We start from the raw sequence: 57227 nt of genomic DNA on the forward strand, positions 1-57227 counted from the left end.
GCCAAACGTGGCGGTAAAGTGGTTTTTGAAGATGTAGGTGTCGAAGAGTTAGAGCGCATTAGTACTGAAAACGAGCTCACTTTATTAGCCGCGGGTAAAGGCGATGTGGTGCGTCTGTTTGAGCGTGACGCCAGCCGCTCTCCTTTTGATAAACCACAACGGGCCTTAGCGTTAACCTACGTACATGGTTTAGAACCCACCCCCGAATACTCACGTGTTTCTTTTAACTTTATCCCTGGTGTGGGCGAGTACTTTGTATTCCCTTCCTTAACCTTATCCGGCCCTTGCGATATCATGGTGTTTGAAGGTGTGCCTGGCGGCCCTCTAGATCGCTTTCGTGATGCCAAGTCTCCCGCAGAGCACTTTGAGCGTAGCGTGTCTTTTCTCCAAGAGTTTTTACCGTGGGAAGGTGACCGTGCCCGTAATTGTGAGCTCACTGATGCCCAAGGTTACTTAGCGGGCAGCTTCCCTCCCACAGTGCGTAAACCCGTACTCACCTTACCTTCTGGTAATATTGTGTTCGGTATGGGGGATGCCGTGGTAGTGAATGACCCTATTACGGGTCAGGGGTCTAATAACGCTGCCAAGTGTGCTCAGGTATATTTAGATAGTATCTTAGCGCGCGGCACAGAAGCATTTGATCGAGAGTGGATGCAAGATACTTTCGAGAGCTATTGGAGCTATGCCAATAAAGTGGTGGCGTGGACTAACTCTATGTTATTACCTCCTACCCCTTCCTCATTAGCCCTCTTGACAGGTGCAGATCAAAGCCAAAAGTTAGCTCACTTTATGGCGAATGCTTTCGACCATCCACCGGTGTTATTCCCAGCGTGGACTGATCTACCCGAAGCCCAAAAACTGATTGCATCTAAGTCAGAAGAGCTTGCTAGCGCTTAATCTAATCGTATTATTTGCATTACAGGAGTTAACTCATGTCTACATCGGCCACTCTATCACCTCAAAGCACTGTCAATTTATTTGATAGCAGCACTTTTAGGCAAGCACTGGGGCATTTCCCTACAGGCGTTGCCATTGTTACTACGCGTGCCGCTGATGGCCGGCCGGTGGGCTTGACCATTAACTCTTTCTCATCGCTATCTTTAGAGCCTCCCCTAGTGATGTGGAGCTTAGTGAATCGTTCACCCAACCTCAGTACTTTTGAAAACTGTAATTACTTTGCGATTAACGTCATTAGCCAAGCACAAACCGATGCCGCTCTAGGTTTTGCCAACTCTAAAATTGAAGATAAATTTGCTTTAGTATCACATGCCGATGGCGAAGAAGGCGTCCCTTTGATAGATGATTGCGTAGCCACCTTTGTGTGTGAAAACTACCGTCAGTACGAAGGCGGCGATCACACCATTTTCATAGGACGGGTGGTGCGCCATAGCGCTATTACCGAACACGAGCCAGCGGTGTTCCATCGCGGTAAATTTACGCGTATAGACCCCTAAGGAGCGCTTCATGTCTCAAGCTCACGATGTGGTGATTATAGGCAGCGGCATGAACTCCTTAAGCTGTGCGGCGCTCTTAGCGCTTAAAGGGCTTAGGGTTACCGTTTTAGAACGTAACTCCGTTGCTGGTGGCTGCATACGTACCGAGGAATTATTTCCTGGCTTTACTCATGATGTGTTTTCTAGCTGGTATCCGCTTTTTGTAGGGGGCGCTGCTTATGCTGAGCTCAAACAGCCCTTAGCTGATGCGGGCGTACATTTTGTTAGTGGTGATTACAGCACAGGCTTAGCCACCCCTAATGGCACCGGGATTGCTTTGCGTCAAGACATGAAAGATACCGTCAACCAGTTAAATGCCTTGCAAGCTGGTGATGGCGATGCCGTTGGACAAGCCGCAGAAAACATGTTTGGTGCAGACGCTCCTCTCGTTTTTGGCCTCATGGGCGGTGAACCTTATAGTTGGGAAACCAGCAAGCTGGTATTCAAATCATGGCGGCAACGTGGTGTAGATGGCATGATGCAGTTTGCTTCCCAATCTTTAGAAAATTTTCGTCGTTGGTCTGAGCGTGAACTGCAAAACGATCTTTCCAAGGCCATGATAGCGCCATGGGTGTTACACAGTGGTTTAGGCCCTGACGAGGCCAGCTCAGCCCTCATCGGCAAACTTACCTTTTCGGCGGTAGTAGCCGGAGGTATGCCAGTGGTACAAGGCGGCAGCTACAACATCGTTAAAGGCTTCATTAAAATCATTGAAGAGAATGGTGGCCAAGTCTTAACCAATAAACACGTAGATAAAATCTTAATAAACAAAGGGAAAGCCACAGGCGTGCAAGTGGGTAATGAACAATATCTGGCTAATAAAGCTGTAGTAGCAAACGTCACCCCAAATCAGCTTTACGAGCAGTTGCTCCCTCAAGATCAAATCGCTCCCACTTACAAAGCCCATGCTAAAGCCTATAGATATGGCCGTGGCGGCATGCAAATCCACTTTGCACTTAAAGAAAAACCACAGTGGATTAACGCAGAGCTCATTCATGTGCCCATGGTGCATGTAACGGAAAGCATGGAGCAGGTCTGCGCTTCAGTGGTGGAAGCCAATAACGGCTGGCTACCTACTAAGCCTACCTTAGCAGTAGGCCAACCAGTAGCCGTAGACAGCAGTCGCGCGCCCGATGGCTCATGGATACTTTGGGTGCAAATGCAAGACATGCCCTCTAAAATCACTGCTGATACCGCCAATGAAATCTCTGTACCTGCTGATGGTAAATGGACAGATGCCACCCGTGACGCTATGGTGCAACGTGTTATTACACGCTTAGAAACGGTAATGCCTGGCTTTAGTCAGCATATTGTTGGCCAAAAAGCCTTTAGCCCAGCCGATTTAGAACAAGCCAATATAAATTTAGTGGGCGGTGATCCCTACTCTGGCGTGTGTTCTCCAGATCAGTTTTTCTTTATGCGCCCCTTTGCGGGTGAAGCTAAGGCGCGTACAGGTAAAACTCCCATTGCTAACCTACATCACATTGGGGCTTCAGTGCACCCCGGTCCTGGTTTAGGTGGTCAATCGGGTTACTTAGCAGCTCAACGTATTGCAAAAAAATAATCTCTTAGATTTAGGGATAGGAGCAGCAGTAGGTGTAAATTTAAAGCGTATTAGCTACGAATACGCTGTAGCGTTTGGCCGGGTGTTTCACCAAAACGTTGCTTATACTCAGCACTAAAACGCCCTTGATGAAACCCCCAACGCAAGGCCACCTCAGCCACCGAAGGGGCGGCCGCTTCGGTATTCAGCAAATCAGCACGCGCTTGATCTAAACGGATCTGGCGCAAGTATTGCATAGGGCTCAACCCAAAATACTCTTTGAACCCTACCTGTAAGCTGCGTACACTTACATTAGCTAAGGCGGCTAGTTCTTCCACCCGTACTGCTTGATCTGCATTTTCGTATAAATAATTTTCTACTAAACGTATGTGTTTAGGTAACACTTTGCCGAATGGACGCGGTTTTTGTGGCTGCAATAACGGCGTATGCACCCCTAAAAATGTAGTGGCTACTAGCTGTTCTAATTGAGCCACCAATAAAGGAGACTGCAGCACAGAATCGGCATTACGCGCACAATCCACTAAATAACGTTGCATTAGCTGCCAGTTAGTAGAGCGATGGCCCTCTAAACGTACGGGAAACACTAACCCCGAACTAGGCACAGAAATATCCATGGCCTCAGCTAAACGTTCAATTAAGAGACGGTCAATTTTTAGCATTAGCTGCTCATTATTGGCGTACCAAACCATATCTATTTCTGTATTAGGGTTAAGTACAGTAGCCACTTTAGGTGACGACTCCACTTCCTCTGTGCCACAACGTACTAAAGCCCCCCCATACTGAGGCAACTGTATTAAATAAAACCCGGCTAATTCATCTGGTTGAATACGCACATCCGCACCATATCCCAAACGCATCAAAGAAAACTGCCCAAATTGCGCGTGCCGTAAACGTGTTTGCAATGGCTGGAGGGCTTTTTTTAAACTTAGACGGTGTGGGGTAATGAGGGTGCTAACGGAGGACTGCACCTGATCAATGTTTGATGAGATGACACGATCCCATTTAGTAGGAATAGACATAGGTGGCTGCACTCATGAAATCTGAATCATTCTATTGCCGACTAATTATTTTAGTTGTAAAGTATATGTAACGCTATCGGGACATTCCCGCATATTTTTATTTAGGAAAAATACTGTGCAGAACCATTATCACTCTTATGAACCTCTCAAAGGCCATGGTCTTAAGCATGACCCCATTGGCGGTATTGTTGGCCCCCGCGTTATTGGTTGGTTAGGTACTCAAAACGCTGCAGGTGAAGTCAATCTTGCTCCATATAGCTTTTGTTCTTTATTCAACTACCAGCCACCTATAATTGCTTTTTCTAGTGTGGGTTACAAAGATAGCGTGCGTAATGCCATTGAAACGGGGGTGTTTACTTGGAATTTAGCCACTAAAAGCTTAGCCGTCCCCATGAATCAAAGCAGCACCATGCGGTCTGTGAATGAATTTGAGTTGGCTAAACTTACGCCCATAGCCAGCCAGCTCATTGCTGCACCGCGCGTGGGTGAAAGCCCGGTATCTATTGAATGTAAAGTTACCAAGCACTTTCAAATGACAAATCACGAAGGTGAGCTTTTAGATACCTGGATGGTATTAGGCGAGGCGGTGGCTATTCATGTAGACCCTGTCCTGATCAAAGAAGGGATTTACCACTGCGCCTCAGCTCAACCTATATTACGTGGCGGTGGTGCCGGTGATTACTATGTAATTAACGACGACACCCTTTTCGATATGCGCCGCCCTAAATAGACTGGGCAATCAAAGCCGTCACTGCTTGTCCTACTTCTGTAGTGCTAGCAGTGCCACCCAAATCTGCCGTGCGTGGACCATGCTCTAGGCTGTGTTCAATAGCTGCCATCATATCGTTATAAGCGGCTTCATAGGTAGCATCATCCTCACCTAAAAAATCTATCATCATGGCAGCAGACCACAGCATAGCAATGGGATTAGCCACATTTTTACCCGCAATATCTGGTGCGGAACCATGTACCGGTTCAAATAAAGAGGGGAATTTACGCTCGGGATTTAAATTGGCTGAAGGCGCAATACCTACTGTACCCGTACATGCCGGCCCCAAGTCTGACAAAATATCACCAAACAAGTTTGAGGCCACCACCACATCGAATTGCTCAGGCTGCAACACAAAGCGCGCTGCCATAATATCAATATGGTGCTTATCCCAACGAATGTCAGGATAGTGCTGTGCCATATTTTCTAAGCGCTCATCCCAATAGGGCATACTAATAGCCAAACCATTTGATTTTGTGGCTGAACTCAGATGCTTAGCTGGCCGTGTTTGCGCCACTTCAAAGGCGTACTTCAACACTCTATCAACGCCTATACGGGTAAAGACCGATTCCTGAATAACCACTTCCCTATCTGTGCCTTCAAATAGTTTGCCACCCAGATTTGTGTATTCACCCTCGGTATTTTCACGTATCACTACAAAATCAATATCTCCCGGCTTTTTATTCGCTAAGGGACTCTCTATTCCCGGCATCAAACGCACCGGTCTCATATTGATGTATTGATCAAAGTCACGACGAAACTTCAACAATGAACCCCAAAGTGAAATATGATCGGGCACAATATCAGGCCAACCCACCGCACCAAATAAAATGGCATCAAAATCTTTGATCTGCTCAAACCAGTCATCTGGTAACATTTGACCATGCTGCTGGTAGTATTGTGCACTAGACCAATCAAAGTGCTGTAGCTCTAACTCAATATTATATTTTTTAGTAATGGCCTCTAATACACCTAAAGCTTCAGGCATAACTTCAGTACCTATACCATCGCCTGCAATTACTGCTATTTTATGTTTTTTCATTTTCTTTCAATCCTATAAAACCCGCTAAAATTCTTATGCCAAATACTACTCCAACCCCTCGACCTATTCCAACTACTGACCCACAATTCTCCAGTCAACGTCAGTTAGTTATAATCATTTATGCGCTTTACGGTGCAGCCTTCTTTTTAGGGGGTATTCCAGCCATTGTGGCGATTATTATTAACTACCTAAAACGTAATGAGATTCAAGATCCTATGCTAGCTAGTCATTTCACCTGGCAAATTCGTAGCTTTTGGATTGCTGTAGGTCTAGCTCTATTAGGCGCTGCAACCACTTTTATTGGTATAGGTTTTATTATTTTATTTGCAACGGCTATTTGGAACATTTACCGCCTAGTACGTGGTGTACTAAATATACTTGATAACAAACCCATGCCTACTCCTCAGTAAGTAATTCCTTGAAGCTATGACCTCATTCAACTCTATACAGCCCTCCCTCACAGATCTGCCTGCTTGGTCAGAATTCGTTCAAGCTGTTCATTTGGCTCAGCCACACCTTAAAGAAAAAAACATTCTGCAAGCGGCGGGCTTGAGTATTGATTTCAGTGGGCAACGTCAAAGTGCTGCTTTTTATGAGGCGGCTGAAAAGTTATTAGCTCAACGAAACTTCAAGCAACAACAGCACACCTTATTGCACGGCGGTATCGCTAACATCACCGAAAAACGAGCGGCCTGGCACAGTATATTACGTACCCCCGCCCCTACAGCTGAAGTTATCGCTGAACGTGAGCGGCTGAATGCTTTTATACGAGAAGCGGATACGGCCAGACGTTGGCGTAACATAGTACATATTGGTATCGGAGGCAGTGATTGGGGAGTGCGCCTGAGCGTGAGTGCTTTTGGCTATACCAAGCTATGGCGTAATGTGCGTTTTATAGCCAATATAGATGGTCATGCGGTAGAAGCGGGCTTAGCCGGGCTTAATCCTCATGACACCTTAGTGGTAATAGCTTCAAAATCGTTTACCACTGCTGAAACCTTAGAAAATGCCGCCCGTGCCTTAGAGTGGCTGCAAGCAGCCAATGTTCATCAACCCCACAAGCAATTAGTAGCCATTACGGCTAAACCCGAGCGTGCTGCTGAATGGGGTGTATCGCCAGATCATATTTTTAAGCTCTGGGACTGGGTAGGTGGCCGTTTTTCACTTTGGTCTAGTGTGGGGCTTACTACTGCTCTGAGTGTGAGTAGTGATGTTATTGCCGGTATGCACGCTGGTGCTGCCGCTATGGATTCTCACTTTGAAAATGCCCCTTTAGCTCTCAATGCACCTATACAAATGGCCTTGCATGGTGTGGCAAATCGCAGTGTGTTAGACATTGGCTCTTTAAACATCGCCCCCTATGATTCGCGCTTGGGTTATTTAGTGCCGTATATACAGCAATTAGAAATGGAATCCTTAGGAAAATCGGTGGATACAGCCGGTAATCCAGTACCGGTAGCCACTGGTCCAGTGGTATGGGGGATGCCGGGCACAGACGCCCAGCACACGTTCTTCCAATGGCTGCATCAGGGCAGTGACGGCGCTGCCGTTGATTTCATTATTTGCCAAGAGGCCGATCATAAATGGGAAAATCATCATCAAAGCCTACTAGCTAACTGTTTGGCCCAACGCGAAGCCATGTTGCGCGGTAAAACCGTAGAGCAAGCCTATGCCGAATGCCTTCATCAAGGCCACAGCCCTGAAGAGTCGGCGTGGTTAGCTAAACATCGAGTCCATCAAGGTGGCAGGCCTAATACCCTTATTGTATTACCCCGTCTTACTCCTTATCACTTAGGGGCGCTGATTGCCTTATATGAACATAAAGTATTCGTACAAGGCATAATTTGGGGGATTAATCCTTTTGATCAATGGGGTGTGGAATACGGGAAAAATCTCGCCACAGACATCATTCACGAATTAAGCACCAATAAAAACAGCCCGTTAAAGCATCAAAAACACGATGCCTCAACGAGCTATTGGATAGAACACTTTAAGGGCTAGACCCTCCACCCGTAGAGGTCGGGCCTTGCCCGCGATGTATTTACTCCATCAACCCCCTCAACACATACTGCATAATCCCCCCATGGCGGTAGTAATCCGCCTCAGATGGAGTATCAATACGCACGATGGCCTCAAAGCTAACATCGCCCGCTTTCACCTGTACGGTCTTTGGCACGCTGCCGTCATTCATTGCCGTTACCCCTGTAATCTCAAAGCTTTCATCACCTAGTAAACCTAAGCTCTGCGCATTTTGACCTTCTGGGAATTGCAATGGTAATACCCCCATTCCTAGCAGATTAGAGCGGTGAATACGCTCATACGACTCAGCAATCACAGCGCGTACTCCTAAGAGTAAGGTGCCTTTAGCTGCCCAGTCGCGCGACGAACCTGAACCGTATTCTTTACCCGCTAAAATCACCAAGGGAATATCATTTTTTATGTAATTCCTGGAAGCATCATAAATAGTAGCCACTGGTGCACCATCTTGGGTGAAATCACGGGTATAGCCTCCCTCAGTACCGGGAGCCAATTGATTACGTAAACGTACGTTGGCAAAAGTACCGCGAATCATCACTTCGTGGTTACCTCTACGTGAGCCATAGGAGTTGAAATCTTTAGGCTCCACGCCATGCTCAGTCAAATACATAGCCGCTGGTGTCATGGGTGCAATGGCACCGGCTGGACTAATATGGTCTGTAGTCACTGAATCGCCTAGCTTGGCTAATACCCGTGCACCATGAATATCAGTTACAGGCTGTGGCTCGGCAGGCATGTTTTCAAAATAAGGCGGGTTACGCACGTAAGTAGACTGCGGATCCCACTCAAACTGCTCACTGTCTGGCGTAGGTAATGCCTGCCAACGCTCATCGCCCGCAAACACATCTTTATAACCGGAGGTATACATAGCTTCGGTAATGGATTTTTCTACCACCGCCTGAATTTCTTCGGTGCTAGGCCATAGATCTGCTAAATAAACATCATTGCCATCTTTATCGGTGGCAATCACATCATTATGTAGATCTATATTCATGGTACCGGCAATGGCATAAGCCACCACTAAAGGCGGTGACATGAGATAATTCATTTTTACCTGTGGGTGAATACGCCCCTCAAAGTTACGGTTACCAGATAACACCGACACCACGGTCAAATCTTTTTCATCTACTGCAGCAGCAACCTCGGGAATCAATGGCCCTGAGTTACCAATACACGTGGTACAACCATAGCCTACCAGATTAAAACCCAAGGCATCTAAGTACTGGGTAAGATCAGCTTTTTCATAATAATCAGTCACCACACGTGAACCCGGCGCTAAGCTGGTTTTTACCCAAGGCTTACGCGTTAAGCCTTTCTCATGTGCCTTTTTAGCCACCAATGCCGCGGCAATCATCACACTAGGATTAGAGGTATTAGTGCAAGAGGTAATGGCAGCAATTACTACCGCACCATCATCTAGCTCGTACTGCTGGCCATCCGGTGTGGTGACATTCACGGTACGCACATTTTTTGTAATTTGCTCGTGTGAAGGGGCATCAGAAGCCGGAAAGGACTGCTTCATGTTCGCCTCATAATCGGCTTTAGTTTGCTCCGCTTGCATGGCTGCCAACTCTCTGCGGAAAGCAGACTTTGCCGAAGTCAACGGTACACGATCTTGAGGACGTTTAGGCCCAGCAATAGAGGGCACAATACTAGATAAATCTAATTCTAAACGTTCAGAGTAAATAGGCTCGTGATCTGGATCGTGCCATAGGCCTTGTGCTTTTGCATACGCTTCAACTAATTCTAGCTGCTCTTCAGAGCGGCCGGTAAGACGCATATAATGAATAGTTTCCTCGTCTATAGGGAACATAGATACCGTGGAACCGTATTCAGGGCTCATATTACCTATGGTAGCCCGATTAGCGAGTGGTACGGCACCCACGCCTGGACCATAAAACTCTACAAACTTACCCACCACACCATGCTTGCGCAACATTTCGGTAATCGTCAGCACTAAGTCTGTGGCAGTAACCCCTTCGGGTAAAGAGCCATTGAGCTTAAAGCCTACCACGCGCGGAATTAGCATAGAAATAGGCTGGCCTAACATAGCGGCTTCAGCCTCAATACCGCCTACACCCCATGCCACAACTCCTAAGCCGTTTACCATGGGGGTGTGGGAGTCTGTACCCACACAGGTATCTGGATAGGCTTGTACCACCCCTTCTGCACTGTCTTCTTTGGTGAATACTAAACGCGATAAATGCTCAAGGTTTACTTGGTGCACAATACCTGTGCCCGGTGGTACCACTTTAAAATCATTAAAAGCGTCTTGCCCCCAGCGTAAAAACTGATAACGCTCTACGTTACGTTGGTATTCAATTTCCACATTACGTCTAAAGGATTCATTATGAGCAAAATCATCCACAATCACCGAGTGGTCAATAACTAATTCTACGGGCACTAATGGATTAATACGCTTGGGATCGCCACCTAAGGAAACCATGGCCTCACGCATAGCGGCTAAGTCCACTACCGCCGGCACTCCGGTAAAATCTTGCAACACCACGCGGGCTGGGCTAAAAGCAATTTCATGATCTGGATCCGCTTTAGGATCCCAGTTTGCCAGAAAACGGATGTCATCTGCGGTGACATTGCTGCCGTCTTCGGTACGTAATAGGTTTTCTAAGAGAATTTTTAAACCATATGGCAGACGACTTACGTCTATACCTTGGTCTTGTAGTGCAGAAAGTTGAAAAATCTGATATGACTGTGAACCCACAGTCAAATTTTGACGCGCATTAAAGCTATTTGGATGTGACATAGTGAAACCTCCTTGGCTAATTGGCTGATCTCTATATCATACACGGTTCAAAAAAAACGACTAGAATCAAAGGATAATATAACGGAGGATTTAAATGACAAATACGACTTTTAGCAGTACTGACAGCATCCGCACCAAATTCTCAAAAGCTATGTCATACATGTATCAAAAAGAAGTTCCTCAATATAAAAACCTATTGAAACTTGTACAAGAGGTCAATGAAGAAAGCTTAGCTAAAAATGAATCATTACGCAAAAAACTGCAAAATCACAATCAATTAACTCGCTTAGATATTGAACGTCATGGCGCCATTCGAGTTGGCACAGCAGAAGAACTGTATACCTTAAGACGATTGTTTGCTGTGCTCGGCATGGAGCCGGTAGGTTATTATGATTTAACCGTAGCCAGCGTGCCTGTACATTCCACAGCGTTTAGACCCATATCGAACACAGCTCTAGCAAAGAACCCATTCAGAATATTTACCTCATTACTGCGCTTAGAGCTGATTGAGGATAAAGAATTGCGTGAAAAGGCAGCCACCATTTTAAAAAGTCGCACTATTTTCACTCCACGCTGTCTGGAGCTTATTCAACAATTTGAAAAAGCCGGTGGCTTAACCCTAAAAGAATCCGATGAGTTTGTAACCGAGGCAGTCTATACCTTTAAATGGCATAACGAAGCCACAGTAGACCTTGAAACCTACACCGCATTACGCGCAGCCCACCCCCTCATTGCAGATGTGGTTTGCTTTAAAGGCCCTCATATTAATCATTTAACGCCTCGCACACTGGATATTGATGCTGTACAAAATCGTATGGCGGCTTATGGTATGCAAGCTAAGCAAACGATTGAAGGCCCACCTGCTCGTCAATGCCCTATTTTATTACGGCAAACCAGTTTTATGGCATTGAATGAAGCCATCTATTTTTCTGGGGCACAGAATAATAAAGGGACACACTCCGCCCGTTTTGGGGAAGTGGAGCAACGTGGTATTGCTTTAACCGCTAAAGGCCGTGCTTTGTATGATTCGCTTATTGCTAAAGTAAGTGAACGCAGCCAAGATTTACCCAAAGAAAATTACGCCCAAGCCTACCAAACGCTATTAGCCGAAGTTTTTACTGAGTTTCCTGATAACTATGATGCCCTACGTCAGCAGCAATTGGCTTATTTTTCTGCCAGTCCAAACGCTGACGCTATAGCTAAAAAAGCACCCGCTCCGGATGCCGATTGGGACAGCTTAATACAAAATGGTTATGTGGACTTTACTCCTATTACCTATGAAGATTTTTTACCTGTGAGTGCAGCCGGTATATTTCAATCCAACTTAGGTAATGAAAAACAAAATAAAGATTATCAAAGCGCTGCTAACAAAAACACCTTTGAAACGCATTTAGGGCAAGCGGTACATGATGAAATTCAACTGTACGAAGCATTACAAGCAGAGTCTATACGTCTGACTCAAAAACAATTAGTGGGATAATACCTGTACTATTGCTCTAGCCCAGCTTCATTAATTACCCCCATCATTTTTATGAAACGTCTTAGCTTTTTTCTGCGTATTCCTGTCTTATTTTTACTAGGCAGTAGCTACATAGTGCTTCGGCTATTACCTGGTTTACCCACAGGTGATGCGCGTTTAGCATTAATCATAGGGATGGCGTTTGTCTATTTAACGGTAATTGCAGGTTTCATGATTCGGCACGATATCAGCACACCCAAAACCGATAAAATCGCAGGGATCAGCTTTCTTTTTCTAGGTTTGTTTTCTTGGCTTTTTGTGCTGACAGCATTGCGCGATGTAGTTTTACTCATTAGCTGGGCTATAAATGCTCCATACAGCCCTATAAAACAAAACAGTGTGTGGGCAGTTTTAGGCTTAAGTCTTATAGCCACCTTAATAGGACTATTTAATGCTCGCCGCACACCTGCTATTGTCTCGGTAAAGGTGCATGTAGCCGATTTACCTCCAAGCTTGGAGGGCTTAACCATTGCTCAAATCACTGATTTACACGTAGGGCCCACCATTAAAAAAGGCTTTGTGAAAAAAGTGGTAGATGCAACGAATGCACTGCATGCCGATATTATTGTGCTTACGGGTGATTTAATTGATGGAGATGTCGCTGGGCTGCAAGAGCACACCAATGAACTCGCTGCTCTCAAAGCACCCCACGGCGTCTTTGCCGTTACCGGCAACCACGAATATTACTCGGGTGCAGACCAATGGATAGCCGAGTATCGCCGTCTAGGGATGCGCGTTTTGCAAAATGAACACGAAGTCATTAAACAAGGCGATGCCACTTTAGTAATAGCAGGCGTTACTGATTTTGGAGCAGGTAACTTTGATGCAACCCAAAGTAGCGATCCCCGCTTAGCGTTACAACACAGCCCTACCGATGCCGCTCTTAAAATACTTCTAGCTCATCAGCCCCGCAGCATGTTTGCGGCTGAACCCGCTGGCTTTGACTTACAGCTTTCGGGTCACACACATGGTGGCCAATTTTGGCCTTGGCGCTATTTTGTCCCTCTGCAGCAGCCGCTCATTGCGGGGCTTCATACTTACGGTAAGATGCAAGTCTATGTAAGCCAAGGCACAGGATACTGGGGGCCACCACTTAGGCTAGGCGCACGCTCAGAGATCAGCTTGATTCATCTTCACCGCTAAAATTTCACGCTGACGCTGCTCCATCTCTTTACGAAGTTGACGACGCATCTTTGCCGCTTCAAACCTGCGCTTTTCATCAACGGTGGTAGGGTTTAGCGGTTCAATCTTCACAGGTTTAGAGGCATTGTCTACCGCCACCATGGTAAAAAAGCAGCTATTTACATGGCGCACTGTACGTTCTTGAATATCTTCAGCCACCACCTTAATCCCTACCTCCATAGACGAAGTCCCGGTGTAATTCACACTGGCTAAAAAGGTGACCAGCTCACCCACATGAATAGGCTGCTTAAACGTGACTTGGTCTACACTCAGGGTGACCACATAACGATTTGCATAGCGGCTAGCACAGGCATACGCTACCTGATCAAGCAGTTTTAGAATAGTGCCACCATGCACATTGCCAGAAAAATTCGCCGTATCAGGCGTCATAAGTACGGTCATGGTGAGTTGGTGATAAGGTAAGTTCATAATTTATAAATTGAGGATAGACGGACGAAAAAATGCCATTGATTATATATCAATGGCATTTTGAAGGTTTTTGAGTAAAAACTAAGGACGCACAATTAGATCATTATGTACCTTAGTCACTCCTTTAACAGAACGAGCCAGCTCGCCTGCGCGATTCTTTTCTGCGTTAGACTTGGCAAAGCCCGATAACTGTACTTCACCACCCTCCATGGTTTTTACATGGATATTAAGAGCCGATGTGGTTGCATCTTTGGCTAATTGTGCTTTGACCTCTGCTGTTACCCCGGCCCCATCTACATATTCTCCTACACTTTCTTGATGGCGAGCAACCGAACAACCCGTGGTTACTCCTACCGTCAAACCAAGCATAAGAGCCAGTGCTATATTTCGAGATATTTTCATAACCGTATCCTTTAGAAAAAACAAACCACTTGATTGATGTATTTTCCTACAGTAATTCAATATTAAAGCAATATTCTCTTCAGGGTATGAATATAAGTTATAACCTAATCCCTATTTAGGTCCTTGTTGCTCTATTTTCCCTCCATATAATGATCTTAAGGCGGATTAAGATGCTTAGGCGCTTCTTCTTTAATTAAATCGATAACAAACTGTGCTGCAGGAGAGAAATTATGGCCTCGACGAGACAAAAGATATAAATTTCGCTTCCAACGCAGCCAGGGGATTTTTACTGCACGAATTAATCCCATTTTTTCTTCGGCGGCAAAAAGCTCTAAAGGTAAAAAACTAACGAAGTTCTGTTGCATAATCAGCGCTTTAGACAAAGTGGTACAGCTGGTTTCTACCTGCGGAGTCACCGCAGGTAAGCCTCTAGACTTAAAGAGATGATTTAATGTACTCCGTAAAATACCTTGAGGAGCGGGAAGTACCCAAGGATAGTCTAATAACTGCTCATCCGATATAGGCCTATCTGTGGCTAACGGGTGATCAAACGCCACACAAGCCATAAAGTAATTACTACCTAATGGTTCACAGACTAATTCTGATGTTTGCGGCTCGTTACTAGCAGGTGAGCTAATAATAAAGTCTAGCTCTCCTAATAATAAACGAGGTAGCAGCCGATGGAAAATACCTTCGTTTACTTTAAAAGAGAGTTTGGGTCTTTTTTGTTGAGCTAATTGAATAATAGCAGGTAGAAAATGCGAACTAAGACTGAGGGCTGTACCCATGGAGACGGTTCCCATCCTGGAGCCACTCATCTCTTGAAGCAGATCTTGGGTAATTTTCAAATCACTTAAGATCACACTGCCCCTTTGTAAAAGCTCTTGCCCTATTTTTGTAGGGCGTACGCCTCGTGCACTACGTTCAAGTAACTTGGTACCCACCGTTTTCTCTAGCCTACGAATGGCTTTACTGAGCGCCGGCTGGGTTACTCCAAGCTGAGTACTGGCTTGATTCATACTGCCTAATAAACAGACTTGAACGAAATACTCTAAATCACTAGGGTGCAGGTGGCGGGTTTGCATGATTAATAGCCCAAAATAATTGATTAATAATATACATTAGCAGGAGCAAATATGCTTACAGATCGCATAGAAGGTAAATGGATAGATAGTTTTCGTTATGTGTTTAAGCTTTGTGAGGTCAAACCCGGCGATCGCGTCGCTATTCTTTCTGAAACCTTATCCCGTAAGATAAATGTCCACTTAGCTGAATTAGCTTTAGTTGATTTACGAGCCCAGGTATTTCATGTGGTAATGCCCTCACCCGCCCTCACTGATCCCGTCGCGGTAAGATCCACTGGCAGCTCACCAGCACTCCAAGGTAACGTTTCTGTTTTAGCGGCTTTGCGTACGGCAGATGTGGTTGTGGACTGTACCGTAGAAGGATTATTGCATGCTCCTGAGCTCAAAAACATTCTGTCTGAAGGCGCACGATTAATGATGATCAGTAATGAGCATCCTGAAATTCTTGAGCGTTTAACTCCTAACAAAACCGTACATGAAAAAGTGCAATTAGGCGTGCAGATGCTAGATCAAGCCAAGCAAATGCGAGTCACTTCAACGGCTGGAACAGACCTAACGGTAGATGTACAAGGTGCGCCTTCACGTGGGTCTGCCGGTTTTGTGACCGAGCCAGGAAAAGTGTCTTATTGGCCAGGTGGGTTATGTTTATGCTTTCCGCGCCAAAACACTGTTAATGGCACAGTAGTGATGGATGAAGGTGATGTTAATTTAACATTTAAACGTTATCTTGAAAGCCCCGTGCACTTAATTATTGAAAATGATTTTATAGTGGATATTCAAGGTAAAGGTCTGGATGCACAGCTAATGCGTAGTTACTTAGCCGCTTGGGAAGACAAAAATGCCTATGGTGTTTCTCATGTAGGCTGGGGCATGAATCCAGCAGCTCGTTGGGATTCGATGGTTATGTATGACAAAAATGACACCAATGGCACAGAGCTCAGAGCCTTTGCGGGTAATTTTTTAATTTCTACCGGGGCCAATGAGTATGCCGACCGTTTCACCAATGGTCACTTCGATCTGCCCCTAAAAGCCTGCACAGTAGAGCTAGATGGTCAGCACATTGTGGATCAGGGCCGCTTGCTAGCCCCTTTGGTGTGAGTAAAGAGCCATGAACGAGTTAATTCATTATGATAAAACGCGTAGTGCTCCCCGTATTGCTTACGCTTCATGTGGTACCGGAGAAGAAACCATTTTTTTCCTACACGGCATAGGCGGTAACAAAACAAATTGGTCGAAACAATTACAGTTTTTTGCTCAGCAAGGCTATAGAGCTATTGCTTGGGATGTACGCGGCTATGGCGATTCCGACGACTATACGGGTGAATTTCTCTTTGAAGAAATTAGCGCAGATTTAATTCGTCTCATGGATGAATTAGGAATAGAAAAAGCTCACTTTTTAGGGCTATCCATGGGAGGGCGTATCCTAATGGATTTTGGCTCTCGTTATGCTGCTAGAGTGCAAAGTTTGATTATTTGCGCCGCTTTCCCTAGCTTTGGTAAAGCCCTCAGTGATGAGCAACGCCATGACTACATTCGCTTAAGAAAGCAGCCTTTATTATCAGGACGCAGCTTTGCTGAGCTAGCCCCTGATTTAGTCTCTTCTTTGCTAGGCCCAACCGCCTCTGACGCTATGTACAACACCTTGTACGAAAGTATTTGTCAACTGCGTAAAGACTCGTATCTCAAAGCCTTAGAAGCCGCTGCATTTTTTGATCGCAGCCAAGAAATCCAAAGTATTCAAAACCCCACTTTATTGATCTACGGTGAGCATGACCATTTAACGCCCCCGGAAATGGGCGTAAAGGTCAAAGCCTTAATGCCACACGCACAGATGAGCGTTTTAGCGGATTGCGGGCATTTAGTAAACCTAGAGGCTAGCGATGCCTTTAATCAAGTCGTGTATCAATTCATTAAAACAGGACACATTGATGAGCCAATTAACTAAAACGCCTACTTTATATTTAGTGCATGCGCTGGATGCGCCTGAAACGGGCGCTCTAAGAGAAAATCTAAGTGCTTCTCATCGTCAATATATGCTGCAGCACCGTCAAAAAATAGTAATAGGCGGACCGCTGCTTAATGACGAAGGCTTAAAACGCCTTGGTTCTGCTTTTGTTATCCAAGCTGAGTCCAGAGAGCAAGTCAACGATTTTATGAAGCAGGAACCCTACAGTCAGGCAGGGTTATTTGAAAGTGTAATTATTCGATTATTTGAAGGCGTTATGTTTGAACCCACGCTTTTAAAAGAGGAGCCAAAAGATGAGTAAAGGTCTGGTATTAGTCATAGGTGGGGCGTCAGTAGGCTTATCTATGGCAGCTGAGCTAGGGACTCGTGGAGTGCCTACTATACTAATAGAGCAACGAGAAGACGTGAATCCACACCCTCGCGCTAATGCAGTGGGCAATCGTACTATGGAGTACTTTAGACGCTGGGGAGTGGATAAAAAATTAGCCGATAAGGGCGTGCCCGCAGATTACCCGGCTGACTATTATTGGGTCTCTAGTATGCACGGTAAGTGTTTACATCAGATGTCTTTATTGTCTTATGCTGAACTAGAACAAGCCCGCAGTAGTGAGAAAGCCGACCCCACACAAGAAATGTTCTGGTCTCCATATCTAAAAACCATTGTAGGCCAACAGCACGTAGAGCAAGCTCTAAAAGATTATGTGCTCAGTCTTGAAAGCGTGGATGCTCGTTTTGGGTGGAAATTAATTGATTTTGAACAAGATGATGATGGCGTTTATGCAACCATAGAACGCATCGCCGATGGCTATCGTGAACGTATTGATTGTGATTACATGGTGGGCTGTGATGGCGGGCAATCTACCGTACGCACTCAGTTAGATATTAATATGTCTGGCCGTAGTGGCATGGCACGCTTTATCTCCATTTACTTTCGTAGCCCTGAATTCATGCAATCGCACTCTTTTGGGCATGGCAACATCTACTTCCCTTTACGTAAAGAGTATAGAGGTTTCTTATTAAACTGGGATGGCGGCACGCATTGGACCTATCACCTCGTGCTCCCTGAAGATACCCATTGGAAAGACATTGACCCTCAAGCTGCGGTATGGAATCTCTTAGGGAAAAAACCTGAAGTGGAAGTTATTGACGTCCAGCCTTGGACCGCACATGCTTTGGTTGCCGATCAATATAAAGATGGACGAGTATTTTTAGCGGGTGATGCAGCCCATAAATTCTCTCCCACAGGCGGTTTAGGCATGAATACTGGCGTAGGCGATGCGGTGGAACTAGGATGGCGGCTAGAAGCTGTTCTAAACAAGTGGGCACCCGCTGACATTTTAGATTCGTACCATAGTGAGCGCCACCCAATTGGGGTACGTAACACCTTAGAAGCCGCTGATAATTTTGATCAGCTGTACTCCGTCATGCAATATGGTGAGGAACTAGACCGAGAAGACGCTGAAGGGCAAGAACTGCGTAATACGCTTAGCTTAGAGCTGCAAAGACAAGAGAAAATCCTAGCTTCGTCAGGTGTGTTACTGGGCTATCGTTATAACGACTCTCCTATTTGTGTGCCTGATGGTTCGGTTGAACCTGAAGATGATCCTAGACGTTATTTCCCCACAGCAAGACCTGGACATAGAGCTCCGCATATTTGGCTCACGCCTACTACATCCATCTTAGATGTATTAGGGGCCGGGTTTACCTTGCTAAACTTCACGGATGAAGACAACGATCAACAAATAAACGCATGGGCTCAACAAGCTTCTGCTATGGGCGTGCCTCTTAAAATCAGCTCTATTAAAAACGCCAAAGCCAAAGCGCTTTATGGTGCTGATCTAGTATTAGTACGCCCCGATATGATGGTGGCATGGCGCGGCAAGGTAAATCAAGCGCCCTTAGAAATATTAGAAACTGTCACTGGCCACCACATGCAAGTACACTCAACTACTACAGGGAGCTCATAGGGTGAGAGATTTACTAAGTCATTTCAGCCGCTGGTTTGAGCGCGACGATCCTCTCTTAAGTGCTCAATCCTTACATAGCTTATACAGCGCTTCTTTAAAAGACAGCGCCGCTAATCAATTCGCTCTTCAATGGGCGAATCGCTACCGCGAAGCCAATGATGATGAACGTTACGTTTTATTAGAAGCGTTAACCACCGCACAACAGCTAGGCGAAATCAATGAGCGGGCTGCAGTGCACTTATTTCGTCGACTTTACGCCCAAAGCAACTGTTTAACGCTTATGCTGATGCTACGAGCAGACATGTTGCGCTGGGGGGCGAAGATAGCGGATCTACCACGGCTTGAACAAGCCTTAGCGGCCTTACTTTTAAACTGGTTTGAAGTAGGCATGCTAGAGCTGCGTCCTATTACTTGGGACTCTCCGGCTTCCCTCTTAGAGAAGCTCATTGAATACGAAGCCGTGCATGAGATTCAATCATGGGCAGATATGAAACGACGTGTTGCGGCTGATCGACGCTGTTATGCTTTTTTTCATCCTCGCTTGCCAGATGTGCCTTTGGTTTTTGTGGAGGTGGCCTTAGCTGACCATATGGCCATGCAGGTGCACGAACTTTTAGATCCCACTCATCCCGTTGTTTCTATGGAGGAAAAAGCACGTTGGGCTATTTTTTATTCCATCTCTAATACGCAACTAGGTTTGCGAGGCATTAGTTTTGGGGGCTTTCTTTTAAAACGCGTTATGGATGCACTTACAAAAGAGCTACCTACGATTAAATCCTTTGCTACGCTTTCACCTATTCCAGGTTTTTCTAAATGGTTAGCTCAGCAATCGAGCGCTGACATTCAAAGCTATTTACTCCCAAAAAACAAACAACAAAAAATCAAAGAGTCTATGCCCACTGGGCAACAGCTGCTGCAGTACTTACGCAATGCCACAACGCAGGCAGAGGAAAACGAAGAACTAAAACAACATGGCTTACGTTTAGTGGCGCATTATCTTCATTCGTTAGCTAACGGTATCCCTCTAGATGCCGTCGCACGGTTTCACTTAGGTAATGGAGCCAGTATTGGACGTATTAACTGGGCAGCAGATCTGTCTGCTAAAGGGCTAGATCAATCCTGCGGTTTTATGGTGAATTATTTATATGAGCCCGACAAACTGGATGCAAACCGCTTACGTTTAGAAGCCGGCACCCCTTCCCTTTCTCGTAAAGTGCAACGTTTGCTGCATTAAACAAATCAAATAAAAATAAGGAACATACACGTGGAACAAACTAACAATCACAATCTGTACGCCCTACTACAAAGTGGCTTTCCAGCAGATACCTCTACCGTCGCCATAGAAACCCCGCAACGTACTTATAGCTGGGATGATCTGGAAGCCATCAGCGCTCAATTAGCCCAATGGCTGCACTCCTTGGCTTTGCCCGCTGGCGCGCGTGTAGCGGCACAGGTAGACAAATCCCCCGAAGCGTTATTTCTTTATTTAGCGACTTTACGCACTGGTTTGGTGTACCTGCCTTTGAATACCGCCTACAGCGCGTCTGAAGTGGGGTATTTTTTAGGGGATGCACAACCCGCTGTATTCGTGGGGGCGGCTCATCATTTAGCATGGCTTGAACCCTTAGCTCAGCAGCACGAAATCGCCCATGTAATGACTTTAGAAGCCGATGGCACAGGCAGCCTACTGGCTGCGGCAAAAGACCAATCCACCGACTTTCAGACAGTACACTCCAATAAAGAGGATTTAGCCGCTATTTTATATACCTCAGGGACTACAGGCCGCAGTAAAGGGGCTATGCTCACGCATAACAATTTAGCCTCTAATGCCCAAACCTTAAAATCGTACTGGGGCTGGCAAGCCGATGATGTGCTCTTGCATATGTTGCCAATTTTTCATATTCACGGTTTATTTGTTGCTTGTCATGGTGCTTTGTTAGCCGGGGCTCGTATGATTTGGCTACCCAGTTTTGATATTAACAAAGCTCTGGAGTATTTAACTCGTTGTACGGTAATGATGGGGGTACCTACCTATTATGTGCGTCTCTTAGCGGACCCCAGATTTAACCGCGATGTATGTCAAAACATGCGTTTATTTATTTCTGGTTCAGCGCCTCTGTTAACTGACACTTTTGAGGCTTTTCAAGAACGTACAGGAATGACCATACTAGAGCGTTATGGCATGAGTGAAACCGTCATGAACACCTCTAACCCCTACGACGCCAAAGTTGGCAAGCGTCTGGCAGGCACAGTAGGTGAAGCCCTACCGGGTATTGAGGTCCGTGTTGTAGATGATGCCGATCAGATTCTAGATACAGGCACACCAGGTCATGTGCAAGTGCGTGGTCCAAATGTATTTACGGGTTATTGGAAAATGCCTGAAAAAACACATGAGGAATTCACTGCTGATGGTTGGTTTCGCACCGGAGACATAGGCATGTTTGGTGGTGATGGCGTACCAGATAGCTACTTAAGTATTGTGGGACGCAGCAAAGATTTGATTATCTCAGGGGGCTACAATGTATACCCTAAAGAAGTAGAGTTATTAATTGATGAGCTTCCTGGGGTGTTTGAGTCAGCCGTTATTGGTGTACCTCACGCTGATTTTGGTGAGGCAGTGATGGCTGTTATTGTGCCTGAATCAGGCGTTACGCTAGAAGAAGATGCGCTACTAAATCAGTTAAAAACACACTTAGCAAATTATAAACTGCCCAAAAAAATAGTCCTAGTCACTGAATTACCGCGTAATACGATGAGTAAAGTACAAAAAAACCTACTTCGTGAGCAATACGCTAAAAGTTTTGATTCTTAGTTTTTAGTCAGAATTTGTCCCCACAAACAAATGTGGGGACTACTGTTACGTTTGATTTAATCGTTACGTTCAGTAACCAACACCAAATGATAGCCAAATTGTGTTTTAACGGGACCCTGCACCTCACCCACGGGGGCGCTGAAAACCACTTCGTCAAACTCTGGCACCATTTGGCCACGACCAAAAGTACCCAACTCACCGCCTTGGCGAGCGGAAGGGCAGCTAGAGTTTTCTTGAGCTAACTGCGCAAAATCTGCACCGCCTTCAATGGCAGTTTTTAATTCTTGGGCTTTTTCTTCGCTGCTAACGAGTATGTGACTTGCTGAGGCTTGTGCCATGAGATATTCCTTAATAAGTATTTTACAAATGAAAGTCAAAGCTTAACATTAGATTAGCTTCACCATCAAACGATCTAAGGCATTAGCAAACTCCCGTTGATCGGATGAGTTAAACGCAGCTGGCCCACCCGTTTCTACGCCCGCGCCACGCATCTCTTCAAGCATATCGCGTATAGATAAGCGCTCACCTATATTTTCAGTGGTAAAACGCTCGCCGCGTGGGCTAAGCACATGCGCCTCTTTAGCCACTAACTGCGCCGCTAATGGTATATCGCCCGTAATCACCAAGTCACCCGCACTCACATGCTGCACAATGTAATCATCTGCTACATCAAACCCCCGCGGCACTTGTACCGCCTTAATCAAAGGCGAAGGTGGCGTGTATAGCATTTGATTTGCCACTAGCGTTAAAGACCGCTGCCAGCGCTTGGCGGCACGAAATAGAATGTCTTTCACCACGGCCGGACAAGCATCGGCATCAACCCAAATTTGCATAATTTTTTTCATTCCACCGTGACACTTTTTGCTAAATTTCTTGGCTTATCTACATCCGTGCCTCGCGCTACTGCAGTGTGGTAGGCTAGCAATTGCAGTGTAATGGTGTGCAATATGGGGGACAACATGCCGTAATATTCCGGCATACGGATCACATGAATATTGGGTTCACTTTGTATATGAGTATCTGTGTCAGCAAACACATAAAGCTCACCACCACGTGCATGCACTTCTTGAATATTTGATTTCAACTTTTCTAAAAGCGCATCGTTAGGCGCAATAGTCACAACGGGCATTGCCTCCGTCACCAACGCTAAGGGGCCATGCTTTAACTCTCCTGCCGGATAACCTTCAGCATGAATATAACTAATTTCCTTCAGCTTCAAAGCCCCTTCCATAGCAATGGGGTAATGCATACCGCGACCTAGAAACAAGGCATTTTCTTTACGAGCAAAAGTGGCAGCCCAATCAATAATATGCGGCTCCAACGCCAGAACAGCGGTAATCGCTCTGGGTAAATGACGTAGTTTCAGTAATAATTCTTGCTCTCGCGACGGCATCAAATGCTGCTTGGTTTTAGCTAAACTCATAGCCAGTAGAAATAAAGCCGTAAGCTGTGTGGTAAATGCCTTCGTAGATGCCACCCCTATTTCTACCCCCGCCCGCGTAATAAACGCTAGCTCACACTCACGTACCATGGCGCTACTGGCCACATTACAAACCGTCAAAGTGTGCGTCATGCCTAATAATTTAGCATGTTTTAAAGCCGCTAAGGTATCAGCTGTTTCACCTGACTGAGAAATAGTCACCACCAACGTACGTGCATTAGGCACGCTGTCGCGATACCTGTACTCACTGGCAATTTCTACCGCTACTGGAATCTGCGCTAAAGACTCAATCCAGTATTTAGCCGTCAATCCCGCATAATAACTCGTACCACAAGCTAGGATTAAGACCTGGTCTATAGCCTCAAACACCGTGGCAGCTTTAGCCCCAAATAGCTCAGGCACCACCTCATCTATATCTTGTAAGGTATCGCCTACCGCCCGTGGCTGTTCAAAAATCTCTTTTTGCATGTAATGGCGATACGGACCTAAATCAGCTGCGGCACTATGGGCTTGCACCGTATGCACTACTCTATCTATGTCTTGGCCATCCTTATCCACAATAATGATATTACTAGGACTCAAATCTACTAAATCGCCATCTTCAAGGTAAATAATTTGATTAGTGATGCCGGCTATGGCTAAGGCGTCAGAGGCTAAGAAGTTCTCTTCCGCATCCACGCCCACCCCTACAATTAATGGTGATCCATGTCGTGCACCCACTAAACGATCCGGCTCCTCACCACTCACCACCGCCAAGGCATAGGCCCCTACAAGACGTTTACAGGCCTGCTGCAGCGCATCAAAAATATCGTTTTGATCAGTATATAAGGAGTTAATGAGATGTCCTATCACTTCCGTATCAGTTTGGCTTTCAAACACATAGCCCGCCGCTTGCAACTCAGCGCGCAGACTTTCGTAATTTTCAATAATGCCGTTATGCACCACGGCAATACGCGGCGGCTGACCTGAAAAATGGGGATGCGCATTATGCGTAGCAGGAGCGCCATGGGTTGCCCAACGTGTATGTGAAATGCCTAAACTGCCACTAAGCTGCTCAGAATCAATCTGCACTGCCAGCTCAGCCACACGCTGCGTACTACGACTGCGCGTTAAAATGCCATGATTCAAAACGGCTAAGCCACAGGAGTCATAACCTCTATATTCTAAGCGCTGCAGCCCAGTTAATAATACGGGCACAATGTCTCGCTGTGCTACGGCTCCTACAATTCCGCACATAATGCATTACTCCTTGGCGTTGTCTTTGTCTTTGTATAATTCTATATAACTTTGCACCATTTGTTCTACGCTGTAATGCTCTTGTACCCATTGCAATGCAGATAAAATCATGGCATTACTAAACTCTTTATCTTCTAAAAGGCGGTCACAGCCTGCTGCCATGGCTTCAAAGTCACCCACCTCACAGGCTATACCACGCCCTTCTGCTAAGAGTTCAGCCAATCCGCCGGCATTGGTAGCCACTACCGGTGCAGCATATAAATAAGCGTCTAATACACTTGTTCCTAAAGCTTCATACTTTGAGCTCAACACAAACACATGCAGTAATCGGTACATATCTTCTATACGCGGCTCAAACCCCATAAACCGATAGACTTTTTCTAAACCCAGCTCTTTGACTAAAGCTATGGCTTCTTCTTTAGCATCACCATCAGCACCAAAGTGCAGAAAAACAAAATCTTGACGTTTTTGCCACAAAGCATGAACAGCGCGAATGGTGGTGCAAGGATCTTTTTCTGCACTTAACGCCGCTGAGGTACCCAATACATAAATACCGCCTAAATTATGTTTTTCTGTATAAGAGATAATGTAATCGATATCAGCGGGCACATAATTTACAGCACTAGGAATAATAATAGGATCAAAACCCAAAGCGCGCGGATCGGTCGCAGCTGCTTGACTAATCGCCACAAAGACATCAGCTTGCTGCCATTTCCATACTAAGCGTTTAATATTTTTATCTTTTTTATTAGTTATATCGCCACGTAGAGGAAAAGCGGTTCTACGAGTAAAGACCACCTTACTCTTATTTTTAAGTCGCCATTTTAAACTGGCCAGCCACGTTAAAGCTGCTGAGGTTTGAGCATGATGAATCTGGTATTTTTTAACGGTGAAAAATACATAGATCAAAGCGGCAACAGACGATTTTTTTTCTATAACAGGAACCCTGTATTCTTTAAGACGTTTTGCCAAAGGCGAACCTTTACGTACTAATACACTGACTTCTAAACCAGCTTCTTGAAGCCCTACTGCCGTTAACCATGTTTGACGCTCGCCACCACGCCAGCCTCGCTCTAAATTTATCAATAAAATGCGCATAGCAGATGAAACCTTAAAACTGAGGGTCGGAGGCAGGATTTAAGTGACGAGCAATATTTATAATTAACGATACGCTAGCGCATAAAACCGCTACTGCCACCGCATAGCTAGCACCATTTTCTTGCCCTAAAGCAAAAGCCAAAGCCACTAAGGCCGTACCAAAACTTTGGCCATAAACACGGGTAGTCGCCTGCATACCACCTGCTGCCGCACTACGATTACGTGGTACCCCAGCCAATAAAGCACGATTATTAGGCGTTTGAAACAACCCAAAACCAAAACCACCTAAAAGCATAGCAAGTACAATCAAAACTACGGGAGTCTGCGCATCATAGAACAGCAATAAACTGGTGCCAAATGCCATGGTACCTGCGCCTATGGCACATAAAACAGCAATAGAAATCCGGTTTGATAACCACGCAGAGGTGGGTGCCATTACGCCCACGCCTAGAGACCAAATGCCTAACATAATGCCTATTTCGGTATAGCTAAAGTCCATCACCTTTTGAAAGAAAAAAGGAAAAGACACTACAGAAGCCATCTGTGCTGCAAAGGAAAAAGCCGAAGCCGCCACGGCATAAGCCACGGGAGTAATACGTAACAAATCAACGGGAACTATAGGCGCTACTTGCTCTAAAGAGCGCTTAATGAGCACCCAGCCTGTCACAAAGGCCACAAATAAACAGCCCAAGGCCCATAAAGGCTCCGAAGAGATCAAATCCAAGCCCAATATAGAAAGACCAAATACCGGAAAAATCAATAAACAAGAAAACCAATCAAAGGCTTTGATATTACGCGGTACAGCTGGTAAATGACGAATACCAAACCAGGTCAACAAACACAAGGGCACATTGATAAAAAACAACCAGCGCCACGAAGCAAAATCCAAAAGAAAAGCACCTAAAGAGGGGCCCAATACCGCCATCATGGATACCATAATGGCGTTAATACTTAACCCCATACCTAGTTTTCTTAAAGGATAAATATTACGCACTAAGCCCCCAAATAAGCACATCAACATGGACGAGCCCAAGCCTTGGCCTATGCGGGCTAAGAGCAAAGTGGTGAAATCATGCGAAAAAGCAGCGCCTAAAGAGGCCACTAAGAAAATGGAGGTACCCATAGCGAACATACGACCCAGACCCACTCTTTCTGCCACTGCTGACAGCGGTAACAACGTCATCACTATAGTGAGACTATAAGCAATGGCCACCCACACCACTAACGCATCGGGGATAAGAAGCTCGTCTGCTATCGCAGGTAGTGCTACGTTTACCATGGTGGCATCGAGTACCGTAATAGCGATGGCCAACATTAAGGTGAAAATGGCGTAATAACGTCTTGGTAAAGGGAGCCCGTCTGGTAGGCTTGCTGTATTCACTGTAATACTCTATTTATTTTTTTGAGGACGTTGCCAAACAGACTTAAATGTTTGAGGCACACGTGAAAGCACCAAACCATTGTCTGCCGTGTCTTGGGTAACAGTGGTACCCGCCGCTACAGTGGTGTTATTCCCTATTTTAACTGGCGCCACCAATTGAGAATCTGAACCTATAAAAGCATCATCCCCAATGACAGTCTGAAATTTATTAGCGCCATCATAATTACACGTAATAACGCCAGCGCCTATATTTACGCGTTGGCCTACGGTCGCATCACCAATGTAACTTAAATGACTAGCCTTAGCCTGATCAGCGAAGCGGCTATTTTTCACTTCAACGAAATTACCTATATGGGTTTTGTTTCCTAACTGGGTACCCGGGCGTAAACGAGCAAATGGCCCTATAGACACCTCGGCTTGTGCCTGACTTTGCTCTATATGAGAAAAAGCCTGCACTATAGTGCCAGCACCCAAATGGCTGTTTTTAATAACGCAATTTGGCCCTACCTGTACACCATCTGCCAGAGTGACATCTCCCTCAAATACACAGCCCACGTCAATAAACACATCATGACCGCAACTTAAGCTGCCACGTATATCTATGCGCGCCGGATCGGCCAGACTCACGCCACTTTCCATCAAACGCCGTGCCTGCTCAGTTTGCCACGCGCGCTCCAGCTCAGCCTGCTGCAGGCGACTATTTACGCCCAAGGTTTCCCAAGCATATTGAGGATGAGAAGCCACCACGGTTTGTTTATCAGCAGCAGCAAAGCCAATAATATCGGTAAGATAATATTCTTTTTGGGCGTTGTTATTATCTAAACGAGCTAACCACGCTTTTAACTGCGCTGTAGGGGCAGCAATAATGCCGGTATTCACTTCGTTAATGTTTTTTTCCGTCTCAGAGGCATCTTTATGCTCAACAATACGTTCTATAGCACCCCTTTCATTACGTACAATGCGCCCATAACCAGTGGGATCAGATAAAAATTCCGTTAAAACCGCCATGCCATTTGTTTGCGCATTATCTAATAAGCGCTGCATGGTGTCTGACTGCACCATAGGCACATCACCATACAAAATTAAAGTGATATCTGTAGAGTTCTGACCACCTAGCAACTGCGGCATCGCCTGCTGCACCGCGTGCCCTGTACCAAGCTGTGGTTGCTGCAAAACAAACTCTAGCTGTGGCTCATGGCTAAAAGACTGCTGCACTTGCTCAGCTCCATGACCGCTCACCACAATAATCGTATCAGGCTTTAACGTCTTAGCGCTGTCTATAACATGAGCCAACATGCTTTTACCCGCTATGCTATGCAACACTTTGGGTAAGTTTGACTGCATACGTGTGCCTTTACCAGCGGCCAGAATCACTACATTTAACATATATATCTACGCACCTTACTTAATGAATAGTTACTTAGCAGATGGGGGAGTTTTTTTAGCTGCTGCTGTTTTTGATGAGGTTTTTTTGGTGGCGGCTTTTTTAGCTGCCGATTTTTTAGCTGCTGCCCCAGATTCCGTACCAGATTTTTTCCCAAAAGTACTATCTGCTGATGGGTTAGGAATATCGGGTGCCACCTTTGTACTAGCCGTTTGTGCTTGCTGTAAAGACTGAGTTGTGGCTTGAGCTATGGCATCAAACTGTTGCTGCATCATCCCCCACCAAGCTTGGCCTGCTTGCATTAAACCTTCGGCTGGATTTTCTTCATCAGGGGTAGAGGCTGGTTTTTTTTCTTCCGTGGCAGGCGGTTGGCTCATACTTTGCATACTCGCCATACCACTTTGAGCAAACGAATTTAAAGTGGCCAAGGTACTGCGTTGAATTTCTAAGCCTTGAATGGTGCTAGTTAGCATAGATAAGTTTAAACGCAACCAATTTTCTACTGCTTTTAGATCTTTAATACGTTTTTCTAACTCTTCCGCTGAGGGTATGGCAGCGGCAGATGTGGACATATCCATAGGATTATTTGCCATTCCCTCCCACATTTGTCGCATCATATTCATGCTGGTAAATAAAGGGTTATCTTGATTTAACCCCATGCTTGACATATCAAATGGATTACTTTGCATACCGAACACCTCCTAAGTGCGATTTTGACAAATATAACAATGTATTTACATTATGCCTGTTTTAGCCGTAAGCGCACACTATCGATAAGCACCATTTCCGCTTCTATTGTAAATACTCCGCTCTGTGCCATCTCCCACCATTCAGCAATAGAAAGTAAGCGCGTTTCACTCACTTCGCCATCTTGGTTTTGAGGAATTACGTCTTCACCCAATACACAATCGTTCACCAAAACGTTTTCTACTTGATAACCTTCTGGCAAGCGCCTATACATACGTAACAACATACGCATGGGTTCTAAATTTGCTAAATGCTTAGGTAACAAACCCGCTTCTTCTTCCGTTTCACGCAACAAAGACGTTTCTAAGGGTTCATTTGCTACTGCCAATCCGCCCACTAAGGTATCCCACATACCCGGGTCTGTGGGTTTATTATCAGCACGTTTAGCTACCCAAATCTTGCCATCAGCGCTCCAAGCATTCAGATGCACTGCCTGCGTTAATAACCCTAAGGGTCGCACTGCACCCCGCTCTATGGCTGCTACCTTTTGGCCTTCAGCCACTAAATCCAAGAGCTCATTTCGCCATGCCTTAACTAAGCCCGCTTCATTTAATCGCTCTGCAATATGCGCTAAAAAGGTATTTACAGTGTCACACGGCTGATCACACCACGCAATGTGCAGCGCCTCATCAGTGACTTTGACACCATTAATTTGGCTCAAACACGCTATGGCCTCAGGAGTAGCCCAGCCTGCTACACGCCCACAAACGGTAATAGGTTGGCTACCTACAGGGGGCAAATCTTGGGTGGCAGTCAGCAATTCTTTATAACGCTGATCTAAATCAGCCACTGAAGGCAACACAGGTAGTGAACTTTTAGTTATATTTTTCATCATAATGACTAGATTGTAGTGTAGTTTTTTAAAAATAGTGCCAAGAAAACATCTGTAAACAGCTAGTTTCACCTGCCAAAGCTTACTAATTAATACATACACGCTACAATACGACTTTATTCTATACCTGCCTATAACTGCTTATGAACACATCAGTCTCTACTTCCCCCTCTAATGTGCTGGAGTTTTCCAATGTTTCATTGGGGTATGGCGACTTCACAGTGCTCAAAAACATCAACATCAACGCCGCGCAGGGGCAAGTTGTAGCGCTTATGGGAGGATCTGGCTCCGGAAAAACCACATTATTGCGTGCAGCTACCGGTCAACTATTTCCTACTGCCGGCACACTCTCTATTTTTGGCCAAGATATAGCTTCATTGGACCGAGAGCAGCTACAACAATCGCGCCAACGTATGGGAGTTTTATTCCAACAAGGCGCCCTCTTTACCGATCTTAACGTATTTGAGAATGTGGCGTTCCCGCTGCGGGAGCACACGGATAAATCCGAGTCTGAAATCACTGCTATCGTACTTGAAAAGCTTGAGGCGGTGGGTTTACGGGCAGCTGCCCACTTACGTATTATTGAAATTTCAGGTGGCATGGCCAGACGGGTCGCTTTAGCCCGCGCCATTGTACTCGAGCCTGAGCTCATCCTTTATGATGAACCCTTTGCAGGCTTAGACCCCGTCTCTTTAGGTATCACAGCTCAGCTTATACGCGATTTAACTAACCGCTTAAACTGCGCTTCCGTTATTATTGCTCATGATGTGCCGGAAGCCTTTGCCATTGCTGACCATGTATACATAGTAGGGCAAGGTAAACTGATTGCCGAAGGCTCCCCAGATCAGCTATCTAAATCAGCAGATCCTTATGTGGATCAGTTTTTACATGGCAAAAAAGACGGCCCAATTGCATTTCACTATCCAGACACGCCAGCTTTTGAGGAATGGTTAGCCAAGCGAAACCCATGAACTTTATTACTGCACCTATATCAGCCATCGGCAAGTTTCTGCGCCAAAGCATTTACACCCTAGGGGCCTTTACCCGCCTGTTTATTGCTTTGATCTTAAGATCTAGTGTGATTTTCACTAGACCGCGTTTAGTCATCCAGCAAATTAACTTTATTGGTAATTACTCTTTACTGATCATCAGTATTTCAGGGCTTTTTGTAGGCTTTGTACTCGGTCTACAAGGCTATTACACCTTGACTCGCTATGGCTCTGAAGAGGCCCTAGGGTTATTAGTGGCCCTTTCTTTAGTAAGAGAGTTGGGACCGGTAGTCACGGCACTTTTGTTTGCAGGCCGCGCCGGCACCTCTTTAACTGCTGAGATTGGCCTGATGAAAGCCGGTGAACAAATCGCTGCTATGGAAGTCATGGCTGTTGATCCTATGCAACGCATACTCGTGCCACGCCTATGGGGTGGTATTATTGCCATGCCTATATTAGCTGCCATATTTTCTGCGGTAGGTATTATAGGGGGCTGGATTGTGGCTGTGCCCATGATTGGTGTAGACACGGGCTCTTTTTGGTCACAAATGCAAGACGGCGTAGATGTTTATAACGACATACTCAACGGCGTAATTAAAAGTGTGGTGTTTGGCTTTGTAGTTACCATGATCGCTCTCTACACAGGCTGGACTGCTAGAGCTACACCTGAAGGTGTATCCAAAGCCACTACTAGAACGGTTATTAGCGGCTCTTTAGCCGTGCTGGGGCTAGACTTCTTACTTACAGCCCTTATGTTCAGCAACTAATTTTGGAATAGTGATTATGTCAGATAATAAAAGTGATTTTTGGGTTGGGTTGTTTGTACTACTTGGTCTACTTGCCTTAGCCTTTTTAGCTTTACGTGCGGGTAATCTCAGTACTTTTTCTTTTGCTCCTACATACAAAGTAGAGGCCTCCTTTGATAACTTAGGCGGCTTAAAAGTACGCGCTCCTATTAAAAGCAGCGGTGTAGTAGTAGGTAGAGTGGTAGATATTAACTTTGACAACCACCAATTTGTTGCGAATGTGACTTTTGAGATTGATGAAAAATACAAATTCCCCGATGACAGCTCGGCCTCTATTTTGACTTCAGGCTTATTGGGTGAGCAATACATCGGTATTACTCCAGGCGGTGACGATAAAGACCTTGAAAATGGTAGTCGCATCCTCTACACACAAAGCGCAGTGGTATTAGAAGAGCTCATCAGCAAGTTTCTTTACAGCAAAGCCAGCGAATAACTTCTTACTTTAAAATCTGACCTTACCTAATGACACCTAAAACAAACCCAACATATGCACGCATCGGCCGTCTAGGGACTGCCGCTGCCACCCTTGCCTTTATTTCTGGCTGCGCTACAGTCACTCATCCCGATCCAAATGATCCGCTTGAAAGCTACAACCGCACGATGGACAAGATCAACTATAATGTTGATCAGGCGCTAATACTGCCCATTGCTAACACCTATAAAGCACTAACACCAAAACCAGCGCGTACCTGTATTAGTAATATGTTTAATAATGTGGGAGATGTCTGGTCGGCAACGAATAGTTTCTTACAAGGCCGCCCCCATGATTTCTTCAACACCTTAGGTCGCGTATTATTCAATACTACTATGGGTATAGGTGGTTGCTTTGATGTGGCCTCTAAAAATGGCTCTAAGCGTATTCGTAATGACCTTGGCACCACCTTAGGTGTGTGGGGTATAGGCTCAGGCCCTTACGTAGTTTTACCTATTATGGGCCCCAGTACCTTGCGTGATGGCACGGCTATGATTGGCGGCTTTGCCGCAGGATTTAGTGAAAGCACTCCTATCATGGCCATTAAAAATGTACCTGTGCGCAACTCAATCATGGGCTTGTACTTTGTTGATTTACGTACTGGCTTAATTGATGCTGAGAGCTTAGTGAATGATATCGCTATAGATAGATATAGCTTTATTCGTGATGCCTATTTACAGCGTCGTAATTCATTGTTAAATAGTAAATTACGTCATTTTGAAGACAACAGTTATGGTGATCTCCCTGATTACGAAGATTATGATGATTACGAAGATGATCTTCCCGTTTACGACGATCCAGAAAAATAAGGATTTCTTATGTATTTACCAGTAATAAAACGTCATGTAGCCTTTTTAGCTATTTTATTGATGTTTGGCTTTGCTAGTTTACAGCTACAGGCACAAAATATAGATGCCTCACAACATCCTGCAGAGTTCATTGAAAAAATCACTGCTCAGACCTTAGAGGTGGTTAAAGAAGATAAGGCAGCTCAAGCCGGTGATCGTGCGGCGATTGAGTCTTTAGTAGATCAATACGTACTGCCTTATGTAAATTTTGAAAAAACGACTCGCCTAGCTACAGGCCGTTACTGGCGTAACGCCTCTGAAAAACAGCGCTCAGACTTGGTGGAGGCCTTCAAAAGTACGTTAATACGCACTTATAGTGGTTCCCTAGATAATGTAAATAATTTATCTGCTATAAATGTAGGGCCCTTCCGTGGTGATCCTAAGGCTGATGATGTAGTGGTTCGCACTTTTATTACTCAAAAAAGCGGCCCTGAAGTTACAGTAGACTATCGCATGGAAAACACCCCTCAAGGGTGGAAAATTTACGATATAAACGTAGAAGGTATTTGGTTAATTCAAAATTACCGCAATCAATTTGCTCAAGTCATTAATCAACAAGGTTTTGACGGTTTAATTAAAACCTTACAAAGCCAAACGATGCCTGCTGATCAAAACACCTAAAACCTTAGCGATATCATTACGATTTCCGCTGTGTTAATTTATAATAGAAGTCTGGCTCATGGTGGGCCAGATTTTTATTGTGAGCCTCATGTCTGCAATTAAATTAGAAAACGTTTCAAAAATATTTCCTCCTGAAAAAAAGGGGCTCTTTAGCCAAGCTTCAGGTTCAGGATTTCAAGCCCTCAAAAACATCAACTTAAATGTTGATCACGGTGAGTTTTTTGGCTTACTTGGCCCCAACGGGGCGGGTAAAACCACCATGATTTCTATACTGGCAGGTTTGGCTAAGGCCACCACAGGTAAAGCTAGTATTTGTGGCTATGACGTCACTCAAGACTACAAAGAGTCCAGACGCGCCCTAGGCGTAGTACCTCAAGAAATCGTCTATGATCCATTTTTTACAGTACGCGAAACCTTGCGTTTACAATCCGGTTATTTCGGATTACGTAATAATGACGACTGGATTGATGAAATCCTACATAATTTAGGACTTTCAGATAAAGCCAATGAAAATATGCGTGCCTTATCAGGCGGCATGAAGCGTCGGGTGTTAGTAGCTCAAGCCTTGGTGCATAGACCACCTGTTATTATTTTAGATGAGCCCACAGCGGGTGTAGACGTGGATTTACGCCGCAGTTTATGGGAGTTTATTTCTCGTTTAAATAAAGAAGGTCATACTATTATGCTGACTACGCACTACATCGAAGAAGCTGAAGCCCTCTGCGGCCGTATTGCTATGCTTAAAGCAGGTGAAATTGTAGCCTTAGATACTACTGCTGCTTTATTAGAGCGAGTAGGCGGAGACGACCTCGAAGAGGCTTTTGTACGTATTATGCATGCAAATAAACCATCATGACTCAATCTGTAAAACAAGTGCAGGTGCCTGGTATAGACAAAACCACACCCACTAACCCCATTATTCAACAAGCACAGCCTCAAATGGGCTCCGGTTTCCCTACCTTATTCAAAAAGGAGCTAACTCGTTTCTATAAGGTAGGATTTCAAACCGTAGCTGCTCCGGTTATTACCGCTTTGCTATACCTATTAATTTTTGCTCAGGTATTAGAAGGCCGTGTACAGGTGTATGGCACTATCCCCTACACCTCCTTTTTAATTCCCGGTCTCATGATGATGAGTATGCTGCAAAACTCTTTTGCCAACCCATCCTCATCGTTGATACAAAGCCGTATTACGGGCAACCTAGTTTTTATATTGCTACCTCCTATTTCGCATAGAGAGATTTATTTTGCCTATATGCTGGCAGCGGTAACGCGTGGTTTAGTGGTAGGGCTTTGTATTGGTGTGGTGTCACTGTTTTTTGTGCGCTTACCCGTTCATAATCTGCTGTGGATAATTAGCTTTGCTCTGCTGTCTTGCGGTATTATGGGCTCTTTGGGCATTATTGGTGGATTGTGGTCTGAGAAATTTGATCAACTCGCTGCCTTTCAAAACTTTTTAATCATGCCTGCTACTTTTTTATCAGGTGTGTTTTACTCCATACATAACTTGCCGCCTTTCTGGCAAGCTGTGTCTCACTGGAACCCTCTTTTTTATACTATTGATGGTTTCAGACATGGCTTTTTTGGCATCTCAGACGCCTCCCCCTGGCTTAGTTTAGCCGTGGTGGGTTCGGTATTTGTGGTGCTTAGCCTTTTATCTTTACGCCTGCTTAAATCAGGTTATAAATTACGGAATTAATATTATGTTGCCGACACCCGAACTCGTACAAAAGTACATTGCCGACAACTTATCTTGCGAACATATAGAAGTGCAAGGCGACGGCTCTCACTTTGAAGCCATTATTGTCAGCCCTGCCTTTGAAGGCAAAAACCGCATTCAACGCCATAAAATTGTGTATGAAGCGCTAGGAGATCGCATGAAAAGTGAAATCCATGCCCTTTCCATGCGCACCCATACTCCCGAAGAATATAAGGCTTAGTAATGGATAAATTACGCATCACCGGTGGCCAGAAACTACACGGAGACATCACTATTTCTGGCGCCAAGAATGCGGCGTTGCCTATACTTTGTGCCAGCTTGCTTACGGCAGATAACGTGCAACTGCATAATGTGCCACGGCTACGTGATATAAAAACCGTATGCGAATTATTGCATCAGTTAGGGGTTAGCTCTGAGGTTGATGAGGAAAACATCACTCTAAACGCAGGCCAAGTCACCAGCCTAGAAGCCCCCTATGAGCTCGTCAAAACCATGCGCGCTTCGATTTTGGTCTTAGGACCGCTATTAGCGCGCTTTGGTGAGGCCCGAGTCAGCCTGCCTGGCGGTTGCGCTATAGGTCAACGCCCCGTAGATCAGCACATACAAGGTTTACGCGCCATGGGTGCTGAAATAGAGTTGGAGCATGGTTTTGTAGTGGCTAAAGCCAAACGCTTAAAAGGTGCCACCATACGCACCGATATGGTGACTGTTACCGGCACAGAAAATCTACTGATGGCTGCCACCTTAGCAGAAGGTGAAACCGTTTTAGAAAATGCAGCTCAAGAGCCTGAAATTGTTGATTTAGCCGAATTACTTATCAAAATGGGTGCCAAGATCTCGGGCCATGGCACTGAACGCATTGTTATCCGAGGAGTAGAAAAACTGCATGGCGCTACTCATGCCATCATGCCCGATCGTATTGAAACTGGTACGTTTTTATGTGCGGTAGGCGCCACAGGTGGTGATTTATATTTACGCAATACGGATGCTTCCATCTTAAGCTCCACCTTAGATAAGCTGCGTAAAGCCGGTATAGATATTGAATGTGGTGATAATTGGATACGGGGCCGTATGAATCAACGACCTCAATCTGTTAGTTTTAGTACTGCCGAACACCCCGGCTTCCCCACAGATATGCAAGCCCAGCTCATGGCCTTAAATACATTGGCAAATGGCACAGCAGTGGTAGTAGAAAACATCTTTGAAAACCGCTTCATGCATGTACAAGAGCTTATACGTCTGGGTGCTAAGATTGACACCGAAGGCAATACGGCTCATGTAAAAGGCGTAGATCAACTCTTTGGTGCCCGTGTTATGGCCACGGATTTACGCGCCTCAGCCAGTTTAGTTATTGCTGGCTTAGCTGCTGAAGGCAACACTATTATTGATCGTATCTATCACTTAGACCGCGGTTATGACCGCATGGAAAACAAACTTGCAGCTGTAGGTGCCAATATAGAGCGGCTGCAGCAGGAATCACTATGAGCCCCATCAGCCACAGCCAAAATAATCCTTTAACCCTAGCCCTATCTAAAGGACGCATCTTTGATGACACCTTGCCTCTGCTTAATGAGGCTGGCATAGAGGTTTTAGAAAGCCCTGAAACCTCACGTAAGTTAATTCTGCCCACCAACTCACCCGATATTCAAATTATTATTGTGCGGGCTACGGATGTGCCTACGTATGTGCAATACGGTGCGGCTCACATCGGTATTGCCGGTAAAGACGTGTTGTATGAGCATATGCAAGACCACCCCGGTGGCCTTTACCAGCCCGTGGATTTGAATATTGCCCGTTGCCGTATGTCGGTAGCCGTGCCCGAAGGCTTTGATTACCATAGCGCGGTAAAACAAGGCTCTAGATTGCGCATAGCCACAAAATACACGCGCGCTGCGCGGGAGCACTTTGCCAGTAAAGGGGTATATATTGACCTCATCAAATTATATGGCTCCATGGAGTTAGCTCCTTTAGTGGGCTTAGCGGATGCCATCGTAGACTTAGTTTCTACGGGTGGCACATTACGCGCAAACCGCTTGGTTGAAGTAGAAGAAATATCTCAAATTTCTTCACGTCTCATTATTAATCAGGCGGCCATGAAAACCCGCCCAGCACAGTTGCAACCCCTCATTGATGCTTTAATGCACGCTGCTATAGAACCAAAAAACCAAAACTAATCAATTCGATATACACTACTCGTATACGTATTGTTTTTTGGAATTTGCCTCGTTATGTCTGTAATTCGTCGTCTGCAGTCTGATACTGCCTGTTTCTCAGCTGATTTACGTCAGCTTTTAGCCTTTGAAGAAGCACAAGATACCTCCATAGAAAATGCCTGTAGAGAGATATTACAGGCCATTCGTCAGCGTGGTGATGAAGCCCTAGTTGAGTTCACGCAGCGTTTTGATGGGCTTAGTGTAGAGCATGCTGCAGACCTAGAAATTAGCCAAGACGAATTACAAAATGCCTTAAGCAATTTGCCTACAGCCCAACGTGAAGCCCTAGAAACAGCTGCACAGCGCATACGTCAATATCACGAGCATCAACGTGGCCAAAGCTGGACTTATACCGAAGAGGATGGCACGGTTTTAGGACAAAAAGTCACCCCTCTAGATCGCGTGGGTTTATATGTGCCAGGCGGTAAAGCGGCTTATCCCTCCTCAGTACTTATGAATGCTCTGCCAGCCAAAGTGGCTGGAGTGCAAGAGTTAATTATGGTAACCCCTACTCCCAATGGTGAGCGCAATCAGCTAGTATTAGCCGCTGCAGCCTTAAGTGGCGTAGATAAAGTGTATGCCATTGGTGGAGCTCAGGCTGTGGGCGCTTTAGCTTATGGAACTGAAAGCATCCAACCGGTAGATAAAATAGTGGGTCCGGGTAATGCCTACGTAGCGGAAGCAAAACGCCGGGTTTTTGGTACAGTGGGTATAGATATGATTGCCGGCCCCAGTGAGATTCTTGTTATTTCTGATGGCAGCGCCCCCGCTGAGTGGATAGCCATGGATTTGTTTTCTCAAGCTGAGCACGATGAGTTGGCCCAATCTATTTTACTCTGCCCTAACGCCGAATACTTAGATGCTGTTGAACATGCCATAGAAGAATTACTGCCCACCATGCCACGTGCTGATATTATTCGTAAAAGCTTGGCTGACCGAGGTGCTCTTATCTTAGTGAAGGATTTAACTGAAGCCTGTGAAATTGCTAATTTCATTGCACCTGAGCACTTAGAAATCTCCACAGTTAACCCTGAAATCTGGCTAGAGCACATTCGCCACGCCGGTGCTATTTTCCTTGGGCATTACAGCTCAGAGTCTTTAGGTGATTACTGCGCTGGCCCCAATCATGTTTTACCCACTTCTCGCACTGCGCGTTTTTCATCCCCGTTGGGCGTATATGACTTTCAAAAACGCAGCAGTATTATTCAGGTATCACAAGCAGGCGCTCAAACATTGGGCCCCATTGCCGCTACATTAGCCAGAGGCGAAGGGCTTTATGCACACGCCGCTAGTGCTGAATACCGTATACAAAACACTTAAATTATTATTATGACTATGCGTACCGCTGATGTAACACGTAATACTAGCGAAACCAAAATTCGAGTTTCCATTAACCTAGATGGCACTGGCCGTAAAAACTTAAATAGTGGCGTGCCTTTCTTAGACCATATGCTGGATCAAATTGCCCGTCATGGCATGATAGATTTAGAAGTGCACTGTGATGGCGATACACATATAGATGATCACCACACAGTTGAAGACATTGGTATTACCCTAGGCCAGGCCGTGGCCCAAGCCATTGGTGATAAAGCAGGTGTACGTCGGTATGGTCATGCTTATGTACCTATGGATGAAGCGCTATCACGAGTAGCTATAGACTTTTCTGGCCGTCCTGGTTTGTTTTATTTTGTTGATTTCACCCGTGCCCGTATTGGCAACTTTGATGTAGATTTAGCCCGCGAATTCTTTCAAGGCTTTGTCAATCATGCGAATGCTACGGTACACATTGATAACTTGCGTGGCGAGAATGCTCACCACCAATGCGAAACCATTTTCAAAGCGTTTGGTCGTGCAGTACGCATGGCGCTAGAGATGGACCCCCGCAATGAAAACGTAATCCCCTCCACTAAGGGTGTTCTTTAATTACTTTTTGCTTAAAACCACATCATGCTACTCATACCTGCCATTGACCTTAAAGACGGACACTGCGTGCGCTTACGCCAAGGTGTTTTAGACGATGTTACCGTATTTTCTGAAGACCCAGCCGCCATGGCTGAACAGTGGTTAAACCAAGGCGCGCGTCGTTTGCACTTGGTAGATCTCAATGGTGCCTTCGCTGGTAAACCCAAAAATAAAGCCGCTATCAAAGCCATTTTAAATGCCGTAGACAATGAAATTCCAGTACAAATCGGTGGAGGTATACGCGATTTAGACACTATTGAAACCTACCTAGACCTAGGCATTCGTTATGTCATTATTGGTACTGCAGCAGTCAAAACACCTGGATTTTTACGTGACGCTTGTAGTGCTTTCCCGGGTAGCATCATTGTAGGTTTAGATGCTAAAGATGGTAAGGTGGCCACAGATGGTTGGAGCAAAGTGTCAGGCCATGATGTATTAGATTTAGCGAAAAAATTTGAAGACTACGGCTGTGAATCTATTATTTACACTGATATTGGCCGTGACGGCATGCTCAATGGTGTAAATATTGACGCCACAGTACGTTTAGCTCAACACGTCAACATTCCCGTCATTGCTTCGGGTGGTGTAACCGATATTAAAGACATTCAAGCGCTCTGCGCAGTCAAAGACGAAGGCATTGAAGGTGTTATTTTAGGCCGTAGTATTTATGAAGGCACCTTAGATTTCGCAGAGGCACAAACGCTCGCTGATGAGCACGAAGGCTAAAAACCATGAACACAGACCAAATCTGCCGTATTATTCCTTGTTTAGACGTTACTGCGGGTCGCGTAGTAAAAGGGGTTAACTTCGTTGACTTAGTCGACGCCGGAGACCCTGTTGAAATTGCCCGTCGTTATGATGAACAAGGGGCAGACGAACTCACCCTTTTAGACATCACTGCTACCACTGAAAATCGTGATTTAATCTTGCCTATTATCACCAAAGTAGCAAAAAGTATCTCTATCCCTCTCACTGTAGGCGGTGGAGTACGTGAAGTATCTGATGTGCAGCGTCTTATAGACGCAGGTGCAAGTCGTGTTTCCATCAATAGCGCCGCCTTATCAAACCCTGATCTAATACGGGAGGCCAGTGAAAAATTTGGTAAACACAGCATTATTATTGCTATTGATGCCCGCTTAAGCTCAGCAGAAGGTGAGCCCAAGACGTGGGAAGTCTTAACCCATGGCGGTAAACGTGCTGCAGGTATAGACGCCATAGAGTGGGCTCAACGCGCTGAAAGCCTAGGAGCGGGGGAACTCTTAGTTACCAGCATGGATAAAGACGGGACGAAGTCTGGGTTTGATTTAGAGCTCACCCGTGCAGTGTCCGACGCCGTAAGTATTCCGGTTATTGCCTCAGGCGGTGTGGGCAGCTTACAAGACTTAGCCGATGGCGCCATCAAAGGTAAAGCGGCTGGCGTATTAGCTGCTAGTATTTTCCATTATGGTGAGCACACTATTGCTGAAGCCAAAGATTTTTTAGCCAAGCAAGGTATTAAGGTATTATGATTGCACTTGAATGGTTAGATTCTATCCATTTTGATGATAATGATCTCATACCTGCTATTGCTCAAGACCACAAAACAGACAAAGTCTTGATGGTAGCGTGGATGAATCCCGAAGCCTTAATGGAGACGGTTACCACTAAACGCGCAGTATATTGGTCCCGCTCCCGCCAACGCTTATGGCGTAAAGGCGAAGAATCTGGGCACTATCAATCTGTGAAAGATATTCACTTAGATTGTGATGCTGATGTAATTTTATTAACGGTAGAACAACACGGTGACATTGCTTGCCATACTGGCCGTAATAGTTGTTTTTATCAGCGCCTAAACACCACGGGTACCGCACCCACTTGGGAAGAATCCGAGCCTATTTTGAAAGATCCACGCTCTATTTACAAAAATACACCATAATGAATGCTGATTTAGTTTTAACCGAGCTAGTTGCCACCTTAAAATCTCGTCTCCCTAAGGCGGGTGGTGACCCAGATAGCTCTTATGTAGCTAAGTTATACGCCAAAGGCCCCGATGCTTTTTTGAAAAAAATTGGTGAGGAAGCCACAGAACTCGTGATGGCAGCCAAAGACGAAGATCATCAATCTATAATTAATGAAACGGCTGATCTCTGGTTTCACTCATTGGTAGCATTAACGTATTATGGCGTAGACCCTACTGAGGTGTTTGCCGAGCTAGCCAAACGCCAAGGTGTGTCAGGCTTAGTAGAAAAAGCAAGCCGGCCTAGCTCCTAATATGGCACAATGGATAAATAAACATGAGTCAAGACTGCTTATTTTGTAAAATCATTGAGGGTAGTATCCCCTCCACTAAAGTTTATGAGGATGATGACTTTCTCGCTTTTAAAGACATTAATCCCGTGGCACCGGTTCATCTTTTATTGATACCAAAGCATCATATCGTCTCTATGCAAAACGTCACCGCAGACGATGCGCCATGGCTAGGTAGGATGATGAGTTTAGTACCTAAAATAGCCACTGAAAATGGCTGCAGACCGGGTGCCAAAGGCGGCTACAGATTAGTAATTAATAGCGGCCAAGATGGCGGTCAAGAAGTTGATCATTTGCATTTACATATTATTGGGGGCCCACGCCCTTGGAAAAAAACCGCAACCGCAGTTGCATAATGGAGGCCCACCATGGGTAGCTTTAGTATTTGGCATTGGCTAGTTGTACTTGTTATTGTTGCACTAGTTTTTGGTACAAAAAAATTACGTAATATAGGTGAAGACTTGGGCGGTGCTGTCAAAGGCTTCAAAAAAGGCATTAATGACGCTCAGTCTGAAGATGATTTACCCCCTAAGCAAGTACCCGACGAAAAAACCGTTGATGTACAAGCTAAAGAAAAACAAGACTCCTCTAGCAGCTAACGCTTATGTTTGATATAAGCTTTAGCGAACTCCTATTTATAGGCATAGTGGCGCTCATTGTGCTTGGCCCAGAGCGTTTGCCACGTGTTGCTCGCACGGTTGGACATATGTTCGGCCGCGCGCAACGCTATATGAATGACGTCAAAAGCGATATCCAACGCGAAATGGACATTGAAGAAATCAGCGACATAAAAAAACAAATGGAAGAAGCGTCTTCATCCATCAAGCAGTCCGTGAATAAATTTGGTGATCAAATTAAAGACCCACTTGCTGAAGCACGGGATGCCGTAAATAACCTAGGCAAAGAGACCGAAAAAGCAGCCAAGTCGCTAGCTGAAAGCAGCACTCCCACAAGTGGCCAAGCAGAGTCTGAACCTAAATCTGAACCTGAACCCAATTCTGAGACACAGCCAAAAATTGAGTCTGATAGCCATAGCCTAGACGGTAAAAAACAATGAGCAACACCCCAATTAACGATACGTTCATCTCACATCTGGTTGAACTACGCACTCGTTTACTCAGAGCTGTAATCAGTGTGTTAGCTGTTTTTATTGTCTTATTTATTTACCCTGGGCCGTCTGTTATCTATGACTTTTTAGCGCAACCCATGTTGGCATCTTTGCCACAGGGTACGCGCATGATTGCTACGGGGGTGATTACGCCTTTTATGGTGCCCGTGAAAGTCACTCTTTTAACATCATTTGTGATTGCGCTGCCTATGGTGTTGTATCAAGCGTGGTCTTTTATAGCCCCGGGGCTCTATATCCATGAAAAACGCTTAGCTCTGCCTTTAATATTCTCTAGCACCTTGCTATTTATTCTGGGTATGGCTTTTAGCTATTTTGTGGTGTTTAAAACCGTATTTAGCTTCATCGCCACCTTTGCGCCTGAGTCTATTACGCCTGCACCTGATATAGAAGCGTACCTCAACTTTGTCATGACTATGTTTATTGCATTCGGCGTAACATTTGAAGTGCCTATTGCGGTAGTCTTATTAGTTAAAACAGGGATGACCACAGTTAAAAAACTGCGTGAAATTCGTGGTTATGTGATTGTGGCTGCTTTTGTGATTGCTGCGATTATCACTCCTCCTGATGTGATCAGCCAGTTTCTCTTAGCTGGCCCCTTATGCTTACTCTATGAGGTAGGGATTATCTGCGCTAATATGCTCAAAAAACCCCTACCTACTGATATAGATGCCGAAACAGAAACTAAAGCCTAGTTAACTCACTAAGCCAACATTTCAGCTATATAAATACCGGTGGTAATAGTCACTAAAGACAGCAGAGTACTTAACAACACAGTACCTGCTGCTGTTTCTGTATAAACATTGTTGCTAATCGCTAATGCCGGCACAGCAGTGGCAGTAGGCAAAATACCAATAATAAATGCCGCTTGTAAGATGCCACCTTCTAAGCCCAGCGCTAAGCCGGCACCCAGTATTAAAGCACCTTGAAGAATGTTTTTAACAAACACATTAAATACAATTTCTTTATTGATTTGAAACTTAATACCAGACAGCAGCAACCCTAAGAAAAACAACGCTACTCCACCCGCTGTTTTACCTAGCTCATCTATAGAGTTTTGAGCAATCTCAGGCAATTTAACACCTGTTATAGCTAGTATCGCGCCCAAAATAGGTAAAATTACTAAAGGCTGCAAAATAGGCTTTAATACCGTTTTTAGCATGCTTCCTTGCCCTTGATGGTCTTTTGGTGCGACTAAGACCATCGTAATAGGCAACACCACTACGGTATAAATGAGATTCCCAATTACCATGGCAATCAAGCCAGATGAGCCCACCACAGCTAAAAGTACGGGCGGCCCACAATAGGCCATATCTGGGAAAGATGCTGATAAAGCCTGCATAGCCGCATCACGACGCTCATGCTTAAATACCCAAAGGCTGGCACCAAAACCCACCACAAAAGTGGCGATTAACCCCACCGCTAATGCTAAAGCATAGTCAGCATTAAACAGTACTTTAGGTGAGGCGGTGGCTGCTGCCAAAAATAATGCAAAAGGCAGGGCAATTTTCACAACAAAATCGGCGAACACCTGAGCAGTATCACGTTTAAAGTAACCAAAGGCACCACATATCCAGCCCACACTAAGGCCCACCACAATGGGCCCTAGTGCCGTTAATATAGTATGAATCATAAATTACATCTCAGTATATTCAGGCGTGTAAGTTTTTTCCTGTATATACGCTACTATATCGGCAGGACGCTCTACGCGGGCAAGGCCATTATCAAATATATACTCTGCTACCTTGGCTGCCACCTGTAGAGAAACAGCTAAAATGTCTTTTTGTGGTGGATAAATTAAGCCCACCTCTAAGTACTTCTCTGTGACCTGCTCAGATAACGCCTGTGCTGCCAAGATAAACATTTCATCTGTCACTCGCGTAGCGGCGGTAGCATAAATGGCCATGCCCATGGCTGGGAATATATATACGTTATTCCCTTGCCCGGGGATAAACAATTGGCCTTTATAATGCACAGGTGGGAAAGGACTACCACTAGCAAACACTGCACGGCCTTCAGACCAAGTATAAGCCTCTTCGGCGGTACACTCTGAATGATCAGTAGGGTTAGAGTACGGGAAGATAATAGGACGCTCATTAATAGCTGCCATAGCTTCAATCACTTGTTGATTAAACGCCTTACCGACCGTGGAGACTCCAATAATAGCGGTAGGTTTGATGCTATTGATTGCAGCTACAAAATCATCAACCGGAGCATGTTTATGGGCAAAGGGCTGTTGAAAGTCTGCTAAATCCGTACGCTCTGATTGTAATAACCCATGTATATCGTAGAACCAGCAACGCTCTAATGCCTCTGCTTCACTTAACCCCTGCATCACCATAGCTTTGACTAATAAACCGGCAATTCCTGTGCCCGCCGTCCCTGCACCAAAAAACAAGAAGCGCTGATCAGTAAGTTTTTCCTTAGTAATGCGTAAGGCGGCGGTAATACCTGCCAAAGCTACAGATGCTGTACCTTGAATATCATCATTAAAACAGCACACTTCATCGCGGTATTTCGCCAAAATAGGAGAAGCATGCGCAAAAGCAAAGTCTTCAAACTGTATACAGGCCAAAGGAAAAACCTTTTGCACTGCGGCCACAAACGCAGCAATAAAGTCATCGTAGGCTTGGCCGGTAACACGCGGCTGCTTTAGCCCTAAATATAAGGGATCATTGAGAAGATCTTGGTTATTCGTCCCCACATCTAGGGTAATAGGTAAGGTCACTTGCGGCGGCACACCGGCACATGCCGTGTATAAAGACAGTTTCCCTATAGGAATGCCCATACCACCAATACCTTGATCACCTAAACCTAAAATACGCTCGCCATCGGTGACCACAATCACACGCACATCGTCTTCTACCCAATTACCCAGCATTTCTTCTAATTGATCTTGACGAGTAATAGGTAAATAAAGACCACGTGGACGGCTAAAAATATGGTCAAATTTTTGGCAAGCTTCACCCACTGTGGGTGTATAAACCAAGGGCATAAAACGGGCTGGATCGCTCATTAACGTTTTGAAGTAAAGTGTTTCGTCATTATCATGCAAAGCCGATAAGTATTCATAACGTTCTAAGTCGCTATTCTTGGCCTCAATCTGGCTAGACACACGTTGTAATCGTTCCTCTTCTGTTTCTACTTTTTCCGGTAATAGACCCAATAAGCCGTATTTTTCTCGATCAGCAATAGAAAACGCGGTCGCTCTATTTAGCTCACTATCATTTAATAAAGTTTCACCACGTTCAATAAATTGTTTACTTTCTTTATTCACCATCATTTTTTTCCTGTAAATTATCTACTCTTGCGTAGCCTAACACTTTCTATAAATGTGCAATGTCATGAATTTTAAAGCGTTATATACTAAAGTTACATCACCTTTAAGATATACTTATTTCGTTTTATACTTTGATTTAAAACAAACAAATATTAAAAACTACACACTAGGTGACATATGAAACCAATTAATTTATCACGACGCAGCTTACTCACCACTACAGGCGGTGCCATCGGTCTAGCTTCGGTAGGGGCACTTGGAGCCTTAACCCCGGCAGCTAAAGCCCTTGCAGACACCACCAAAGACAGCAGCGACGCAGCTAAATTATTACCAGACTACGCTAAATGGAAAAATGCAGATAGCTTAATTATTCATAGTGCTAATACTATGGAAACCAAACGCTCTGCTTTTGGTAGCGGTGTTATTACTCCACTAGACCGTCTTTTTGTGCGTAATAACATCACTCCACCTAGCGAAGACATTGTTGCAGATCCTGATGCCTGGGAGCTGCAAATCGAAGGCGTTAAAAAGCCCGCCACTCTCAGTGTGGCTGAGTTAAAAACACTTGGTATGACTTCAGTGGCTATGGTGTTGCAGTGCTCCGGTAATGGCCGTGCCTTCTTTCCTTCTAAGCCCAGTGGCACGCAATGGTCTGTAGGAGCAGCTGGCTGTGTAGTCTTTACCGGTGTACCCGTTAAAGATGTATTAGATCACGTAGGAGGCATGGATAGCTCCGCTAAATACATGACGAGTACCGGTGGTGAACCCATTCCTGATGGTTTAGACCCTAACATGATTCAAGTAGAGCGTTCCGTACCTCTAGAAGCCGTAGAAAATGCTCTGTTAGCTTGGGAAATTAACGGTGAACCCATTCCTTTAGCACACGGTGGTCCATTACGTATGGTGGTGCCGGGTTACACGGGTGTGAATAACATCAAATACGTGAAACGTTTAGCCTTTACCGAAGATCAGTCTGCGGCCAATATTCAACAGTCCAGCTACCGCTTAGCGCCTCTTGGTGAAAAAGGTGATCCAACCGAGCACGCCTCCGCTTGGGAAATGCCCGTTAAATCTTGGGTCACTTACCCTGGCAGCGAAAACGACAAAATCAAAGCCGGTAAGGTGCAAATTCAAGGCTTAGCCATGGGCGGCACGTCTGAGGTAACAGGCGTAGAAGTTTCTACAGATGGCGGTAAAAACTGGCAAAAAGCCGAGTTTATTGGTCCAGATTTAGGTCCTTTCGCTTGGCGTCAATTTGTACTGTCCACAGACTTGAAAGCTGGCACCTATGATATTACTAGTCGCGCTACTAATAAAGCAGGTGACACTCAGCCTAAAGACCGTATGGAAAATAACCGCGGCTACCTAAACAATAGCTGGGATGATCACATGTTAACGATTACGGTGGCTTAAGAAACATCATGCAGAAACTAGTTACAACATTCGCTTTTTCTTTAGCTATTGCAGTTACTAGCGCTACCGCATTGGCTTCTTCCGATGCTGCAGAGCTAGAAATAGGAAAAACGCTATTTATAGGTGGTGCACAGCCCATAGCTTGTTCTGTTTGTCATACTCTAGATGACGCAGGTACTACAGGCACCATTGGGCCTAACTTGGACGAATTACAGCCTGATGCGGATCGTATTCGTAAAACCATGATGGAAGGCATGGGTGCTATGCCTTCTTTTGCGGACAGTCTTGATGAGTCTCAACGTGAAGCGATTATTAATTACGTCATACACGCCACAAATCAATAAATAGACCTAAATAAAAAAGAAGCAGTTTTTACTGCTTCTTTTTTTAACTGTAGCGTTTATTAACGCTAGTAATCGCTTCACTTTAAGAGTTTAAGTTATTTGATTCTTCTGTATGTAAGTTTTTTAACAATGCATCTGGGTTTAAGCACATAAAACTTAATGCTCCTAATGTCATTAAGTAGATGCCAATAAACCAAAATGCGCTATTCATGCCAGTTGCTAAAGCTGATTTAGCAGCTATTGAACTCAGATCAATATTAGCGGTAAAACCGGCATTTTGCATCAAATAGCCCACCATAATGGGGGCGACTACTCCACCAAAAGACGCTAAACCCGTTACCATTGCCATCACTGCCGCACGTTGTCGTGCACCTACTGAATATGCCACCAAGGTAGGTGCCAGAGGAAAGATTAAGGCCAAGCCTGCCGCTACAGTTAAACATAACACTGCTGTATAACCCGTAACTGAAGGCAGCAAAGCAAAGAAAAAACCTGAAAGCGCCAAAGTCACACTAAATAAAGAGGCTAACCCCCAACGCACTGAAATACCGCGGCGCATAACAAACCTAGATACCCACCCGAGTAAAAATAAGGTCATAGCTCCCATTAGCCAAGGCAGAGTAGAAATCAAACCGATCATTTCAGGAGAAAGCTCCACCACTGACTTTAAATACTTAGGAGACCACGTTGTTAAAAAACCTTGCGCCCAAAAGCAACCAGCACCCGCAAAGGTTGCAACTAAAAAAGTCGGAGATCGCAATAACGCTAATAGCTTTACGTCTGGTAAATAATTACTCAAAGTAGATAATGACTCATCTTTTGAATCTACGTTGGAGTTTGACACTGATTTTTTTTCCACCGCTGCTGCGGCTCTTTGGCGTGTGGTTTTTTGCCCATGAGCACTGTAAGGACCTTCTTTACATACTATTAACCAAAGTATGCTCCACACTAAACCCACCATACCTAAAAAACCAAAGGCCCAACGCCAACCCCACTCAGGGTGAGCAATAATCCAAGCTAGTACAGGAGCCGCCACTAAGGGGCCCATCGTAGACCCCATTGCTACCCAACTACTAGGCAGAGCCCTATCAGTGGCAGGAAACCACCCTTGGGCATGTTGCAAAGATATGGGGGTAGCTGGACCTTCAGCTGCTCCCAAAATAATACGTGTCACTAAAAGCATAGTCACACCACCACCCAGCAACATGGGAAACTGCAAGACTGCCCACGCTAACCCCATGCTTAAAATAATCCAGCGTGAAGGTATATATCCTGCTAAAAATCCAACTAAAATAGCGGTTATAGCAAACAAAAAGAAAAAAGCCCCCCCTATAAAACCAAACTGACTGGCTGAAAGACCCAGTTCTCGCATAGCTGGTTCTGCAACTAAACCTAAAACCGCCTTGTCTGCAAAATTGACCATTTGAAAAATAACCAACATACCCACAATGATCCAAGCACGGTGCTTATCCAAAAAAGAAATCTTCGGTTTTTTCTCTATCCGATCTACGGTAATGGTATTCATAGCATCACCTCTTTTTGTCGAATTTCTTCAATCTCTTTAACTTCTTCGAGCTCAGTTTCCTGTTTAGTTCGAGGCTTAATGACAAAAACATCATTATCTTCTGCTATATTTACCTCGCCCGAAAAATCTCGTTCCGCCGTATTCTGCATCTTCACTAAATCAGCCGCAAAAGGAACATTAGGCACAATATGGTGTAAAACTAGCTGCTTCACCCGAGCTTTAGCCGCTACTTTCCCTACCACTTCATAAGAGGTATGCGATTCTTCTAAGTGAATAGCGATTCCCTCGCGAGTAGGACCTGCAGGTAAGGTACTTAAGATTGCTTCTAAATCTATGACTTCATGGAGCAAAATATCTGCCCCTTGCGCTAAGCGTATACAGTTCTCGGAATAAGTGGTATCACCAGAAACCACAATAGAACCATATTTTGAGTCAAACCTAAAACCAAAAGCCGGATAACACAAACGATGATCTACTAAAATGGCACTCACTGTCACTTTTTCATCTTCATAAATCACAAAAGGATCCATGGTGGGATGACGCGCATGAATAGGGTCTGCACCTGCATGAACAGGTACTTCAATATCATGTGCCTTTATCCAGTTATACGGACTTGCCCTACCTTCATCCGCCATACGTATAACAATATCTGAGGCATATACCTTATCAATTAAGGCGTGCACAATCTCTTTGGTACCTGTCATAGCATGGCCAGCCACGCAGCAACTCACTTCCGCTAAATGCGCCTCACTCAAGGCGGGTATTTTCTCAGGCTTAGCAGGCCCATACACTTGCACCTCATGTTCGAATGACTCCCCCGGCACTTGCCACCCCGTGAGCAAATAAGAACCTAAATCATAAATGTGATCTGAGTGATGATGAGTTAAAAAAATACCTCGTAAACTTTCCCAACCTAGATGACGACGATAATTACGAATGCTCCCCATTCCGCAATCCACAATATAGGTGGCATCATCCACACAAATTGCGGTGGATGTCCCTGCTCGGGTTGCTGAAACAATGGGACCACCACCTGTACCTAATGTAATAGCACGCATGCCTTTAATTTGCTTCATAGTCTGTCTCCTCATTTATGGGATTTTTTCATTTATGTATGTATGTATGTCTTTGTTTTATTTACAATACTTAAATTAAAGCTAGGCTTCTATACACTTTTTTGACTTTCACTATGTCTTTTTTCAGGTTTTGAAGACATAGGCATAAAAAAAGCGACTTAATGATTAAGTCGCTGATAATAAATAGAAAAACTATTTTTTAATTATTTATTTATCCATATAAGCCAGAAATCGTGGCCATATTTCACACTGGGGATTGATAATAAAAAAGTGATCTAAATCCTCAATCTTCCAATACTCTACCTTTTCATTTTTAGCTTTTCTTGTTTGTACAAAATCATCTGAATGAGCTAAAGGAACGCGCTGATCCTCTATCCCATGTATTACTAATATCGTTGATGCTAAGGAATCTTGATGAATCGGTGAAGCTTGCTGATTCACACCTTCTGTAATCTCGCCAAAAAAAGCCTGTGCCGCATTTTCACCTAAACCTTCTTCATGAGTGCGTTTTACGTCTGTTACAGGTGCTAAAGCCACTACCAAATCTTGTAATTCTGCAGCTAAAAGCACTAATTGCCCGCCTACTGAATGGCCTATGCCCGTCAAAGGGGTTTTAATGCCTTGTTGGGCTGCATACTGCCGTATTTGAGTAAAAGCCTGTTTTACATCTTGAATAATCACCGGCCAAGCACCACCACAATCAGCACGCCTGTATTCAATATTTGCGACTGCATAACCATGTTGTAAAAAATAAGCAGCTAAAGGGTGCATTTGCTCTAATTTATGGGCTTGGCGCCAAAAACCACCATGCACCAGCACAATGAGTCCTTTCGGTGATGTGGTGGAGCTTTCTGCATACCATTCAAAAAACTGTTCATTGGCATCACCATATTTAATTATTTTTGCTTCCACCATCATCATTAATCACTTAAAAAATTAATTATTGAATTATTTGAATTTCTGTTTAAATTCGAGCAAAGAAATCGGGAACTTTCTCAGGCTCAGCAAAGAAAATATCTCGCACTAGCGAAAGCTCTACCACTTCTTGAGGGTCTTTAACTTCATGCAATTCCTCAAAAAGAGTGGATAACTGCCCAGCTGGACTCACCCAGAACAGCGCTCTACCCGGCCCTTTAGTTTCACAGACTCTATAACCATGCACAGACCCTTGAGGCCAACACACGCTATCACCCGCTTGAACAGTAGACCATTTACCGTCCATAAAGAGCTCGTACTCACCCTCTAGAACATATATATGTTCATCTTGATCGCCGTGGCTGTGGGGAGGCACAAAAGTACCTGAAGGATCAAAAGCTACCCAAGCATAACAATCTTCAGTATCTATACGTGGGGTGTATTCATGACCAAGAACATTCCAAAAATGCTCTTTCTGTTGATTTTCATTTTGCATTGTTATCTCCTCTAGATGTATTTATTCTTATTCTGTATTATCTTGTCCGAAGAGAATATGCATGTTTTCTACTTTCACTATGCATATTTTTTCAATTCAAAACACGAGCTAGGGTTTGGGAGGGCAACTCTTGATAACGCGCTTTATAATCTTGAGAAAATCGACCTAGTTGGCTAAACCCATAATCCAAAGCAATAGCTGAAATTTTTTCATTAGGTCTGGCTTGTAATAAACGTTTACGTACTTCCTCTAACTTGAGCGCTTTAAAATAAGCCATAGGTGACATCTGATAATAGGTGTGAAAATCTCTATAAAGCCTTTCCCTAGAGACACCTGCTATTTTCTCTAAATCACTCAAACTAAGTTTTTCCATCAAGGAAATTCTCATCTTCTTTTCTAAAACTGCCAAATACTTAGGACGATCTTGAGGATCTAATAATTGCTCTGAATAGTTATGGGACTGCATATAGAGCAAACTTTTAATAAGCGCTTGCTCTAAGGGCTGCCACAATTTTTGTTGGCCTATTAAGCTTTGAGGACAGTCCAATAAGGGTTGTAACTGCTGAAACAACTCAAACCATGCTTTAACAGGACCTGAAAAATCCATCATGGGATCAAAAATGAGAGGTTTTTCTAAAGGCCTGTGTAATAACTGACGCACACACTCTTCAAGCGCAAACCGAGAAATTCGCAACATTCTTTTTTCACAATCCTCAGATAAGGTCATAGAAAAAGACATGTCAGGCGACAAAACCACACCTACTTCTGGTGTGGAAACAAATTGCTGCTGCTCACAACTTATAAGCTGATCACCTTTTAAGGGAATACCGATACAGTAACTTTGCTTTAGATTTTGCGCGCTGATGGTTACCTCTGTAGAATATTTAATATACCCAGTAGCCACGTGACCTACCTCCGTACCCTGATGTTTAAAATCAAGAGCATGCAGACTATTTACTGTTAACTGATGGGGGCCATTAACACGCCGCATCCATTCTTTTGCTTCAATGGGTCTTTGACTTTGGATTGCAAAGTGTCTTCTAGGTACTGGATTTATTGTTTCCACAAGCCCCCTCCTTTCTCATTAAATAGCATACTTATAGAGAGTGGCATATACTTTAATTCTAAACAATCAGTACTCACCCTATTCTCTTTTTATTATTATTTTCATGAGCATACCTTCTATTTCTTCTACTCAGCTTTTGTCTTGGTTAGATGACTATTTAAACAGCCATCAATTTAAAGACTATAGCCCTAATGGCTTACAGGTAGAGGGAACCTCTACCGTCAGACACATAGTCACAGGCGTTACCGCATCCCAAGCGCTCTTAGAGGCTGCAGTAGAGCTCGGAGCAGACACAGTGCTGGTACATCATGGTTGGTTTTGGAAAAATGAAGACCAGCGTATTCGTGGTATGAAAAAAAAGCGTCTTGCCTTTGCTCTTAAACACAATCTTAATATTTTTGCTTATCACTTACCTTTAGACGCACATCCGGTAGTAGGCAATAACAGTCAACTAGCAAAGCTTTTAGGCTTTACTCAAGATATAGATGCTGATGGCAACCCTCTCGGCATTGGACCAGGCAATCTTATACAAACCGGTTATTTAGAAACGCCTAAAACCTTAGAGCAAGTCGCAAAAGATATTGCTACACAGTTACAACGTGAACCGCTTGTTGTAGGAAACGCACAGCAAATTATACGTAGTCTCGCGTGGTGTACAGGTGGTGCGCAAGGTTTTATGGCCGATGCCATTGATGCCAATGTAGACCTTTACATTAGTGGTGAAGCCTCAGAACCCACCTACCATTACGCCCAAGAAACCAACACGGCTTATATTGGAGCAGGCCATCACGCCACTGAACGCTATGGCGTGAAGGCCTTGGGTGAAAAAATTGCTGAACAATTCGACCTTAAAGTGAGCTTTTTGGACATAAACAACCCCATTTAGCCTAATAACATTCTTAGTAGACGGGCTTTAAGGTACAATTATCGCAATTAAATAGTTAGACATTTTTGTTTTTTAAGGCATCACGAATTTCACGCAAGAGTTGAATATCTTCAGGAGTAGGCGCTGGTTCTGCTGGTGCAGCCTCTGAAGCTTTCTGGGCTTGAGCTGTACGGCGCATGCGGTTAATACCTTTAACCATTAAAAAGACCACAAAAGCCAACAAAATAAAGTTGATAAAAATGGTCAGGAAATTGCCCCAAGACAGTACCACAGCTCCAGCAGCATTTAACTCTTCTAGCGTACGCGGGCCACTATAGCCTTCAGGAATACGTAATACGGTAAATCTATTAGCAAAATCAACCTCACCACCAAGGATAAAGCTAATAATTGGCATAATCACATCCTTTACTAATGAGTCAATGATTTTGCTAAAAGCACCGCCAATTATTACCCCTACGGCGAGGTCAATCATATTACCTTTAATGGCAAACTCGCGAAATTCATTAAAAAAACTAGTGGTTTTACTCATATAAGCCTCTTTTGATGATGTCTCTAAAAATTTGGTAATATATACGCTGTTATAAATAACACCTATGCCAACTTTATTTGGTGAGCCCTTAGTGGGCAGAAATAAGGATACTAGAATGAGTCAGGATACGACACAACCCCACAAAGACGAAGCGGAAAAAAAACCTTCCATTCTTCCTTCCGACCCTTCGCGCCGCTTATGGGTAACTACAGCTTGTGCGGTTGGTGGTGTCGCCGGTGTGGCAACTGCGGTCCCCTTTGTGGGCTCATTTGCCCCTTCGGCTAAAGCCCGCGCAGCCGGCGCTCCGGTAGAGGTAGATATCGCCACCATGGTTCCCGGAGAGTTACGTACCGTAGAGTGGCGTGGTAATCCCATTTGGATTATGCATCGCACAGAAGCCCAGCTTAAAGAATTACCTAAAAATGATCCAGAGCTGGCCGATCCAAACTCCACTCGCCCTGGATTTACACCAGCTTATGCGCAAAATGAATACAGATCGCGTCGTCCAGAGATTTTTGTATGTATAGGGATTTGCACTCACTTAGGTTGCTCTCCAACCCCCAAGCTTTCTACAGGCGCACAACCCGGCTTACCTAGTGACTGGCCCGGTGGCTTCTTATGCCCATGTCATGGCTCTACGTTTGATCTAGCAGGCCGTGTGTATGCAAACAAACCCGCTCCCGATAATCTAGAGATTCCACCTTACGAGTTCTCTGCAGATGGCACACGTGTCATTATCGGTGTGGACGAAGACAACAAAGCCTAAAACTAAAACCATACGTCGCTGAACTGACTACATCATTAAAGGAGCCGTTTCATGGCTGGCGAGAAAACCGTCGAAACGACAGGACTACTAGGGTGGATTGATAGACGTTTCCCCCTAAGCTCTATGTACAAAGAGCATATGTCTGAATATTACGCACCAAAAAACTTTAATTTTTGGTATTTTTTTGGTTCATTAGCATTACTTGTTCTGGTCATTCAAATTGTGTCCGGAATTTTCCTCGTAATGAACTATAAACCTGACGCTGCCTACGCATTTACGTCAGTAGAATATATTATGCGCGAAGTGCCAGGAGGTTGGTTCATTCGCTATATGCACTCTACTGGGGCCTCGATGTTCTTTGTAGTGGTGTATTTACACATGCTACGCGGCTTATTTTATGGTTCATACCGCAAGCCACGCGAACTAGTATGGGTCTTCGGCGTGGCTATTTTCCTCTGTTTAATGGCTGAAGCCTTCTTGGGCTATCTATTACCTTGGGGTCAGATGTCTTACTGGGGTGCACAGGTTATTGTAAACTTGTTTGCCGCTATCCCTTTTATTGGTCCTGAGCTAGCCATTTGGATTCGTGGTGATTATGTGGTGTCTGATGCCACGCTAAATCGCTTCTTTGCCTTGCACGTAATAGCTATTCCTCTAGTCCTTATAGGTTTAGTGGTGGCTCATTTAATTGCTTTACACGAAGTGGGGTCCAATAACCCAGACGGGATTGAAATTAAAGACGGTCCTAAAGATGAAAACGGTATCCCTTTAGATGCTGTACCATTCCATCCTTTTTACACAGTACATGACGTTTTAGGCGTAGCGGGCTTTCTGATTGTTTTTGCTGCTATTGTGTTTTTTGCCCCTGAGATGGGTGGGTATTTCTTGGAGTTTAATAACTTCACTCCTGCCGACCCCATGAAAACACCGCCTCACATTGCTCCTGTTTGGTATTTCACGCCTTTTTATTCTATGTTGCGTGCCACCACAGATGACTTCACTTGGATAATGGCCGGCGCAGCTATATTAGGAGCAATAGTCATTGGTTTGCAATCGTCTTTAAAAGGCAAAACACGCTTAATTGCTGCGGTGATTCTTATCGCTTGTGCGGTTGCTTTTAAAGTGTTTGATGCCAAATTCTGGGGTGTAGTCTCCATGGGTGGCGCAGTAGTTATCTTGTTCTTCTTACCTTGGCTAGACAATAGCCCAGTGAAGTCCATTCGCTATCGTCCTACATGGCATAAATTCCTCTACGCAATTTTTATTGTGAACTTCGTAATCCTTGGGTATTTGGGCACACAACCACCAAATGACTTATTCAACTTGCTCAGCCAGATAGGCACAGTTATTTACCTTGCCTTCTTCTTCCTGATGCCTATTTGGAGTCAAATTGGCACTTTTAAGCCAGTCCCCGAGCGCTTAACCTTTCGCGCACACTAAGGACATTCTCGACACGGAATATGACCATGATTAAAAAAATCCTTGGCGCTCTGGCACTCACTGTATTTTTTAGCGGTACAGCAGTACATGCTGAAGAGTACGTTATTGAAAGCGCTCCTAATCTGATTACAGACTTACCTGCTTTACAAAATGGTGCTAAGCTTTTTGTAAACTATTGCTTAAACTGTCATAGTGCAAATTCCATGCGCTATAATAAGCTTACCGAGCTAGGTATTACCGAAGAAGAAATCAAGAAAAACTTGCTTTTCTCTGCTGATAA

At 44.7% G+C, this 57227-nt stretch carries 62 protein-coding genes (2 of these 62 only partly in view); 40 read left to right on the plus strand and 22 right to left on the minus strand.

Features of this window, described 5'->3' with window-relative positions:
* The 3 genes in view from AC2UZJ_RS05565 to AC2UZJ_RS05575 are tightly spaced (at most 35 nt apart) and all read left to right on the plus strand, a layout consistent with a single transcriptional unit that may run on beyond the window.
* Positions 1-897, plus strand: the 3' portion of a protein-coding gene (locus AC2UZJ_RS05565; protein WP_486949132.1) for a styrene monooxygenase/indole monooxygenase family protein. 348 nt of this gene lie to the left of the window's left edge; the window shows 897 of its 1245 coding nt (coding positions 349-1245); its start codon lies beyond the left edge, outside the window; the stop codon is at positions 895-897.
* A 35-nt stretch (positions 898-932) separates the two neighbouring features.
* Entirely contained in the window at positions 933-1454 is a 522-nt protein-coding gene (locus AC2UZJ_RS05570) for a flavin reductase family protein (protein ID WP_486949133.1), read from the plus strand.
* 10 nt (positions 1455-1464) lie between these two features.
* Positions 1465-3057 carry a phytoene desaturase family protein gene (locus AC2UZJ_RS05575; protein ID WP_486949134.1) on the plus strand — a complete coding sequence of 531 codons (1593 nt, stop codon included), beginning with the start codon at positions 1465-1467 and terminating at the stop codon, positions 3055-3057.
* 50 nt (positions 3058-3107) lie between these two features.
* Here the strand turns inward: AC2UZJ_RS05575 and AC2UZJ_RS05580 are convergent, their stop codons facing one another.
* Entirely contained in the window at positions 3108-4076 is a 969-nt protein-coding gene (locus tag AC2UZJ_RS05580; protein WP_486949135.1) for an AraC family transcriptional regulator, read from the minus strand.
* 115 nt (positions 4077-4191) lie between these two features.
* Between AC2UZJ_RS05580 and AC2UZJ_RS05585 the strand changes: the two genes are divergently transcribed.
* Positions 4192-4806 (plus strand): flavin reductase family protein, encoded by a 615-nt coding sequence (locus AC2UZJ_RS05585; RefSeq protein WP_486949136.1) that lies wholly within the window; start codon positions 4192-4194, stop codon positions 4804-4806.
* Here AC2UZJ_RS05585 and AC2UZJ_RS05590 read toward each other — a convergent pair.
* Positions 4799-5887: a tartrate dehydrogenase gene (locus AC2UZJ_RS05590; RefSeq protein ID WP_486949137.1), complete on the minus strand. Its 1089-nt coding sequence runs from the start codon at positions 5885-5887 to the stop codon at positions 4799-4801. The two genes, AC2UZJ_RS05585 and AC2UZJ_RS05590, sit on opposite strands and share 8 nt — an antisense overlap.
* Positions 5888-5922: 35 nt before the next feature.
* Between AC2UZJ_RS05590 and AC2UZJ_RS05595 the strand changes: the two genes are divergently transcribed.
* Positions 5923-6297, plus strand: a complete 375-nt coding sequence (locus AC2UZJ_RS05595) for a DUF4870 family protein (RefSeq protein ID WP_486949138.1) — start codon at positions 5923-5925, stop codon at positions 6295-6297.
* A gap of 16 nt (positions 6298-6313) precedes the next feature.
* Entirely contained in the window at positions 6314-7888 is a 1575-nt protein-coding gene (pgi, locus tag AC2UZJ_RS05600) for a glucose-6-phosphate isomerase (RefSeq protein WP_486949139.1), read from the plus strand.
* Between the two features lie 40 nt (positions 7889-7928).
* Here pgi and acnA read toward each other — a convergent pair whose 3' ends face one another.
* A complete protein-coding gene (acnA, locus tag AC2UZJ_RS05605; RefSeq protein WP_486949140.1) occupies positions 7929-10688 on the minus strand; it encodes an aconitate hydratase AcnA in 2760 nt (919 codons plus the stop codon).
* 94 nt (positions 10689-10782) lie between these two features.
* Here acnA and hglS point away from each other — a divergent pair, with 94 nt between their 5' ends.
* Both hglS and AC2UZJ_RS05615 read left to right on the plus strand, forming a co-directional pair.
* On the plus strand, positions 10783-12168 hold the full coding sequence (gene hglS / locus AC2UZJ_RS05610) for a 2-oxoadipate dioxygenase/decarboxylase HglS (RefSeq protein WP_486949141.1): 1386 nt from the start codon (positions 10783-10785) through the stop codon (positions 12166-12168).
* Between the two features lie 51 nt (positions 12169-12219).
* On the plus strand, positions 12220-13350 hold the full coding sequence (locus AC2UZJ_RS05615; RefSeq protein ID WP_486949142.1) for a metallophosphoesterase: 1131 nt from the start codon (positions 12220-12222) through the stop codon (positions 13348-13350).
* Here the strand turns inward: AC2UZJ_RS05615 and AC2UZJ_RS05620 are convergent.
* The 3 genes from AC2UZJ_RS05620 to AC2UZJ_RS05630 all read right to left on the minus strand — a co-directional run bounded on the left by AC2UZJ_RS05620 (position 13318) and on the right by AC2UZJ_RS05630 (position 15305).
* Positions 13318-13818, minus strand: a complete 501-nt coding sequence (locus AC2UZJ_RS05620; protein ID WP_486949143.1) for an acyl-CoA thioesterase — start codon at positions 13816-13818, stop codon at positions 13318-13320. The genes AC2UZJ_RS05615 and AC2UZJ_RS05620 overlap by 33 nt on opposite strands.
* Before the next feature lie 81 nt (positions 13819-13899).
* Positions 13900-14220, minus strand: a complete 321-nt coding sequence (locus AC2UZJ_RS05625; RefSeq protein ID WP_486949144.1) for a BON domain-containing protein — start codon at positions 14218-14220, stop codon at positions 13900-13902.
* A 155-nt stretch (positions 14221-14375) separates the two neighbouring features.
* Complete coding sequence (locus AC2UZJ_RS05630) at positions 14376-15305, minus strand: LysR family transcriptional regulator (RefSeq protein ID WP_486949145.1); 930 nt, start codon at positions 15303-15305, stop codon at positions 14376-14378.
* A gap of 51 nt (positions 15306-15356) precedes the next feature.
* Between AC2UZJ_RS05630 and AC2UZJ_RS05635 the strand changes: the two genes are divergently transcribed.
* From AC2UZJ_RS05635 to AC2UZJ_RS05660, 6 genes are read left to right on the plus strand one after another with little or no spacing between them, the layout of a single operon-like run.
* Positions 15357-16403 carry a 2,5-dihydroxypyridine 5,6-dioxygenase NicX family protein gene (locus tag AC2UZJ_RS05635; RefSeq protein WP_486949146.1) on the plus strand — a complete coding sequence of 349 codons (1047 nt, stop codon included), beginning with the start codon at positions 15357-15359 and terminating at the stop codon, positions 16401-16403.
* Between the two features lie 10 nt (positions 16404-16413).
* A complete protein-coding gene (locus AC2UZJ_RS05640; protein ID WP_486949147.1) occupies positions 16414-17250 on the plus strand; it encodes an alpha/beta fold hydrolase in 837 nt (278 codons plus the stop codon).
* A complete protein-coding gene (locus AC2UZJ_RS05645; RefSeq protein ID WP_486949148.1) occupies positions 17234-17572 on the plus strand; it encodes a YciI family protein in 339 nt (112 codons plus the stop codon). Before AC2UZJ_RS05640 ends, AC2UZJ_RS05645 begins: the two co-directional genes overlap by 17 nt.
* Positions 17565-19238: an FAD-dependent monooxygenase gene (locus AC2UZJ_RS05650; RefSeq protein WP_486949149.1), complete on the plus strand. Its 1674-nt coding sequence runs from the start codon at positions 17565-17567 to the stop codon at positions 19236-19238. Before AC2UZJ_RS05645 ends, AC2UZJ_RS05650 begins: the two co-directional genes overlap by 8 nt.
* Position 19239: 1 nt before the next feature.
* On the plus strand, positions 19240-20472 hold the full coding sequence (locus tag AC2UZJ_RS05655) for a malonyl-CoA decarboxylase domain-containing protein (RefSeq protein ID WP_486949150.1): 1233 nt from the start codon (positions 19240-19242) through the stop codon (positions 20470-20472).
* 30 nt (positions 20473-20502) lie between these two features.
* Positions 20503-22050: a malonate--CoA ligase gene (locus AC2UZJ_RS05660; protein WP_486949151.1), complete on the plus strand. Its 1548-nt coding sequence runs from the start codon at positions 20503-20505 to the stop codon at positions 22048-22050.
* Positions 22051-22106: 56 nt separating this feature from the next.
* On the opposite strand, the gene AC2UZJ_RS05665 is transcribed toward AC2UZJ_RS05660, so the two are convergent.
* Genes AC2UZJ_RS05665 through AC2UZJ_RS05700 form a run of 8 tightly spaced genes read right to left on the minus strand, consistent with a single transcriptional unit; the run spans position 22107 to position 30172 of the window.
* Entirely contained in the window at positions 22107-22409 is a 303-nt protein-coding gene (locus tag AC2UZJ_RS05665; protein WP_486949274.1) for a peptidylprolyl isomerase, read from the minus strand.
* 27 nt (positions 22410-22436) lie between these two features.
* On the minus strand, positions 22437-22883 hold the full coding sequence (locus AC2UZJ_RS05670) for a YaiI/YqxD family protein (protein WP_486949275.1): 447 nt from the start codon (positions 22881-22883) through the stop codon (positions 22437-22439).
* A gap of 8 nt (positions 22884-22891) precedes the next feature.
* Positions 22892-24727 (minus strand): glutamine--fructose-6-phosphate transaminase (isomerizing), encoded by a 1836-nt coding sequence (gene glmS / locus AC2UZJ_RS05675; protein WP_486949152.1) that lies wholly within the window; start codon positions 24725-24727, stop codon positions 22892-22894.
* A gap of 6 nt (positions 24728-24733) precedes the next feature.
* Positions 24734-25825: a glycosyltransferase family 4 protein gene (locus AC2UZJ_RS05680; protein ID WP_486949153.1), complete on the minus strand. Its 1092-nt coding sequence runs from the start codon at positions 25823-25825 to the stop codon at positions 24734-24736.
* A 13-nt stretch (positions 25826-25838) separates the two neighbouring features.
* A complete protein-coding gene (locus tag AC2UZJ_RS05685) occupies positions 25839-27206 on the minus strand; it encodes an MFS transporter (RefSeq protein WP_486949154.1) in 1368 nt (455 codons plus the stop codon).
* 9 nt (positions 27207-27215) lie between these two features.
* A complete protein-coding gene (glmU, locus tag AC2UZJ_RS05690) occupies positions 27216-28592 on the minus strand; it encodes a bifunctional UDP-N-acetylglucosamine diphosphorylase/glucosamine-1-phosphate N-acetyltransferase GlmU (protein WP_486949155.1) in 1377 nt (458 codons plus the stop codon).
* 30 nt (positions 28593-28622) lie between these two features.
* Positions 28623-29279, minus strand: coding sequence for a PhaM family polyhydroxyalkanoate granule multifunctional regulatory protein (locus tag AC2UZJ_RS05695; protein WP_486949156.1), 657 nt, complete (start codon positions 29277-29279; stop codon positions 28623-28625).
* Positions 29280-29329: 50 nt separating this feature from the next.
* Complete coding sequence (locus AC2UZJ_RS05700) at positions 29330-30172, minus strand: NUDIX hydrolase (RefSeq protein WP_486949157.1); 843 nt, start codon at positions 30170-30172, stop codon at positions 29330-29332.
* 140 nt (positions 30173-30312) lie between these two features.
* On the opposite strand from AC2UZJ_RS05700, the gene AC2UZJ_RS05705 reads away from it, so the two are divergent.
* The 20 genes from AC2UZJ_RS05705 to tatC all read left to right on the plus strand — a co-directional run bounded on the left by AC2UZJ_RS05705 (position 30313) and on the right by tatC (position 43906).
* A complete protein-coding gene (locus tag AC2UZJ_RS05705; RefSeq protein ID WP_486949158.1) occupies positions 30313-31140 on the plus strand; it encodes an ABC transporter ATP-binding protein in 828 nt (275 codons plus the stop codon).
* The gene (mlaE, locus tag AC2UZJ_RS05710; RefSeq protein WP_486949159.1) at positions 31137-31925 is read left to right on the plus strand and encodes a lipid asymmetry maintenance ABC transporter permease subunit MlaE; all 789 of its coding nucleotides are present in this window, start codon (positions 31137-31139) and stop codon (positions 31923-31925) included. Before AC2UZJ_RS05705 ends, mlaE begins: the two co-directional genes overlap by 4 nt.
* Before the next feature lie 16 nt (positions 31926-31941).
* Positions 31942-32397, plus strand: a complete 456-nt coding sequence (mlaD, locus tag AC2UZJ_RS05715; RefSeq protein ID WP_486949160.1) for an outer membrane lipid asymmetry maintenance protein MlaD — start codon at positions 31942-31944, stop codon at positions 32395-32397.
* 29 nt (positions 32398-32426) lie between these two features.
* A complete protein-coding gene (locus AC2UZJ_RS05720) occupies positions 32427-33245 on the plus strand; it encodes an MlaA family lipoprotein (RefSeq protein ID WP_486949161.1) in 819 nt (272 codons plus the stop codon).
* A gap of 9 nt (positions 33246-33254) precedes the next feature.
* The gene (locus tag AC2UZJ_RS05725; RefSeq protein ID WP_486949162.1) at positions 33255-33905 is read left to right on the plus strand and encodes an MlaC/ttg2D family ABC transporter substrate-binding protein; all 651 of its coding nucleotides are present in this window, start codon (positions 33255-33257) and stop codon (positions 33903-33905) included.
* 88 nt (positions 33906-33993) lie between these two features.
* A complete protein-coding gene (locus AC2UZJ_RS05730; protein ID WP_486949163.1) occupies positions 33994-34761 on the plus strand; it encodes an ABC transporter ATP-binding protein in 768 nt (255 codons plus the stop codon).
* Positions 34762-34844: 83 nt separating this feature from the next.
* Positions 34845-35603, plus strand: coding sequence for an ABC transporter permease (locus AC2UZJ_RS05735; RefSeq protein WP_486949276.1), 759 nt, complete (start codon positions 34845-34847; stop codon positions 35601-35603).
* 4 nt (positions 35604-35607) lie between these two features.
* A complete protein-coding gene (locus AC2UZJ_RS05740; protein ID WP_486949164.1) occupies positions 35608-35844 on the plus strand; it encodes a BolA family protein in 237 nt (78 codons plus the stop codon).
* A gap of 2 nt (positions 35845-35846) precedes the next feature.
* Entirely contained in the window at positions 35847-37109 is a 1263-nt protein-coding gene (murA, locus tag AC2UZJ_RS05745; RefSeq protein ID WP_486949165.1) for a UDP-N-acetylglucosamine 1-carboxyvinyltransferase, read from the plus strand.
* A complete protein-coding gene (gene hisG / locus AC2UZJ_RS05750) occupies positions 37106-37798 on the plus strand; it encodes an ATP phosphoribosyltransferase (RefSeq protein ID WP_486949166.1) in 693 nt (230 codons plus the stop codon). The genes murA and hisG overlap by 4 nt, the downstream gene beginning before the upstream one ends.
* A gap of 54 nt (positions 37799-37852) precedes the next feature.
* Complete coding sequence (hisD, locus tag AC2UZJ_RS05755; RefSeq protein ID WP_486949167.1) at positions 37853-39157, plus strand: histidinol dehydrogenase; 1305 nt, start codon at positions 37853-37855, stop codon at positions 39155-39157.
* A 15-nt stretch (positions 39158-39172) separates the two neighbouring features.
* Positions 39173-39760 (plus strand): imidazoleglycerol-phosphate dehydratase HisB, encoded by a 588-nt coding sequence (gene hisB / locus AC2UZJ_RS05760; protein ID WP_486949277.1) that lies wholly within the window; start codon positions 39173-39175, stop codon positions 39758-39760.
* 24 nt (positions 39761-39784) lie between these two features.
* Positions 39785-40525 carry a 1-(5-phosphoribosyl)-5-[(5-phosphoribosylamino)methylideneamino]imidazole-4-carboxamide isomerase gene (hisA, locus tag AC2UZJ_RS05765; RefSeq protein ID WP_486949168.1) on the plus strand — a complete coding sequence of 247 codons (741 nt, stop codon included), beginning with the start codon at positions 39785-39787 and terminating at the stop codon, positions 40523-40525.
* 5 nt (positions 40526-40530) lie between these two features.
* Positions 40531-41307: an imidazole glycerol phosphate synthase subunit HisF gene (hisF, locus tag AC2UZJ_RS05770; protein ID WP_486949169.1), complete on the plus strand. Its 777-nt coding sequence runs from the start codon at positions 40531-40533 to the stop codon at positions 41305-41307.
* Positions 41304-41714 (plus strand): phosphoribosyl-AMP cyclohydrolase, encoded by a 411-nt coding sequence (hisI, locus tag AC2UZJ_RS05775; RefSeq protein ID WP_486949170.1) that lies wholly within the window; start codon positions 41304-41306, stop codon positions 41712-41714. The genes hisF and hisI overlap by 4 nt, the downstream gene beginning before the upstream one ends.
* Positions 41714-42049 carry a phosphoribosyl-ATP diphosphatase gene (locus AC2UZJ_RS05780; protein WP_486949171.1) on the plus strand — a complete coding sequence of 112 codons (336 nt, stop codon included), beginning with the start codon at positions 41714-41716 and terminating at the stop codon, positions 42047-42049. Before hisI ends, AC2UZJ_RS05780 begins: the two co-directional genes overlap by 1 nt.
* Positions 42050-42072: 23 nt before the next feature.
* Entirely contained in the window at positions 42073-42441 is a 369-nt protein-coding gene (locus tag AC2UZJ_RS05785; RefSeq protein ID WP_486949172.1) for a histidine triad nucleotide-binding protein, read from the plus strand.
* A 12-nt stretch (positions 42442-42453) separates the two neighbouring features.
* Complete coding sequence (tatA, locus tag AC2UZJ_RS05790) at positions 42454-42684, plus strand: Sec-independent protein translocase subunit TatA (protein WP_486949173.1); 231 nt, start codon at positions 42454-42456, stop codon at positions 42682-42684.
* A gap of 5 nt (positions 42685-42689) precedes the next feature.
* Positions 42690-43142: a Sec-independent protein translocase protein TatB gene (tatB, locus tag AC2UZJ_RS05795; protein ID WP_486949174.1), complete on the plus strand. Its 453-nt coding sequence runs from the start codon at positions 42690-42692 to the stop codon at positions 43140-43142.
* Positions 43139-43906, plus strand: coding sequence for a twin-arginine translocase subunit TatC (gene tatC / locus AC2UZJ_RS05800; RefSeq protein WP_486949175.1), 768 nt, complete (start codon positions 43139-43141; stop codon positions 43904-43906). Before tatB ends, tatC begins: the two co-directional genes overlap by 4 nt.
* 8 nt (positions 43907-43914) lie before the next feature.
* Here the strand turns inward: tatC and AC2UZJ_RS05805 are convergent, their stop codons facing one another.
* Both AC2UZJ_RS05805 and AC2UZJ_RS05810 read right to left on the minus strand, forming a co-directional pair.
* The gene (locus AC2UZJ_RS05805; RefSeq protein ID WP_486949176.1) at positions 43915-44844 is read right to left on the minus strand and encodes an AEC family transporter; all 930 of its coding nucleotides are present in this window, start codon (positions 44842-44844) and stop codon (positions 43915-43917) included.
* A gap of 3 nt (positions 44845-44847) precedes the next feature.
* Positions 44848-46494 (minus strand): NAD-dependent malic enzyme, encoded by a 1647-nt coding sequence (locus AC2UZJ_RS05810; protein WP_486949177.1) that lies wholly within the window; start codon positions 46492-46494, stop codon positions 44848-44850.
* Positions 46495-46668: 174 nt separating this feature from the next.
* Between AC2UZJ_RS05810 and sorT the strand changes: the two genes are divergently transcribed.
* Positions 46669-47904, plus strand: coding sequence for a SorT family sulfite dehydrogenase catalytic subunit (gene sorT / locus AC2UZJ_RS05815; RefSeq protein ID WP_486949178.1), 1236 nt, complete (start codon positions 46669-46671; stop codon positions 47902-47904).
* Between the two features lie 8 nt (positions 47905-47912).
* On the plus strand, positions 47913-48248 hold the full coding sequence (gene sorU, locus AC2UZJ_RS05820) for a SorU family sulfite dehydrogenase c-type cytochrome subunit (RefSeq protein ID WP_486949179.1): 336 nt from the start codon (positions 47913-47915) through the stop codon (positions 48246-48248).
* An 82-nt stretch (positions 48249-48330) separates the two neighbouring features.
* Here sorU and AC2UZJ_RS05825 read toward each other — a convergent pair whose 3' ends face one another.
* From AC2UZJ_RS05825 to AC2UZJ_RS05845, 5 genes are all read right to left on the minus strand, one after another.
* Positions 48331-49773 carry an MFS transporter gene (locus AC2UZJ_RS05825; RefSeq protein ID WP_486949180.1) on the minus strand — a complete coding sequence of 481 codons (1443 nt, stop codon included), beginning with the start codon at positions 49771-49773 and terminating at the stop codon, positions 48331-48333.
* Positions 49770-50849 carry an MBL fold metallo-hydrolase gene (locus tag AC2UZJ_RS05830; protein ID WP_486949181.1) on the minus strand — a complete coding sequence of 360 codons (1080 nt, stop codon included), beginning with the start codon at positions 50847-50849 and terminating at the stop codon, positions 49770-49772. The genes AC2UZJ_RS05825 and AC2UZJ_RS05830 overlap by 4 nt, the downstream gene beginning before the upstream one ends.
* Positions 50850-51056: 207 nt before the next feature.
* Entirely contained in the window at positions 51057-51770 is a 714-nt protein-coding gene (locus AC2UZJ_RS05835) for an alpha/beta hydrolase family protein (RefSeq protein ID WP_486949182.1), read from the minus strand.
* A gap of 43 nt (positions 51771-51813) precedes the next feature.
* On the minus strand, positions 51814-52260 hold the full coding sequence (locus AC2UZJ_RS05840; RefSeq protein ID WP_486949183.1) for a cupin domain-containing protein: 447 nt from the start codon (positions 52258-52260) through the stop codon (positions 51814-51816).
* Between the two features lie 91 nt (positions 52261-52351).
* Entirely contained in the window at positions 52352-53326 is a 975-nt protein-coding gene (locus AC2UZJ_RS05845; protein WP_486949184.1) for an AraC family transcriptional regulator, read from the minus strand.
* 109 nt (positions 53327-53435) lie between these two features.
* Here AC2UZJ_RS05845 and AC2UZJ_RS05850 point away from each other — a divergent pair, with 109 nt between their 5' ends.
* Positions 53436-54212 carry a Nif3-like dinuclear metal center hexameric protein gene (locus tag AC2UZJ_RS05850; RefSeq protein WP_486949278.1) on the plus strand — a complete coding sequence of 259 codons (777 nt, stop codon included), beginning with the start codon at positions 53436-53438 and terminating at the stop codon, positions 54210-54212.
* A 55-nt stretch (positions 54213-54267) separates the two neighbouring features.
* Here AC2UZJ_RS05850 and mscL read toward each other — a convergent pair whose 3' ends face one another.
* The gene (gene mscL / locus AC2UZJ_RS05855) at positions 54268-54741 is read right to left on the minus strand and encodes a large conductance mechanosensitive channel protein MscL (RefSeq protein ID WP_486949185.1); all 474 of its coding nucleotides are present in this window, start codon (positions 54739-54741) and stop codon (positions 54268-54270) included.
* 115 nt (positions 54742-54856) lie between these two features.
* On the opposite strand from mscL, the gene petA reads away from it, so the two are divergent.
* The 3 genes in view from petA to AC2UZJ_RS05870 are tightly spaced (at most 51 nt apart) and all read left to right on the plus strand, a layout consistent with a single transcriptional unit that may run on beyond the window.
* On the plus strand, positions 54857-55507 hold the full coding sequence (gene petA / locus AC2UZJ_RS05860; RefSeq protein WP_486949186.1) for a ubiquinol-cytochrome c reductase iron-sulfur subunit: 651 nt from the start codon (positions 54857-54859) through the stop codon (positions 55505-55507).
* A 51-nt stretch (positions 55508-55558) separates the two neighbouring features.
* Positions 55559-56947 carry a cytochrome b gene (locus AC2UZJ_RS05865; RefSeq protein ID WP_486949187.1) on the plus strand — a complete coding sequence of 463 codons (1389 nt, stop codon included), beginning with the start codon at positions 55559-55561 and terminating at the stop codon, positions 56945-56947.
* A 20-nt stretch (positions 56948-56967) separates the two neighbouring features.
* Positions 56968-57227, plus strand: partial view of a cytochrome c1 gene (locus AC2UZJ_RS05870; RefSeq protein ID WP_486949188.1) — the 5' portion only. 592 nt of this gene lie beyond the right edge of the window; only the first 260 of its 852 coding nucleotides appear in the window; it begins with the start codon at positions 56968-56970; the stop codon falls past the right edge of the window.

Source organism: Paenalcaligenes sp. DL 309 (assembly GCF_057475285.1).

Bases quoted from the DNA above. Each gene is read 5' to 3' on its own strand.
- AC2UZJ_RS05700 (WP_486949157.1), bottom strand. From the start codon at position 30,172: ATGATGAAAAATATAACTAAAAGTTCACTACCTGTGTTGCCTTCAGTG.
- AC2UZJ_RS05735 (WP_486949276.1), top strand. From the start codon at position 34,845: ATGGGCTCCGGTTTCCCTACCTTATTCAAAAAGGAGCTAACTCGTTTC.
- AC2UZJ_RS05725 (WP_486949162.1), top strand. From the start codon at position 33,255: ATGTATTTACCAGTAATAAAACGTCATGTAGCCTTTTTAGCTATTTTA.
- AC2UZJ_RS05720 (WP_486949161.1), top strand. From the start codon at position 32,427: ATGACACCTAAAACAAACCCAACATATGCACGCATCGGCCGTCTAGGG.
- AC2UZJ_RS05730 (WP_486949163.1), top strand. From the start codon at position 33,994: ATGTCTGCAATTAAATTAGAAAACGTTTCAAAAATATTTCCTCCTGAA.
- AC2UZJ_RS05590 (WP_486949137.1), bottom strand. From the start codon at position 5,887: ATGAAAAAACATAAAATAGCAGTAATTGCAGGCGATGGTATAGGTACT.
- acnA (WP_486949140.1), bottom strand. From the start codon at position 10,688: ATGTCACATCCAAATAGCTTTAATGCGCGTCAAAATTTGACTGTGGGT.
- pgi (WP_486949139.1), top strand. From the start codon at position 6,314: ATGACCTCATTCAACTCTATACAGCCCTCCCTCACAGATCTGCCTGCT.
- AC2UZJ_RS05645 (WP_486949148.1), top strand. From the start codon at position 17,234: ATGAGCCAATTAACTAAAACGCCTACTTTATATTTAGTGCATGCGCTG.
- AC2UZJ_RS05680 (WP_486949153.1), bottom strand. From the start codon at position 25,825: ATGCGCATTTTATTGATAAATTTAGAGCGAGGCTGGCGTGGTGGCGAG.
- AC2UZJ_RS05630 (WP_486949145.1), bottom strand. From the start codon at position 15,305: ATGCAAACCCGCCACCTGCACCCTAGTGATTTAGAGTATTTCGTTCAA.
- mscL (WP_486949185.1), bottom strand. From the start codon at position 54,741: ATGAGTAAAACCACTAGTTTTTTTAATGAATTTCGCGAGTTTGCCATT.
- AC2UZJ_RS05670 (WP_486949275.1), bottom strand. From the start codon at position 22,883: ATGCAAATTTGGGTTGATGCCGATGCTTGTCCGGCCGTGGTGAAAGAC.
- mlaD (WP_486949160.1), top strand. From the start codon at position 31,942: ATGTCAGATAATAAAAGTGATTTTTGGGTTGGGTTGTTTGTACTACTT.
- AC2UZJ_RS05780 (WP_486949171.1), top strand. From the start codon at position 41,714: ATGAATGCTGATTTAGTTTTAACCGAGCTAGTTGCCACCTTAAAATCT.
- hisD (WP_486949167.1), top strand. From the start codon at position 37,853: ATGTCTGTAATTCGTCGTCTGCAGTCTGATACTGCCTGTTTCTCAGCT.
- tatB (WP_486949174.1), top strand. From the start codon at position 42,690: ATGTTTGATATAAGCTTTAGCGAACTCCTATTTATAGGCATAGTGGCG.
- hisI (WP_486949170.1), top strand. From the start codon at position 41,304: ATGATTGCACTTGAATGGTTAGATTCTATCCATTTTGATGATAATGAT.
- sorU (WP_486949179.1), top strand. From the start codon at position 47,913: ATGCAGAAACTAGTTACAACATTCGCTTTTTCTTTAGCTATTGCAGTT.
- hisB (WP_486949277.1), top strand. From the start codon at position 39,173: ATGCGTACCGCTGATGTAACACGTAATACTAGCGAAACCAAAATTCGA.
- AC2UZJ_RS05580 (WP_486949135.1), bottom strand. From the start codon at position 4,076: ATGTCTATTCCTACTAAATGGGATCGTGTCATCTCATCAAACATTGAT.
- hglS (WP_486949141.1), top strand. From the start codon at position 10,783: ATGACAAATACGACTTTTAGCAGTACTGACAGCATCCGCACCAAATTC.
- AC2UZJ_RS05825 (WP_486949180.1), bottom strand. From the start codon at position 49,773: ATGAATACCATTACCGTAGATCGGATAGAGAAAAAACCGAAGATTTCT.
- AC2UZJ_RS05570 (WP_486949133.1), top strand. From the start codon at position 933: ATGTCTACATCGGCCACTCTATCACCTCAAAGCACTGTCAATTTATTT.
- hisG (WP_486949166.1), top strand. From the start codon at position 37,106: ATGAGCCCCATCAGCCACAGCCAAAATAATCCTTTAACCCTAGCCCTA.
- mlaE (WP_486949159.1), top strand. From the start codon at position 31,137: ATGAACTTTATTACTGCACCTATATCAGCCATCGGCAAGTTTCTGCGC.
- petA (WP_486949186.1), top strand. From the start codon at position 54,857: ATGAGTCAGGATACGACACAACCCCACAAAGACGAAGCGGAAAAAAAA.
- AC2UZJ_RS05810 (WP_486949177.1), bottom strand. From the start codon at position 46,494: ATGATGGTGAATAAAGAAAGTAAACAATTTATTGAACGTGGTGAAACT.
- AC2UZJ_RS05740 (WP_486949164.1), top strand. From the start codon at position 35,608: ATGTTGCCGACACCCGAACTCGTACAAAAGTACATTGCCGACAACTTA.
- AC2UZJ_RS05865 (WP_486949187.1), top strand. From the start codon at position 55,559: ATGGCTGGCGAGAAAACCGTCGAAACGACAGGACTACTAGGGTGGATT.
- glmS (WP_486949152.1), bottom strand. From the start codon at position 24,727: ATGTGCGGAATTGTAGGAGCCGTAGCACAGCGAGACATTGTGCCCGTA.
- AC2UZJ_RS05640 (WP_486949147.1), top strand. From the start codon at position 16,414: ATGAACGAGTTAATTCATTATGATAAAACGCGTAGTGCTCCCCGTATT.
- AC2UZJ_RS05650 (WP_486949149.1), top strand. From the start codon at position 17,565: ATGAGTAAAGGTCTGGTATTAGTCATAGGTGGGGCGTCAGTAGGCTTA.
- AC2UZJ_RS05615 (WP_486949142.1), top strand. From the start codon at position 12,220: ATGAAACGTCTTAGCTTTTTTCTGCGTATTCCTGTCTTATTTTTACTA.
- AC2UZJ_RS05840 (WP_486949183.1), bottom strand. From the start codon at position 52,260: ATGCAAAATGAAAATCAACAGAAAGAGCATTTTTGGAATGTTCTTGGT.
- murA (WP_486949165.1), top strand. From the start codon at position 35,847: ATGGATAAATTACGCATCACCGGTGGCCAGAAACTACACGGAGACATC.
- AC2UZJ_RS05635 (WP_486949146.1), top strand. From the start codon at position 15,357: ATGCTTACAGATCGCATAGAAGGTAAATGGATAGATAGTTTTCGTTAT.
- AC2UZJ_RS05785 (WP_486949172.1), top strand. From the start codon at position 42,073: ATGAGTCAAGACTGCTTATTTTGTAAAATCATTGAGGGTAGTATCCCC.
- AC2UZJ_RS05705 (WP_486949158.1), top strand. From the start codon at position 30,313: ATGAACACATCAGTCTCTACTTCCCCCTCTAATGTGCTGGAGTTTTCC.
- glmU (WP_486949155.1), bottom strand. From the start codon at position 28,592: ATGTTAAATGTAGTGATTCTGGCCGCTGGTAAAGGCACACGTATGCAG.
- tatC (WP_486949175.1), top strand. From the start codon at position 43,139: ATGAGCAACACCCCAATTAACGATACGTTCATCTCACATCTGGTTGAA.
- AC2UZJ_RS05595 (WP_486949138.1), top strand. From the start codon at position 5,923: ATGCCAAATACTACTCCAACCCCTCGACCTATTCCAACTACTGACCCA.
- AC2UZJ_RS05575 (WP_486949134.1), top strand. From the start codon at position 1,465: ATGTCTCAAGCTCACGATGTGGTGATTATAGGCAGCGGCATGAACTCC.
- hisA (WP_486949168.1), top strand. From the start codon at position 39,785: ATGCTACTCATACCTGCCATTGACCTTAAAGACGGACACTGCGTGCGC.
- AC2UZJ_RS05625 (WP_486949144.1), bottom strand. From the start codon at position 14,220: ATGAAAATATCTCGAAATATAGCACTGGCTCTTATGCTTGGTTTGACG.
- AC2UZJ_RS05695 (WP_486949156.1), bottom strand. From the start codon at position 29,279: ATGCAAAGTAATCCATTTGATATGTCAAGCATGGGGTTAAATCAAGAT.
- AC2UZJ_RS05805 (WP_486949176.1), bottom strand. From the start codon at position 44,844: ATGATTCATACTATATTAACGGCACTAGGGCCCATTGTGGTGGGCCTT.
- AC2UZJ_RS05830 (WP_486949181.1), bottom strand. From the start codon at position 50,849: ATGAAGCAAATTAAAGGCATGCGTGCTATTACATTAGGTACAGGTGGT.
- AC2UZJ_RS05620 (WP_486949143.1), bottom strand. From the start codon at position 13,818: ATGAACTTACCTTATCACCAACTCACCATGACCGTACTTATGACGCCT.
- tatA (WP_486949173.1), top strand. From the start codon at position 42,454: ATGGGTAGCTTTAGTATTTGGCATTGGCTAGTTGTACTTGTTATTGTT.
- hisF (WP_486949169.1), top strand. From the start codon at position 40,531: ATGAACACAGACCAAATCTGCCGTATTATTCCTTGTTTAGACGTTACT.
- sorT (WP_486949178.1), top strand. From the start codon at position 46,669: ATGAAACCAATTAATTTATCACGACGCAGCTTACTCACCACTACAGGC.
- AC2UZJ_RS05835 (WP_486949182.1), bottom strand. From the start codon at position 51,770: ATGATGATGGTGGAAGCAAAAATAATTAAATATGGTGATGCCAATGAA.